Source organism: Psychrobacter sp. PSP, assembly GCF_024085615.1.
Lineage (GTDB): Bacteria > Pseudomonadota > Gammaproteobacteria > Pseudomonadales > Moraxellaceae > Psychrobacter > Psychrobacter pacificensis.
Genome location: NZ_JABLTF010000013.1, coordinates 1 through 57,671, shown reverse-complemented (window position 1 = coordinate 57,671; position 57,671 = coordinate 1). Strand labels below are relative to the sequence as shown.

Below are 57,671 nucleotides of genomic sequence, written 5' to 3'. Positions count from 1 at the left end.
TATCCGTCATAAAGGCGCGATGCTAGCGTTTGAATTGATTGATAGCGAAGGCAAACCTGATGCAGCAGCAGCAGCCAACCTAAAAGCAAAAGCATTTGAGCAAGGCTTGCTACTAGCGTCTTGTGGTATGTATGGCAATGCTATTCGTGTGATGGTGCCATTAACAGTTGAAGACGAGGTGCTACAAGAAGGTCTTGATATCATTAAAGATATCCTTGCAGCTTAATAGTTATCGAGTGTCATAAAATTTAGCGATGGATCGCTTCTAATCAAACATTGATTTTGATTGAAAAGTTATAGTGAAGATAACGGCAAGGTTGCCCTTATGACACTCACATGGAGTGTGATTTTAAACGGCGCCTTGCAAGTCAAGGCGCCGTTTTTGCTATGTGAATATCAAACAACGAGCAATCGGCTTTCTTTGGCGGAAACGATATACAGTAAATATGATGGGTATTACTCCATTAAATAGAAATAGTGTAACCATAAAAGGTTCACACGGATGACACACAGACAAGGAGTAGGTTATGTCTGAATTAAAGAAAACGTTAGGTGTGTTCGATATCATTGCGCTGGCATTCGGTGCGATGGTTGGTTGGGGCTGGGTCGTGCTGGCGGGTGGTTGGATTATCTCGGCAGGCATCTGGGGCGCAATCAGTGCATTCTTAATTGGCGGTCTTGTGGTGGTTTTGATTGGCGTGACCTATGCTGAATTGGCGGCATCTATGCCTATCACAGGAGGCGAGCACACGTATACACACCGTGCACTGGGGGTAAATATATCCTTTATCTGCTCATGGAGTATTTTATTTGGTTATTTTTCCGTCGTTGCTTTTGAGGCGGTGGCACTGCCAACCGTTGTCGAATATGTCATTCCCAATTATAGTCAAGGCTATCTTTGGAATGTCGCAGGCTGGGATGTTTATGCCACGTGGGTAGCTGTCGGTATGCTTGGCTCCATCATTGTCACCTGGCTCAATATACGCGGTATGGAAGTCAGTGCGTGGTTCCAAAAGTTGGCCGTCGTCGGTATTTTCTGCGTCGGTATCTTACTATTCGTTGGTGCGTTATTATTCAATCCTGAAACCTCCAACTCAGTACAAGCACCAAACTTTATCGGTGGTATGGGCGGTATCATGACGGTGATGGTGATGGTACCGTTTTTATTCGTGGGCTTCGATGTGATTCCACAAGCCGCAGAAGAAATCAACCTAACGCGTCCAAATATCGGCAAATTTTTGATTGTCTCTATTATCATTGCCGTGCTTTGGTACGTGGCTGTCGCTTGGAGTGTGGGCAAAACCCTGCCGCTATTGCAAGCACAAGATTCAACATTGGCGACTGCTGATGCGATGACCAACGCTTGGAATGGTAAATGGGCAGGTACGCTGCTGGTTATCGGCGGTGTACTGGGTATTTTATCAAGCTGGAACGCGTTTCTTATTGGTGGCAGTCGCTTATTGTACGCCATGGGTAAAACGCACATGTTGCCACAGTTCTTGTGCAAGCTACACCCTAAATACAACACCCCGGTCAATGCGATCTTGTTGATCGGTGGCCTTGCAACACTAGCGCCATTATTTGGTCGCAAAATGCTCGTGTGGATTGTTGATGCGGGCGGCTTTGGTATCGTTATCGCTTATACTTGTGTTGCATTGTCATTTTTAGTGCTACGCTACCGTGAGCCTAATATGATACGTCCATTTAGAGTACCAGCAGGTAAATTGGTTGGTGTCATCACAATCGTACTCAGCCTTGGTATGTTGGCGCTTTATCTGCCAGGTATGCCGTCGGCATTGGTTCCTATCGAGTGGTGGATTTTCCTTGGCTGGACGGTTCTTGGCGGCGCAATGTATGGCTATGCGTCAATGAAAAACCCTGGTAAGAGTAAAGAGATTATGGATCATGAGCTGCATGAGCTCAAAATCATTAATCAACAATGGTTAAAAGAAAATCCATATAAATAATAGTCTCATTTTAGACAGTTAACTACCTTAAAAAGCCTAACGTCAAACGTTAGGCTTTTTTAGTGCATACAATCAAGTGCTTATACGATTAAGACTTATCACGGATAAGCTTATAGTTTAAGAACTCAGTGATACCAAGCGTACCAAGCTCGCGACCAAATCCTGAACGTTTAACGCCGCCAAATGGGGTATTGGCTTCGGTACCAGACGGCGCGTTGATAGTGACCATGCCCACTTCTAATTTATCAGCAATATCAGCAGCTAGGGCAGCATCTTGCGTTTGGATAGAAGCACCAAGACCAAAAGGCACATCATTAGCAATCTTGATAGCGTGATCGACATCACGAGCCTTGTAGACGACAGCGACAGGACCAAACAACTCTTCACGGTAGACATCCATTGATTCAGTGACATCTGTTAGTACCGCAGGTTTGAACCATGCACCAGGCTTATCTTTGACCAGTCCACCTTCTACTAGGACCGTCGCGCCTGCTTCAACGGCACTATCTAACTGCGCTTGCAGATTGACCGCGGCAGCCTTTGAAGACATTGGGCCGATAAAGGTTTTTTCATCAAGAGGATTGGCCAATGTCATACCACGTACAGCATCAGTAAAGCCCTCAACGAACTTGTCATAGACAGACTCAAGCACGATTAGGCGTTTGGCGGCGTTACAGGCTTGGCCGGCATTACCAAAACGACCAGAGATCGCGCCTTTTATCGCTTGTTTGATATCGGCATCTGCTGCAACGATAAAGGCATCGGAGCCGCCAAGCTCCAACACGACTTTTTTGAGTGCGCCGCCTGCTTCTTTGGCAACGGCTTGTCCAGCGCGCTCAGAGCCAGTGAGTGAGATACCTTGTACACGCTTGTCATGAATAATAGTCGCTGCCTGCTCGTTGGTGGCAAAGATATTGTTATAAACACCTTCAGGTACGCCGACCTCTTTGAACATATCAGCGATAACTTCTGCAGTCTTAGGGCATTGAGGCGCGTGCTTTAAGATAATAGTATTACCTGCCATAAAGTTTGGCGCGACAAAACGTGCCACTTGATAATGCGGATAATTCCACGGCATGATACCGAGTAGAACGCCAACAGGACGTTTTTCTACCGAAGCTGATCCTGAGTCAACGTCAATGGTATTCGGCGCGAGTAGCTGCTCAGCATTGTCTGCATAGTAACGATAGATCTCAGCGACCAGACCGATTTCACCCTTGGCTTGTGCAACGGGTTTACCCATCTCACCCGTCACGATACGAGCCAGCTCGTCTTGACGTTCCAGATAGCTATCGGCAATTTTATGCAGTAGTGCACTGCGCTCGCTTAGTGAAACCTGACGCCAGTCTTGATAGGCGTTGTCAGCCTGCTCGATGACTTGCTGGATGTCTTGTTCAGTGGCGGTAGGGTAAGTGGCTTCTAGTTCGCCAGTGGCTGGATTGTTGATTTGATAATCGCTCATACTTTTTCCTTATTTTTAGCGTGTTTTTGGGTTTAAAATCCATTTTTGTGTTTATGCTTATATTTTCAGTTACTGCTATGCTTTCATTTGCTAATAAGTGCGATTTATTATGGTTCATTGTAATACAATGAATATTACCGCCGCCATAGACAATCTCTTTTATGCGTACTCCCACTACTTGATGCTGCGGAGAGATTTTTTCAAAGTGCACATACACCAATGACTTATTAGGCTCGTGTTCTGTAACTTTAAACTGAATACTCATCTTAATACAGATTGAAAATGCCACTTCCATTGCTGGAAATGGCATTTTTTTGCTTAATACATCTCATCATGACTGAGATTGGCTCCTGCACAGATAGAGGTAGGCAGTCAGCTTATGACTTTTGATCAGCGTCAGGTGCTTCTGATTTGATATCTACTTTTGTTGTTTCTTCTACTTTTATTTCATCTTCTATTTCTGGCGATTCCGCTTTACTTGCTTTTTCTTTGATCAATTTGACTTTTGGGCGTTTGGGGATGGGTTCGACATGTTTGACCGCCGCACCAAAGGCAGGTTTATAGGTCTTTTTAAGGCTTCTTTTGGTTCTTCGTACGGCGAGCGCATCGGCCTCAGCCTGTTCTTCTGCCAGCGCAGTATCGTACAATCCTTGGTATACCGCGATTGTCTTTTCGATCATCTCACGCATGGTGAATTTGTTGGTCATCTCAGGTCGCGTCACACTTTCTAATTGATTGCGCACCGCTTTACATAACGAGTTGGCATTGTGTTCTTTTACCAAACCTTGCGGATAGAGCGGTTGTAAGATTTCGCTAAAGGCGGCTTTATCCCAGCCAATGACAGGTGTGCCCAAATGAATCGCTTGCAGGGCATTAATGCCGATCGATTCTGGTTCATTGGCAAGTGCCATAACGATATTGGCCGCTGAGAGCCATTCACGCATGTCATTACGCTTGCTACCCACATAAGTAATGCGCTCAGCCAACCCCAGACTGTGAGTACGTTGACGAAAGTCTTCATGAGCGACATCACCATCTTTATCATCATCGTCCATAATGATGACATGAATATTGGGAAATTGCTCTTGTAGATTGCCCAAGATATCAATCAGCCATTCTTGACCATACTCATTGCCAATGACCGTTGGAAATACGAGCCACTTCTTATGCTCAAGCTCAGGATATTCCGCAAAGGTATGACGCAACCAATAGACCGATGGATTGTGCCGATAAGGATAGCGCCGAGTATCAATGCCGCGGTAGATACGCGTGATGACTTTGGGATCGGCTTCCTCGCGGCGCAGTCTTCTTGTTAGATATTGGGTGACGCTATCAGAGACCGTTATAATTGTATCGACATTGAGCAATGCTTGAGAGTATTTATTGATAGGATAAAACCCATACATGGTCGAGACCAGCTTTGGGAAACGCTTGACCCGCGCTCGGCGCAATGCTAAATGCAATATCCATGCAGGGGTGCGCGAATGTACATGAATGACATCAGGCTCATACTTCTCAATCAAATGCCGTAGTGCTGAAACTTGCAGCAATGACAGCCACGATTTTTTGTTCATGTGGACTTGATGATAGTGATTGCCATCACGCTTGAGCCGTCTGACCAAGTCATTGCTCTCATCAGCGCTAGAAACAATGATCGAGGTATGCCCGTTTTTGACCAGTGCGCGCCCAAGATGAAAAATACCGCGCTCGGATTCATCATGCTTCAAAGACGACAGTAGGCGCATCACTTTCATAATAACATAGGTCACAGGTTAGGAGGATCAAGCTGCTATTGTCAGTTAAAAGCGCATAAAACTCAACCATCAAGATAAAAAGATGGCGTCAGATATGTGGCTTTCCAGCAGATATGAGCATAATTTTCTTGGCTCAAAACTACTCAAATGTATTTAGCGGCGTTTTTGTAGATGCTCAGCGTTGGGCAATACTTGTTTTTCGCTTAAGTATTTCCAATATCGCTGCGGTAGATATTGCCTGTGTAGCTTGGGATTTTTGCGCTCCTTGATATTGACGTTGGTAAAGTAGCCTTGCCAAAACTTTTGATAACGCTGCTCATCAGGGCTATGAATGCTGGCAGGATTGCGTAGTACCGCATCATCAAGGTCGGTGATGGTTTGTAGCGGCGCGGGACGAGTAGGCGTGCTATTACTTTTATCATAATAAATGCCGTAGCCGCGTGTCAGATCATAAATCGCCCAGTGCTGATCTTGATAACGCTGACGAAAATGCTCCCCAATCAGTGGCAATACATTAAAATCAGGCTCGACCCGTGCAAAATAAATATCATCGGTCGTGTGCTCAAAACGTACAAAGGCCTCCATGCGATGTTTTTCACGGCCGACGGATTTGACCGTCTGTACCAGCTCTAACACATCCAAGTGACCAAGATCTTGCATGATATTTCGGCTAGGGTAGTCAATGGCATACTTAACCACACGGAATAAAGTCGTGCCGATATCGTCCTTTTCTGATAAAAACCCCCACAAGATATTGCGCATACCTGAGCGACCAAGCAAGCTATTTAGTTTAACCAATACGCGCTCTGCGTTGTCTGCATCCGTTGCGACGCTAATCGCTTGCGCAATCAAGGAGGGTATATAACAGTCTTGAGCGGTGAGTTTGAGTGAGGCGTCTTCTTGCAATCGATTGGCATAGACATAAAACACCGCGCTGAGCCAGCCCTCAAAGCTTGGCTCATACAGCACAATGCTGGGCGTTAACTGACCGATAGTATAATTGTCGTTTTGCACAAGTGCTGACATGGTTTATCCTGAAACGATGTGAAATGTATTTTGGCTCGCCATAAAATGTATGTAAGTATTGTCAAATGCTACTGGGGGATATTTTTCTTGCGTGCTGTTCGCATCGCGTGACAGAGGCTGCAAAAAAGAGTCCTGTCCCCTGCTTTTTATCGTTGGGGCTGATGCTAAAATTGCCCCATACTGCGTTACAAATCTCGCTAAGGCATCTGCATTATCGTCGCTTTGTGCCTTGTCTGGAACAGTTTTAGCGATCAGCAGTGCCTATTTGCGAATGTTCAACACGCCCTAGATTGATTTATATTTATGACAATGCCAAATTTAAAACAACGCTAGCTGTCCGCTACGTTGATCTTTAAACTTGGTCTGCGTTTGCGCCAGTACATACTGACGGAAGTTATCGCGTGTCAAATGGGCAAGGTGCTCGTTTTTGCCAGTGGTTGCGATAAAATACTTGGCACGGTTGACCGCGGCTCCCATCTTTTTTAGATGATAGAGCGTCAACTGGTTAAATTTGCGCGCTTTGACGATTTTTTTGGCCGTCTTGGTACCGATGCCAGGGATACGCACGATCATCTCATAAGTCGCTGTCTGAATATTGACGGGGAAATGCTCGCGATGGCGTATCGCCCACGCCAGTTTTGGGTCACAGTCTAAGTCCAAAAATGGCGATTCTGGCTCGACAATTTCATGCGCACCAAACCCATAAAAACGCATTAACCAATCTGCTTGATATAGACGGTTCTCGCGCACCATCGGCACAGGGGTCCCAATCGCTGGCAAGCGATTATCAGAGAGCATCGGTACATAACCTGAGTAATAGACACGCTTGAGATCGTAGGTTTTGTAAAAGTGACTCGATAGCTGAATCACTTGCAGATCCGTCTCGTTACTTGCACCGACGATCATTTGACTGGTCTGACCCGCGGGCGTAAATTTAGGCGCTTTTTTGTGGGTTTTGCGACTCTCACGGATAGTTATAATCTCTTCTTTAACCGTTTCCATCGGTGCTTTTAGCTCATCATGTGACTTCTCAGGCGCAAGCAATGCGAGCCCTGACTTAGTCGGAATTTCGATGTTGACGCTCAGACGGTCTGCATATAGTCCTGCCTCTAGCAATAGCTCTTTTGAAGCGCCAGGAATAGTTTTTAGATGAATATAACCGTTAAAACGCTCGCGAGTACGCAGGAGCTTGGCAACTTCGACCAGTCGCTCCATCGTATAGTCGCCACTTTTGAATATACCAGAGCTGAGAAATAGCCCCTCAATATAGTTGCGGCGATAAAACTGCATGGTCAAATCAACCACTTCTTCAACCGTAAAAGCAGCGCGCGGCGTGTCGTTGCTTTTACGTGAAGTACAATACGCGCAATCATAGATGCAATGGTTGGTCAAAAGAATTTTTAGCAGACTGACACAGCGACCATCTTCGGTATAGCTGTGACAGATACCGGTTGCTGAGGCATCGCCTAGAGCGCCGCCTTGGTTTTTGCGAGTACCAGCGGAGGAGGAGCAAGAGACATCATACTTGGCAGCGTCAGCCAAGATATTGAGCTTGCCCTGTAATCTTTCATAATTGATGTTTGCCATAAGTCGGTTGTTACCAATTAATTAACGAGTAACCATTTTACCAAAATATGTATTAAGTCATTGTATTTATAAGAAAATTTAAAAAATAACACGACAGATAGTGTCGTATCCATCAAGAGGTTGTGAGCGAGCATACATGCTACTCGATATGACATACATTAAAAAAGGCCTTGAATATTCAAGACCCTTTGCAACATGATACTGTTAAAGATACGTATTTTGTAGTGAGTGCATTATTTATTGAACCTTGGCACGTATCACGACGGTTTGATTACCATTGGCATTAAGATTTGCTAAGTTCCATTTCAGGCCAGAGTAGTTTTCTTGCACAACAACGGTATTGCCAACTTGCTGAATGGTTTTATAAGTGTCGCCGCCAGTGGTGGCAAACGTTGGTAATGGGCTATTTAACGATACCAGCTGGACGCCGCTTGGCAATGAAACCATAGCATTGATGTCATTAACTGGCTGTGCCGTGGTGTTGGTGTATGTGGTGTGATACTCAATGATATCACCAGGGGCGATATGGTTGGCAGGCACCGCAACTTCACGTCCAGCACTATTCTTCATGATTTTCATGACCTTGGTGTTTGCATTGACGACACCCGGCGTGCTAAAAGTCGGGGTCAATTGCAAGGTATCTAACGTGGTCGTCGTGATTTGATTGCTCACAGATGGATGGATAGATGGCTGGTTAGTGATGACGGTTGTCGCTGGGGCATTCATCACAGGTAATGGAGTAGCGGTAGTGACAGGCAGGGCTTGTGTCACAGTGCTAACTGGCGCCGTGACGACGTCTACCTTGGTGACGCTATTGGTCACTCGATTGGTTACAGGTACGCTTGTGACAGTCGTGCTGCCTTGAACCACAGGAGATTGGCGAACGACATAGCGCGGCACAGTCGTCACTTTTGTCACGGCATAAGGCATGCCATCTTGCATGGTGATACCGTTAGGTGTCGCAGTAATAGTGGCTGTTTTGCCATCAGAGTATTGTTCAACTACCGTCGTGCTACCACCAGCAGATGAGCTAATCGCAATCTCAGGATCGGCATGGGCTGAGGATGCAAGCACCATACCTGCGAGCATTGCAGATACCGTGGTGGTTAGTGCTGATGGTGTATAAGATTTCATGGTCATAATAGACTCCTTAACAGTATCAATAAAAAAAAGCAGCAATAAGTAAAACAGCAATAATTAACGTCTAAACAAGCAAAACCCCCGCTAAATGACACCAAAAAGTATGCCAAATAACGAGGGTATCAGTACTGACGATAGTCGGTGTCTATAATCAGACCATCATTATTTTGAGTAAAAGTGCTTCAGTATAAATTTACATCGATATTATGTGGGTAATATCACCTAATATAAAAATTACGATGCACTAAAAACTCAAATAATTATGTGCCAAAACAAATCGTGTATAAAAGCTGCATTGTGTAACCGAAACGGTATAAATGCTATCAATACGTAATGTTGCTTATATTCATGTTATTGGGTAGCGAATAGCCAGCCGTATCTGTCACTGTCAAACATGTTTGCTATTTAAGAGAACTAGTATTTAAAGAGCTATTATTCAAAGCGCCTTTCATCCAGCCTTGAAAGCATCACGCCTACGGATGACCAGAAATAGTGAGTCTTATTAGTCGTAGATAACTTTCATCACTTCGTATTCCACCACGCCCTTTGGCGTTTCGATACGTACTTCATCGCCTTCAAACTTACCGATGAGGCCACGAGCGATCGGTGAGTTAACTGAGATTTTGCCAGCCTTGAAATCGGCTTCATCATCGCCGACGATTTTGTACTGTTTTTCTTCTTCAGTGTCCATGTTTTCGATTATGACGCTGACGCCAAACACGACACGACCTTCTTTTGGCAATGTTGAAGGATCGATGATTTGTGCGCCGCCAAGCTTGGCTTCGATATCACGAATACGCGCTTCGCAAAAGCCTTGTTGCTCACGGGCAGCGTGGTATTCAGCGTTTTCTTTTAAATCGCCGTGCTCGCGGGCTTCAGCAATCGATGCGGTGATGCGTGGACGGTCGACACTTTTTAACTGTTTTAATTCAGCTTCTAAAGCTGCATGTCCTTGCGGAGTCATGGGATAACGTTGCATGTTTTTTCCTTAAACCAATAACACCACACCATCTCATAAGGAGATGGTGCCAGTGTTGTTGCAATGAGTATGAAATATAAAAAGAGCGGGGTTCAGATGGTGTCGTTAGTAAATAGGCTGTTGTGTGTTAGCACCTCTACTTTTAGCACCAAGCGCACTGAACCTTACGTAATAAAAAGCATAGTCGCAGTTCAGCCACTATGCTTTTGTAGGTTTGTCTCTTTCAAGATATTGTTTTTTTAACGTATGATTATCACAAAATAATCAATAACAAGTCTTGGCTAAGCTTTTATATAAGCTTAGCGGTTATGCTTAATCTACTGAAATTATTCAGCCGCGTCAATAGACTTTGCTTGCTCATGCAAATCTTGTAACTTATAGACATCAAACGGTAAGTCAATGGCATAAGATTTACAAACCGCATCGGCTGCGCCTAACGTCGTGACATAGAATACCTTGCCCTGTAGCGCACTACGGCGGATAGAGAACGAATCCTCTTGTGCCTGCTTGCCTTCGGTCGTATTGATAATCAGGTCAATTTTGCCGTTTTTCAAGGCATCAACGATGTGCGGGCGACCTTCAGTGACCTTGTTGATTTGCTGACTTTCGATACCAGCGTCGCTCAGTACTTTTTGCGTGCCAGTGGTTGATACGATATTAAAACCGAAATCTGCAAGCTGACGGGCGATTGGGGCGATTTGTCCTTTGTCGCTATCACGAACTGAGATAAAGACCGTCTTGGTCTCGCCTTCAGTAGGCAGACCCGGCAGACGCTCATTACTACCGATGATAGCTTTGTAAAATGCTTCACCAAAGGTTTTGCCCACGCCCATGACTTCGCCTGTTGATTTCATCTCAGGACTCAAGATGGGATCAACACCTGGGAACTTAGCAAATGGGAACACCGCTTCTTTGACCGCATAAAATGCTGGAACAATCTCAGTCGTAAAGCCTTGGTCTTTGAGCGAGGTGCCAGCCATACAGCGAGCCGCGACCTGAGCTAGCGAAGTACCGATACACTTAGAGACAAACGGTACGGTACGTGCAGCACGTGGGTTCACCTCCAAAATATATACGGTTTCGCCTTTGACCGCAAACTGAACATTCATCAGACCGACAACGCCAAGCTCTTTTGCCATAGCAATGGTTTGGGCGCGCATCACATCACATAGCTCATCAGACAATGAATATGGTGGTAGTGAACATGCTGAGTCACCTGAGTGGACACCTGCCTGTTCGATATGTTGCATGATACCGCCGATGACGACATCATTACCATCACATACGCAGTCGACATCGACTTCGATAGCGTCATCTAAGAAGCGATCAAGCAGGACAGGCGCTTCGTTTGAGGCTTGTACTGCGGTGCGCAGGTAATGTTTTAGCTCATCTTCGTTATAGACGATTTCCATCGCGCGGCCACCTAACACATAAGATGGACGTACCACCAATGGATAGCCCACGTCTTTTGCTTTAACCAAGCCATCTTCTAAGCTGGTTGCTAAAGCGTTCGATGGTTGTACAAGGTTTAGCTGCTGAATCATGTGTTGGAAGCGCTCACGGTCTTCAGCGCGGTCGATCGCATCAGGACTCGTACCGATGATTTTTACGCCCGCTGATTCTAGCGCACGCGCAAGTTTCAATGGCGTTTGGCCACCGAACTGCACAATCACACCGTCTGGGTTTTCGATACGGACGATTTCTAGCACGTCTTCTAATGTGATTGGCTCAAAGTACAGACGGTCGGAGGTGTCATAATCGGTTGAAACCGTTTCTGGGTTACAGTTGACCATAATGGTCTCATAGCCGTCTTCACGCATGGCAAGCGCTGCATGTACACAGCAATAATCAAACTCGATACCTTGACCGATACGGTTAGGGCCGCCACCGATGACCATGATTTTTTTCTTGTCAGTTGGATTGGCTTCACATTCGCTATCGTAGGTTGAGTACATATAAGCGGTGCTGGTCGCAAACTCTGCAGCACAGGTATCGACACGCTTATACACGGGATAGACGCCTAAATCCCAACGCTTTTTGCGTAGTTGCTTTTGTGAGATACCAAGCAATTTAGCCAAACGCAAATCTGACAAGCCTTTACGCTTAAAGCGACGTAGGTTGTTTTCGTTTAAGCCACCAAAGCCGAGTGATTTTACCGTCGCTTCAGTCTTAACGATGTCTTCGATTTGTACCAAGAACCACGGGTCAATCTTGGTGTAATTAAATACGTCATCAACGCTCATACCGACACGGAAGGCATCAGCAACGTAATAGATACGCTCAGGCGTTGGAATGGTTAAGCGGTTGATAATCTCACTACGAGCCTTCTCAGCACTGACTTTGGATAAATCAATTTGCTCATCGAAACCATCCGCGCCAGTTTCCATACCGCGTAATGCCTTTTGCATCGACTCTTGGAAGTTACGACCGATCGCCATCACTTCGCCAACCGATTTCATCTGAGTCGATAGGATGTTGTCCGCTTGTGGGAATTTTTCAAAGTTAAAACGAGGTATCTTGGTGACAACGTAATCAAGCGCAGGCTCAAAGCTGGCTGGCGTTTTGCCGCCTGTGATGTCATTTTGCAATTCATCTAACGTATAACCGATTGCCAGTTTTGCCGCGATTTTGGCAATCGGGAAGCCAGTCGCTTTTGAGGCGAGGGCAGACGAGCGTGATACACGTGGGTTCATCTCGATGACGACCATACGTCCCGTATCAGGGTTGATACCGAACTGGACGTTTGAGCCGCCTGTTTCGACACCGATCTCACGCAATACTGCTAATGACGCATTACGCATGATTTGGTATTCTTTATCGGTCAAGGTCTGCGCGGGTGCGACAGTGATTGAGTCGCCTGTATGTACGCCCATTGGGTCAAAGTTTTCGATGGCACAGATAATGATGCAGTTGTCGTTTTTGTCACGAACCACTTCCATCTCGTACTCTTTCCAACCGATGAGTGACTCATCGATGAGTAGCTGATGATTTGGTGATAAATCAAAGCCGCGCTCACAAATCTCGATGAACTCATCGCGGTTATAAGCGATACCGCCGCCCGAACCACCCATGGTGAATGAGGGACGAATGATACAGGGGTAGCCCATCTTTTCTTGCGTGGCAAAAGCTTCTTCCATCGTTTCAGCCGTTTCAGCGCGCGGACACTCAAGGCCGATACGTTTCATCGCCTTGTCGAATAAGTCGCGATCTTCTGCCATCTCAATTGAGTCTTTGGTGGCGCCAATTAGCTCGCAGTCGTACTTAGTCAGTACGCCATGCTTATCTAGATCTAGCGCACAGTTGAGCGCGGTCTGTCCGCCCATGGTTGGCAAGATTGCATCAGGACGCTCTTTGGCAATGATTTGCTCAACCGTCTGCCACGTGATCGGCTCGATATAGGTCGCATCTGCCATGACAGGGTCGGTCATGATGGTCGCAGGGTTTGAGTTGACCAAGATGACACGGTAGCCTTCCTCGCGTAGTGCTTTACACGCCTGTGCGCCTGAGTAGTCAAACTCACACGCTTGGCCGATAACGATGGGGCCTGCGCCAATGATAAGAATGCTTTTTATGTCGGTACGTTTTGGCATAGTTAGAGCTACCTTCGTTTGATGATATTTTAAGTAATCTTTATTTTTGATAACGCTTATGGCGTTTTATACTTACAATGCGTTGTTACAGTACTGCTCAAACCGCTTTTAGCGATTCAAGCATTGACTTATTATCAAGTTATAATGAATCGTTAAGCTTGAGCAGTTTTAGCCGCTTCCATCATCTCAGCAAACTTATCAAATAGCGGACCACAATCATGCGGGCCAGGGCTGGCCTCTGGGTGACCTTGGAAGCTAAATACTGGCTTGTTGGTCAGCTCGATGCCTTGGTTAGTACCATCGAATAATGAGCGATGCGTTGACTTAACGTTTTCTGGTAGCGTGTCTTCATCAACCGCAAAGCCATGGTTTTGACTGGTGATCATCACTGTGCCAGTCGCTAGATCTTGTACTGGATGGTTGGCACCATGGTGGCCCGTTTTCATTTTGATGGTATTGGCGCCGCTGGCAAGACCAATTAGCTGATGACCTAAGCAGATGCCAAACGTTGGTACGTCTGTTTCTTCAATAATGTGACGTACGGCGTCGATAGCGTAGTCACAGGCGGCAGGATCGCCAGGGCCATTTGATAAGAAGATACCGTCTGGGTTCATCGCGAGCACATCAGCAATAGGCGTTTGTGCTGGGACAACCGTCACATGGCAGCCGCGGTCGACGAGCATACGTAGGATATTGGTTTTGCTACCGAAGTCATAAGCGACGACGTTGAATTTGGCATCGATATGAGTGCCGAGCTGCTTAAAGAAGCCGCCAGTACCACTGTCATGGCTACCCGCCACGTCACGGTTGAGTAGGGTGTCTGATAGATCCCATGTGCCTGCTGTCCATTCAAAGCTTTCTGTCGTGCAGCATTCTTTTGCCAGATCCATGCCCTTTAGACCTGCAAAGCCTTGTGCCAGCTCAATCGCTTTTTGCTCATCTTCAACGCTGATCGTCTCACCGTTTGAGGCAGTCATGATACAACCGTTTTGTGCGCCTTTATCACGTAATAGGCGGGTCAACTGGCGTGTATCAATTTCAGCGATAGCGACGGTATTGTTACGCTGTAGATAGTCGCTAAGCGACTCAGAGTTGCGGAAGTTAGAAGTGGCCATAGTGGCGTCACGGATGATCAGACCGTCTGCCCATACTTTGTGACCGTTACCAGACTCGGTATCCTCGGCATTGGTGCCTGTATTACCGATATGCGGATATGTCAAGGTCACCAGCTGTCGCGCATAACTTGGATCGGTTAGAATTTCTTGATACCCTGTCATGGCGGTATTAAATACGACCTCACCAACACGATGACCTAGGCTGCCGATACTGACACCGCGAAAAATTGTACCGTCTGCTAGTGCCAAAATTGCTTGTGTTTCTACCGATGAATTCAAGGATTGCCTCCGCTGTTATTGGTGAGTGCCATCATGTTTTGTTGGTCTAAAATTGCTCCGTATCCTTTTATTTACGGCATTTGACTGTTGTCATATAGAAGTAATAAAAGGACGACACACAAAAATTTTCCACAAAAAAGCGAGAAGACATTATTGATGAAAACTACAAAACCCACTAGATAGTGAATAGGTAACTTGCATCATGTCCGCTCGCTTAGGCACAGATTTTGCGTATTATATACAAAATAGTAACTTATGGCTAGTATCAAGGGAAAACTGAGTGATTAAAACTGGTAGTGGATAGACAGCCCGTAATAGTCAGGCGCAAGATTGGTTGTGAGGAGAAGCTGATCGTTATAGCTTTTGGTCAAATACATACTACTGGCAACCCCTAGTGCTGCACCAGCAAATACATCAGCCACATCATGTTTTTCCGCTTTAACACGGCTATAACCCACAAAAGTTGCGCCAACATAAGCTGGAATACTATATTCTAATCCATAGCGTTTATGAATGAAGCTTGCGCCCTGAAATGCCAAAGAAGTATGTCCTGATGGGAAGGAGTCATTGTCGCTATGGTCAGGGCGCTCTTTATTAATGGTTGACTTCACAGCATAGGTCACGGCAAGATTGGTAGCAAATGATTGATAAAATTGCTGACGTCCCTCTTTATCATTCATATAATGCGTGCTGCCATAAGCAATGGCAGGTATGGCAACCGCAACAATGTCACCGGCTCTCTCCAAACTTGAGGTATCTTCAGCATAACTGGGCGCGGTGATGATCACACTACTTGCCAACAAGATAATAATAGGTACGTGTGTTTCGCGAAGCATGGATGCGTCCTTAGTAGGGTAGCGGTACTTGTTAGGGCAGGCGCTACGATAGCAAAATGAGAATGTTGGCCTTGCTAATTGTACTATAAAGTGGACATACGATAAGGTATTAAATGGGATTGTATACTGTAAAATATATTTTTTATGGCTATGGTCCAAAGGTCCAAAGTGAGATGCTTCTTTGACATGCGAATCAAATAAGCATAAAAATGATTGTGGTATAACCAATGACTTACTCCAAAATAACATTATCCTTACTAAGGAAAAACGATGATATTTAAATATTTAGACAAAACCCCTGAGTTTGCTGTACCGTTCAACGGTTGGATTGCTGACTCAGCACAAGTAATCGGTGATGTGTATTTGGGTCATCAGGCCAATGTTTGGTTTGGTGCGGTGATACGCGGCGATAACGATCGTATTCATATCGGCGACTATAGTAATGTGCAAGAAAATAGTGTGATTCACACTGATGCAGGTATCAAAGTGACTATCGGTGATTACGTGACTATTGGCCATCTAGCGATGCTGCATGGCTGTGAGATCGGTGATAACAGTCTGGTTGGTATCGGTGCGGTGGTACTCAATAATGTCAAAATAGGTAAAAACTGCCTGATAGGGGCGAAAGCTTTAATTACTGAAGGTCAGGTTATTCCTGATAACTCACTAGTGATGGGCGCACCTGCAAAAGTGGTCAAGACACTGACAGATGAGCAAGTAGCGATGTTGAAAATGTCAGCGCTGCATTATGCTGAGCGTTGTCAAAAATTCAAAACAGGTTTAACAGAAATAGCGATGCCTGATTAACTAAGCGCTTATTTTTAACGATGAAGCGGCAAAAAAGAGTCCTATCCTCTGCTTTTATCGTTAGGTCTGATGCTAAAATTGCCCCATACTGCGTTACAAATCTCGCTAAGGCATCTGCATTATCGTCGCTTTGTGCCTTGTCTGGAACCATTTTAGCGATCAGCAGTGCCTATTTGCGAATGTTCAACACGCCCTAAAAGATTCATATTTTTTCGCAACCAACGATAAGGTCTCACCATGCAGGCAAATCCAGCACAAAAACAACAAAAACAACTGGCGTTATTTGATTTAGATCATACCTTACTGGATGTCGATAGTGACTATCTGTGGGGTGAGTATATCGTCAAGCACGACCTTGTCGATGAGGCTGAGTACCGTACAGCCAACCAGAAGTTTTATAATGACTATATCGAAGGGACGTTAGATGCGACAGAGTACAATGAATTCGTCGCGCAGTTTTTGAGTAGTCTGCCGCTTGATAGACTTGATAAGCTAAGAGAAGACTATATCAAAAGTGAAATTGAGCCGCATATTCGCCCAAAAGCAATGGAAGCATTGTGCCAGCATATTGAGCAAGGGCACGATGTGGTGATTATTTCTGCAACCAACGATTTTGTGGTGTCCGCTATTGCCAAGCGCTTTGGCATTGAGTCAGCCAATGTATTGGCTACGCCGCTTGAGATCAAAGACAATCGTTATACGGGCAAGCTGACTGATAAACCAAACTTTCAGGCAGGCAAGATCTACCATTTAGATAAGTGGCTTGATAAGCAGCAAGCAGCGGGCATCACCTTTGAAAAAACCTATGCCTATTCAGACTCCAAAAACGACATTCCATTGCTAGAATGGGCGGATGTGGCGATCTGTGTGTCACCTGATGAGGCGCTACATGCTCATGCCTTGGCGCATCGCTGGGCCATAGAAGATTGGTCAATCTAGATTGCTTAATCTAGTAATAGTAGGAACAAGAATAATTAGACAACCATTTATGCTTAATCTCATTTAAAATAGCGCCAAATGCGTTATTTATTTTTTTAGAAAAACAGGAACACTTATGGAAATCAATCCGTATCAAGAACAGATTAAAGATTTATCCGAGCGCGGGCAGGATTTGCGGAGGTATCTTTGACTTCGATGGTAAGCAAGAACGCTTAGAAGAAGTCAATTTAGAGCTAGAAAACCCAGAGCTGTGGAATGATCCAGAGCGTGCCACCAAGATCAATAAAGAAAAAAGCCACCTTGATGGTGTCATCGATGTGGTGCTCTCTCTTGAAACCACGCTAGAAGATGCGTCTGCCATGCTAGAGTTGGCAGTAGAAGCAGAGGATGAGTCCTTGCTAGCTGACGTGCAAAGCGAGCTAGATGATGCTGAGCAGCGCGTGGCTGATCTAGAGTTCCGCCGTATGTTCAGCGGCGAGATGGATCCAAACAACTGCTACTTGGATATCCAGTCGGGCAGTGGCGGCACCGAAGCACAAGACTGGGCGGAGATGCTGCTGCGTATGTATACACGCTGGGCGGAAGCTCATGGCTTTAAGGTAGATGTGATTGAAGTGTCTGCTGGCAGTGTCGCGGGTATCAAGTCGGCCACCATTGAGATTAAAGGCGATTATGCGTTTGGTTGGCTGCGTACCGAGATTGGCGTCCATCGTTTGGTACGTAAGTCACCATTTGATAGCAACAATGGTCGTCATACCTCATTTGCGGCGGTGTTTGTCTCGCCTGAGATTGATGATAATGTCGAGATTGACATCAATCCTGCGGATTTGCGTATCGATACCTATCGCTCCTCAGGAGCGGGCGGTCAGCACGTCAACACGACAGATTCTGCGGTACGTATTACCCATGAGCCAAGTGGTGTGGTGGTGACTTGTCAGAATGAGCGTAGTCAGCACGGTAACAGAGCCACGGCAATGAAGATGCTGCGTGCTAAGCTCTATGAGCTTGAGATGCAAAAACGTATGGAAAAACAACAAGCGGTTGAAGACAATAAGTCTGATGTCGGCTGGGGCAGCCAGATTCGCTCATACGTGCTCGATGATTCTCGTATCAAGGATCTGCGTACCGGCGTTGAAACCTTCAACACGGGCGCGGTACTAGATGGCGACCTCGATCAGTTTATCGAAGCCAGTCTAAAAGCAGGTCTATAAAATAGAATTCAAATACCAACTAACATGTAATTAAGGAAGATTATGCCAAGCGTAAATAATTATTTTGATAATAAAGTCACTTCGATTGCCTTTCAAACAGCAACCAAGCCTGCAACGGTAGGTGTTATGGAAATTGGTGAGTATGAATTTGGCACCAGTGAGTTTGAGACCATGAGCGTGGTGAGCGGTGCATTGATGGTCAAGCTACCAGAGAGTGATGAATGGCAAACGTTTAATGCTGGCGAGCACTTCACCGTTGAAGCCAATCAAAAATTCCAAGTAAAAGTTGACGTCGAAACCGCTTATTTATGTGTATACGGTAAATAATCACTTTTATTGTAAAGTAGTATCAAAATAAAAAAAGCCAAGTATTTGATGCTTGGCTTTTTTTGTGGGCATGTCATTCTCTAGCTTACCCTTATCAAGCAGATTGCGCCACATCGTCTCCGTCGTGCTTGATGGCAAACTGGTTTCATAGAACGTGAGATAGTTTTGCCATAAGTGCGCCCAAAGATCATGATCGGCGAGGGCGAGTGGCTTTATTTTACACAGGATTACACTTTGTCCGTGGCAAACAAACAGCAAAAATAAGCGCAGTTGATTATGCTAAAACCATAAAATTATTAGAAGAGTGTTTTTATGGGCAAAACAAATGAGCAGTCGACAACGCAGGATGTGCGCCATGACTATGAGCGTCTCGCACGCCGTGCCAATCTGCGTTATGTGAGTGACGACGAACCAGGTTATGAGCGTAGACGTTGGGGCCGCGGCTTTACCTATCGTGATGCAACGGGCAAGACAGTCAAAGACAAAGCGTTGCGTCAGCGGTTTGATGCATTGGTGATACCGCCCATGTGGTCAGAGGTGTGGATATGCCAAGACGAAAAAGGCCATCTGCAATCGACAGGACGCGACGAAAAATCACGCAAGCAGTACTTGTATCATCCCTCGTGGAATAATATTCGTGACCAAGCCAAGTTTGATGCAATGATAGGCTTTGCAGAGGCGCTGCCCAATTTACGCGCGCAGGTCGAGACAGATTTGGAAGCAGAATCATTGTCACGCACCAATGTACTCGCTGCCGTGGTCAAATTGCTTGAAACCACGTTGATTCGTATCGGTAATAGCCGCTATGCCAAGCAAAATAAAAGCTATGGTCTGAGTACGCTACGTAGTAAGCATGTCAGCGAAACGGATAATGGACTGGCGTTTGATTTTGTCGGAAAAAGCGCCAAAGAACACCACATTGAGCTGCAAGATGAGCGTTTGATTGACATCGTGCAGGCATGTTCTGAGCTGCCGGGCTATCAAATATTTAAATACTTAGATGACAATGGACATAAACAAGTCGTCGACAGTAGCGATATCAACGACTACTTGCGAATGCATACATGCGGTATGGACTGCGAAAGCAAATTATATAGTGCAAAAGATTTTCGAACATGGATGGCAAGTGTACTCGCGGCAAGTTATCTATATGATGAGCTACAAACGACGGCAGGCGCTAACATACTTGCCAGCGCACCAGAAAGTGCTGAGCGTCAGCAGCTGGTCACCGATATGGTAAAAAGCGTGGCGGCAGAGCTGGGCAATACGCCAACCGTATGCCGCGCGTCGTATATTCACCCCATCATTATTGAGCGTTTTTTGGCAGGGGAATTTTATGATGACTACAAACAAGCACGCCGCGGTCGTACGAAAAAATACCAAAGCTGTGAGGAGAAAGCCTTACTAGGTTTTCTCAGTGCTGATCGTTAAATATCGATTCTTGAGAAAGTACTTCAAAAATAATTTAAATATTTGATCCTACAAGTTTTTTAAGTTTACTATTAGCTATTTGATGATAAATAGTTATAGGTCATGCTTATTTATATAAAATAAAAATGATACGTTATGTATTGAAATAAGTATAAAAATACGTTACTAATAGAGCATGTTAAATACAAAGATATTAAACGGTCTATAGGATGTGACCGTTTTACAATATGAATATCATTTTATCTGCTATTGCTAAAGGATTAGCTTATGAATACCGCTTCTCAAACTCCTACCCTCAGTCACACAGATGCTTCAACGACACCAAAAAACTATACCGATTATTATAATAATTTTGACATGGATACATTGCTGTCAGAAATCTTTGGCGAACATGTCGACGATCGCTTAAATGCCTATATGGCGTGCTGTGGTCGTCATGTCCGTGATGGCCGCGCGGATAATGCTGCACTGGTACACGAAGATACGGCAGGCAATGTCACGCGCATGAGCTTTGGTGAGCTTGATAAAGCCAGTGCGCAAGTCGCTAACTTACTACAGTCGTATGGCGTAAAAGCGGGGGACAAAGTAGCGACGATGCTACCGCGTACACCTGAGCTACTGACCGTTGTATTGGCAACATGGCGCATCGGCGCGGTATATCAGCCATTATTCACCGCTTTTGGCTATGACTCAATCAAATATCGCATGGATAAAGCCGATACCAAAGTCGTTTTTACCAATGTAGAGAACCGCAGCAAGTTTGATGATTTGGCTGTGCAAACCAAAATGGTATTGGTCGGCAGTACTGAAGATGCTCAGACGTGGGGTGACGATCACTACCGTCAGTCCATGGAATCACAGGCGCAAACGATAGAACCCGTTATGCTCGATACGGATGCACCATTTTTGCAGATGTTTACCTCAGGGACAGTCGGTAAGTCAAAAGGCGTGAGTGTGCCATTATCAGCCTTACCTGCGTTTTATCTCTATATGCGTTATGCCATTGACCTACGCGCAGACGATCAATATTGGAACATGGCCGATCCTGGCTGGGCGTATGGATTGTATTACGCCATCACAGGGCCACTGCTATTAGGGATCACGACTTATTTTAATGAAGCAGGATTTGACGCGACCAATACGCGCGACTTTATGATGCGTCATCAGATCACCAATTTGGCCTCTTCACCGACAGCATTTCGCATGATGAAATCCAGCGGCGTTTTTGACAACGTTAATGAAGACAATAACGCCAAACTCGCTTTGCGCTGTGCCAACTCGGCAGGGGAGACGCTGAATACCGAGGTCGTCAACTGGGTTGAGACCTATCTGGGCTGTCAGGTAAAAGATCATTACGGTCAAACAGAAACGGGCATGACGTGCTGTGCGCATCATGCGCTAAAACACGAATCACCAGTTGGCTCGATGGGAATGGCGCTACCAGGTCACACGCTGGTCGTATTGGATGATGAGATGAATGTACTACCAGATGGTGAGCAAGGACAGTTAGCAGTCGTGGTCAGCCAGTCACCTGCGTTTTATTTCCGTGGTTATAGCTGGAATGAAAAACAAGCTTTCGTTGATGACTACTATCTGACAGGCGATGTGGTTGAGCGTCATAGTGACGGCAGCTACTGGTTTTCAGGACGTGATGATGACATTATCATTACGGCAGGTTACCGCGTGGGACCCACTGATGTCGAAAACACCGTCTTAGAGCATGACGCAGTGGCAGAATCTGCGGCTGTGGGCGTGCCAGACGAAGTGCGTGGACATACGATCAAATCTTATGTGGTATTAAAAGAAGGCGTCGAAGGTAGCGAGCAAATCGCCAAAGAAATCCAAGAGCTGGTGCGCAAACGTCTATCCACTCATGCCTATCCACGTGAGGTCGAGTTTGTGACCGAGTTACCAAAAACACCAAGTGGCAAAATTCAACGCTTTTTGCTACGCAGTTTATCTGCCGCGTAACTACCCGATAGAGCGTTTATAGATAATTCATAGAAAACAGCTAATAAAAAATGAAGATTTAAAGGAATAAACATGCAAATTAAAGAGAATAGCTTTTTGGTCACAGGCGGTGCATCAGGTTTGGGTGAGTCAGTGGCTCGTGCGATTGTCTATCAAGGCGGCAACGTCGTCATCGCTGATCTCAATGAGTCAGCAGGGCAAGCACTGGTCGCTGAGCTGGGTGATAGTACGCGCTTTGTGCGCTGTGATATCACTAAAGGCGATGAGGTGCAATCAGCGGTTGAGATGGCTGAGTCAGCTTTCGGCGGCTTACAAGGCTCAATCAACTGTGCGGGTATCGTAGTGGTACAAAAGCTGCTAGATCGTGATAACAATCCAGCAGACCTTGAGGCATTTAGCCGCGGGGTCAATGTCAATCTGGTGGGTTCATTTAATGTCGCCCGTTTGGTCGCGGCTAGCATTGCCAAACGCATAGCGAATGATAGCAATGCAGGCGAGCATGCAGAAAAAAACCATGTACAAAAGAATGTAGATCAAGGCATTATTATTAATACAGCTTCTATCGCAGCCTTTGATGGTCAAGTGGGTCAAGCCAGCTATTCTTCTTCCAAGGCAGGGGTGGTTGGTCTGACCTTGCCGCTGGCTCGTGAGCTGGCACGTCATGGCATCCGCGTTATGACCATCGCGCCAGGTGTCTTTGCTACCCCGATGATGGAGAGCATTCCTGAAAAAGCCCGCGAGCAGCTAGAAGCAGGCGTGCCTTATCCCAAGCGTTTGGGCGCTCCCAATGAGTTTGCCAAATTGGTCACTCATATCATTGATAATGCTTATCTAAATGGCGAGGTGATCCGCTTAGATGGTGCAATTCGTATGGTGTAACATTTGAGTAATTCATTCGTTTTGCACAAAACTTATCTAAATAGTCTGACATAGTGCTTTGATACATATGATTAATGACAAAAAACTCATCATGAGGATCAAAGCCTATGTCATTTTTTTATAATAAATTTCACCCGCCAAATGAGCAGCGCATGTATTGGTTACTTATAGGCATTAGCCTTGCTGCTACTGTAAGCACCAGTGCTATTGCTTATGCCAAAAACTCCTCAACATCCAAAAACCTATTCCTACGTCTGTAGTTATTGATCGAGTCTTCGTCGACAAATCAGATCGTGTCTTAACATTGATGAGCGATGGTAAAGCCATTAGGTCGTATCGTATTGCGCTAGGGGGTAGTCCATCGGGACATAAGCAACAATAAGGCGATCAGCGTACGCCCGTTGGGATTTATACCTTATTAGCTATCTAAATGATGAAGACAAGGCACGAGCGAAGTCATTAGAGGTCAATCCGGGCGGCGATATTATGATTCATGGGCAAATGAATGGCTTTGGACATTTGGGCTGGTTGAATCAACGACGCGATTGGACCGATGGTTGTATCGCGGTGACCAATACCGAGATGGATGAGATTATGGTATCGGAGATACTTGGTACGCTTATCGAAATTGTGGAGTAGCATAGTCGGATTATGATTGGGTCTATACTCAATAAGTGCATTGCTTATTACCGTATTCAACGGAGATTTCTCTTGAATTTACATCAATAAAATGGCATTTCTTACCTACTAACTTCCTTTATCTGCTATTAATAGCCCATTTAAATATTATTAATAATTATCATTGTTTTAAGTAAGGTTTTATTTGGTAATCGTCTTGAAATAGGTGTATATATACCTTATATAAATGACAGATAACAGTGGGCACTAGACTAGGAGAGTCCCTAGAAGTTCCACTGAAAATACTAATTATAAAAGGATATAAACATGAGATTTGAGAAGTTTACGCAAAAACTGCAATCAGCGATTCAAGAAGCTCAGAGCCTAGCGTTAGGTCGTGATCATACGGGCATTGATCCTGTGCATTTGCTTGCGGTATTGCTACAAGATGAATCTAATTTATCTATCTGCCAACAAGCAGGCGCTTCTATTCCAGCGCTAAAAAATGGCGTTGCCAAAGCACTCGATAACCAAGCGACCATTTCGGAGCCGACAGGTGACGTCAATCTAAACCCAAACTCAGTCAAAATTCTGAACTTGGCAGATCGTCAGGCGCAAAAAGAAGGCGATGATTTTATTGCGACTGAATGGGTCATGTTGGCACTCGCTGAGCAAGGCGAAACCAAAAAAATATTTGAAAGTGCAGGTGTGACGGCAAGCAAACTAAAAGCGGTCATTGAGCAGCTGCGCGGTGATGATACGGTCAATAACCAAAACGCTGAAGATCAGCGTGATGCACTCAACAAATACACGATTAATCTGACTGAGCAAGCAGAGCTTGGCAAACTAGATCCAGTCATTGGCCGTGACGAAGAGATCCGCCGTACCATTCAGGTACTGTCGCGCCGTACCAAAAACAACCCTGTGCTCATCGGTGAGCCGGGCGTTGGTAAAACAGCCATCGTAGAAGGCTTGGCACAAAAAATCATCAATGGCGACGTACCAGAAGGTCTGCGCCGTAAAGAAGTGTTGTCATTAGACTTGGGCGCGCTAATCGCTGGGGCAAAATTCCGCGGTGAGTTCGAAGAGCGTCTCAAAAGCGTATTGAGCGACTTGGCCAAACAAGAAGGCAATGTCATTTTGTTCATCGATGAGCTGCACACGATGGTTGGTGCAGGCAAGTCTGAAGGTGCAATGGATGCGGGTAATATGCTAAAACCTGCACTGGCACGCGGTGAGCTGCACTGCGTTGGTGCGACCACCCTTGATGAGTATCGCCAGTACATCGAAAAAGACGCTGCGCTTGAGCGTCGTTTTCAAAAGGTTTTGGTCGATGAGCCAACGGTCGAAGATACTATTGCGATATTACGGGGTCTAAAAGAGCGTTACGAGCTGCATCATGGCGTCGATATTCAAGACAGTGCCATCATTGCTGCTGCGCGCATGAGCCATCGCTATATCACTGACCGTAAGCTACCAGATAAGGCGATTGATTTAATTGATGAAGCGGCCAGTCGTTTGCGTATGGAGATGGACAGCAAGCCTGAATCATTAGGTAAACTCGATAGTCGCCTCATTCAGCTAAAAATGCAGCGTGAGGTGCTCAAAAACGAAGAAGATGCTGGCGCGCAAGCTGAGCGTAAAGTGCTCGATGCGCAAATAGCAGAATTGGAAAAAGAGTACGCTGATCTTAATGAAGTTTGGCAGGCAGAGAAAGCGTTGGTCAAAGGCAGTCAACAGCTAAAAGACGAGCTGGATAAAGCCCGTATCGCTTATGACAAAGCCAGTCGTGAAGGCGATTATGAGACCATGAGTAAGCTGCAATATGAGACCATTCCGCAGCTTGAGCGCCGTATTCATGAGTCTGACTTGGCTGAGCAAAAAGAGCAGACTGGTGAAGGTGATGGTGTCAAATTGCTACGGAATAAGGTCACAGACAATGAAATCGCAGAGGTGGTTGCGGCCGCCACTGGTATCCCAGTCAGCAAGATGATGCAAGGCGAGCGTGACAAAATGATCGCAATGGAAGAAAAGCTCCATGAGCGTGTTATCGGTCAAAACGAAGCGGTCGAATCGGTGGCCAATGCGGTACGTCGTAGCCGTGCAGGCTTATCTGATCCCAACCGTCCTTCAGGCTCGTTCTTATTCTTAGGACCTACAGGCGTTGGTAAGACAGAGCTGACCAAATCACTAGCGAACTTCTTATTTGACTCTGAAGATGCAATCGTACGTATCGACATGAGTGAATATATGGAAAAACATAGTGTCAGTCGTCTTGTAGGGGCACCTCCAGGTTACGTTGGTTACGAAGAAGGCGGTACGTTGACTGAAGCGGTACGCCGTAAGCCATATAGCGTCATATTGTTCGATGAAGTGGAAAAAGCGCATCCAGATGTGTTCAACATCTTGCTACAAGTATTGGACGATGGTCGCTTAACCGATTCGCAAGGTCGGGTGGTAGATTTCAAAAACACCGTCATTATCATGACCAGTAACTTGGGTTCGCACAAGATTCAGGAAATGGTTGGTGAAAGTTACGAGGATATCAAAGCGGAAGTAATGGATTCTGTTGGGCAGCATTTCCGTCCAGAGTTCGTCAACCGTATTGACGAAATCGTAGTTTTCCATCCGCTTGGTATGTCACAGATGGCAGGTATTGCAGATATTCAATTGGATCGATTGCGTCAGCGTATCCAAGAGCGTGAGATGGATATTGAGCTGTCAGCAGATGCGATGAATAAATTGGTTGCCGTGGGTTATGACCCTGTTTATGGTGCTCGTCCTTTGAAGCGAGCCATTCAACAAGAGATCGAAAACCCATTGTCATTGAAACTATTAGCAGGTGATTTTGTCGCTGGTGATATTATCAAAGTCGATGTGGGTGCCGATGACAAGCTAACTTTTGATAAGCTTAGAATGAGCTAATCAGTTTATCCTTGACGTCTTTATGACCCAACTTTACGCTTAAAATCAACCCCTTATCTACAATCGTAGGTAAGGGGTTTTTATTTATAAGGCGCGTTTTACGTTACTGTTTTTTTACCATTTAAATATCTCTTAAATATCAAGACTATGCTATAAATAAATGGATGACCAATAAAATAAATGCCAATCGGATAGAAAGGATAAAACAATGACAACCTCTATTGAACGTGTAAGTCTACCCTTAACTTCGCCATTACTCATTGCAGCGTTGTTGTTTAGCACTGCCGCGTGCTCCAACCCTTCAGCAGTAAGTCCTAGCAATAACAAAAGTACCGCAACAGAGTCCAAGGAAGTTTCCATTTCAGATAGCAATGCTCAAACCGCCACAAAAAGCACTACACAAACAAAGACTAGCAAGCCTGCTTTTACGACTAAAGCAATCGCTACCTTTGATGAGCCTTGGGCTATGACAGCACTACCCAGTATAGATGGCAAAGCGCCCAAACTACTAGTGACGCAAAAAACAGGAGAGTTATTCATTGTAGACACGGCGACGGGTAGCAAGACACAAGTAGCAGGCATCCCTAAAGTGGCCTATGGTGGTCAAGGTGGTTTGGGAGATATTATATTAGCACCAGATTTTGCGACTTCTAATGCTGTATATATCAGCTACGTAGAAGCAGGAAAGGGGGGTGATAGTAATAAGTTTGGGGCAAAAGTAATCAAAGCGACACTGGCAGGATTAGGCACAAATGCGCCCACACTACAGGTCATCACGCCTATTTGGGAGCAATCTCCAAAAGTCACGGGGCAAGGTCATTATAGCCATCGCTTATTGTTTTCACCTGATGGACAGTATCTATATATCAGCTCAGGAGAACGCCAGAAAAAAGAGCCTGCACAAAATATGAGCATGAATCTAGGTAAGATTATTAGATTGTATGCTGACGGCTCGGTTCCAAAGGACAATCCATTTGTCAATGATAGCAATGACATTGCCTCTCAGTTTTGGACAATGGGCAATCGCAATGTGCTCGGCATAAGATTTGATGAAAGCGGCAGGCTTTGGGCAAACGAGATGGGGCCAAAGGGCGGTGATGAATTTAATCTGATTGAAAAAGGCAAAAACTACGGCTGGCCGATTGTATCAAATGGTCGTAATTATTCAGGTACACCAATCCCAGATCACGACACTCGCCCTGAGTTTGAAATGCCTAAAATCACATGGACACCCGTTATTTCACCGTCATCACTGAGTCTATATACGGCTGGTAGCCACAATGACTTTCCAGCATTACAAGGCGATTTTTTAATCAGTGGTTTATCTTCAAAAGCGCTTATTGTCGTAAGTGTCGATGAAGATGATAGTGCTACTGAACGCTATCGTTATGACATGGGAGAGCGTGTACGCAGTGTGCTAGCAGTAGACGGGCAAGTGTGGACACTTGAAGACGGTAATAATGCACAATTACTCAGATTATTGCCCAAATAACATCGAAACAATATTGAAATAACATCGAAACAGCATCGAATTAAGGACGTATTTACCTACCTGTATATTTAATTATTTTAATAAAACTATTCAATTATTTTAGAGTAAATTAATAGTTTTATCAAGTTTTATTTTGTAATAGATTGATAGTTAAGACCTATTTTGTTAAGGTAACGTTCCTTGAAATTTGAGACTTGCACATGGAAGAAGTAAAAGTAGGCAGATTAGGACCTTTTCCGCGGGTAAGTAAACCTGTGTTTATTACATCATCACTGCTGATTGTTGGCTTTATTATTTTCGGTGCGTTTTTCACCGAAACAGCAGGGGCTGTTTTTAGTTTTTTACAAAATTTTATTACCGATAAGTTTGGTTGGCTATTCATTATCTTAGTGAATACAGCGCTTGGGCTTTGCATTTACTTAGGAATGAGTCGCTATGGTGATATTCGTTTAGGTAACCAAACGGAGCGACCACAGTACAATCTGTTTTCTTGGATTGGTATGTTGTTCTCTGCTGGTATTGGTATTGGCCTTGTCTACTGGGGTACAGCGGAGCCGTTGTATCACTTTATGGCACCACCAATGGGCGAGGCCGAAACGGTTGAAGCCGCAAAGCAAGCGATGAATATCTCATTTATGCATTGGGGTCTACACGCTTGGGGCATCTATACGATTGTGGCACTGTCGTTAGCGTATTTTCATTTTCGTCGCGGTTTGCCTTTATCGATTCGCTCAACTTTGTATCCTTTGCTCGGCAAAAGAATCTATGGTCGCTGGGGGCATACGGTCGATATCTTGGCCGTGTTCGGTACGATGTTTGGTGTGGTCACCTCACTCGGGCTTGGAGTGATGCAGATCAATGCGGGACTTGAGAAACTATTTGGCATGCCGAATAGTCTCACTGTACAGTTCGGTTTGATAGCTTTCATCACAGCGCTTGCAGCCGCTTCCGTTATGATGGGTCTGGATAAAGGTATTAAGCGCCTTAGTGATATCAATATCGGTTTTACAATCGTTTTATTGGTATTCATGGTGGCTTTAGGGCCAACGCTCTTTATCTTTGATAGCTTTATCGAAAATATCGGCAACTATCTGACTGTACTCGTGCCTTTGGGTACGTGGGGCGAGTCTTATAGTGGAACAGATTGGCAAAGTGCTTGGACGATATTTTATTGGGCATGGTGGGTGAGCTGGGCACCATTCGTTGGTATCTTTATTGCCCGTATCTCTCGTGGTCGTACCATCCGTGAGTTTACGTTTGGGGTACTGTTAATCCCTATGCTTATCTTGTTCTTTTGGTTCACGACCTTTGGTGGCGTAGCGATTCATATGGAGCTTGCCTCTGCTGTGACAGGTATTAGCCCAGGTTTGGTTGAAGCAGTACAAGCAGATACCGGTAGCGCAATCTTTAAGCTAGTTGAGTACTACCCACTAGCCAAACCGATTACGTTAATGATTGTTGTCATGATTATGCTTTGGTTTGTGACTTCGTCAGATTCGGCCAGTTTTGTTATCGATATGCTGACCGCTGGTGGCGATACCAATCCACCAAAGATTCAGCGTTTGTTTTGGGCAACCACAGAAGGCGTTATCGCTGCCATATTGTTAGCGGCTGGTGGATTGTCTGCTTTGCAGGCAGCTGCCATCGTAGCAGGATTGCCATTTGCTTTAGTGGTTTTTGTCATAATGTATGCGTTGTTACGCGGATTAGGACGTGATCGTCTGATTCTTTACCGTGCGCAGCAAAGCTATATCACAGATGAGTCAGCAGATCATAACTCTGCAGATGAGTTTGTTGATGAGCATTTACTCAAAGGCCCACCTAAGATTGTTAAGGGTGACTAAGCAGTAAAATCGTTATTTTAACCATTGTTCTAATCATTAATAGAAGCCCCAATTTATTTTTAAATTGGGGCTTCTTTGTGGCTACTCAAATATATTTTTTGGAATGAAGTATTCTTATGAATTAACTGCATTCACCTTTGGTATAACTAATGGCCTCAGGTATGTTACAGGCCGAGCAAGCATTACCTGCCGTACGGTAGCTTATCACTGAGCCAACTTTCGTTTTTACACAGACTGGATCATATTGCATGGTACACATGGTCTTCTCAGAGCGAGAGGTTGGACAGTGAGTTAAGGTGTTTTCAAGCATTTGACTGTTATCTGTTGCAGGTTGCGTGGGAGTAACTGCGCCAGGCGTAGCGCTGCAACCCGCCAGTGCTAATACCAAGGAGACGACAGCTAATGATGGTTTGAGGGATTGCGCCAGTGTAGGCAGTGATAATTTAGATAGCGTTTTTTGCATGATGTGATGTCCTTATTTGCAAGCGTTCTATTACCGCTCGTCACGTTATTGATAGATCGATATAGCACTTAAAGTTTTATAATAACTAATGAATGGCTATGGACTCAATAACATAATACAAAAAACCCAAGCTTGAGCGGCTTGGGTTTTTTGTTAAATACAGATGATTGTCACAGCAGAATATCTACCTAGATAAGAATAGCAACTTATTCAGCTGGCTTATCATCTTTGTTTAGCTGCACATATTTATCGAAATTTTGTGCATAATCTGTCAAATTGTCACTTAGCATCTGGCGATATTGTTTGACATAAAACTCGACGATATCGTCTTTTTCTTTGGCAAAATCATCGGCTTTCACGAAGCCAATCGAGGCCACAGAGGCGCTGTAGCGTGCGGCAGCATATAACAAAGAAGCACCTACCTGTCCTGAATGGGCATCAGGGCCTAGCTGACTATTGGCGACACCGATGATAGCATCAGCGCGTTGGTAAAACGCCTGCATTTCAGGGGTGATTTCAATGCTTGCATCCACATTGTTGTCTTGAGTGTTGCTGTCTTGAGACATAAGCTGCTCCTAATAATAAGTGTCGATAATTTTAGTATATAAAGGCGGTTTGTAAATGATTCAACGTAATGACTCTATGACCCTTATAAGCCAGCGTCTGCTTTTAAGATATCTGCTTTGTCTGTTTTTTCCCAAGTAAAGGCAGTTTCTGAGCCTTGACGACCAAAATGTCCAAAGGTAGCCGTCTGCTGATACATTGGCTGTAATAGGTTCAGCATACGAGTGATGCCATAAGGACGCAAATCAAAATGAGTACGAATCAGGCGAATGATTTCATCGTTACTGATTTTGCTCGTGCCAAAAGTGTTGACAGAGATAGACGTTGGCTCAGCAACCCCAATCGCGTAACTGACTTGTACTTCACAGCGATCAGCAAGACCAGCTGCGACGATGTTTTTGGCCACATAACGTACCGCATAAGCAGCACTGCGATCTACTTTTGAGGGATCTTTACCACTAAAAGCACCGCCCCCATGACGTGCCATACCGCCGTAAGTATCGACAATGATTTTGCGGCCTGTTAAGCCTGCATCACCCACAGGACCACCAATGACAAACTTACCCGTTGGATTGATATGGTAGCGTGTACCCGCATGTAACAGATCAGCCGGTAGCACTTGCTTGATGATAGATTCCATCACTGCTTCTTGCAGATCAGACTGCGAGATGCTCGGATCATGCTGAGTTGATAGAACGACCGCATCGATTGCAGCAGGACGGTTGCCATCATACTTCAAGGTAACCTGCGCTTTGGCATCAGGACGGAGCCATGGTAGCTCGCCTGCACGGCGCAGCTCAGATTGACGCTCCATCAAACGATGGGCATATTCAATAGGGGCCGGCATTAATACATCAGTTTCATTACTGGCGTAACCAAACATTAAACCTTGATCGCCTGCACCTTGCTCTTCAGGATCATGACGATCGACACCTTGAGCGATTTCAGGAGACTGCTTACCCAGCATATTGATGACCGCACAAGTCTCGCCATCAAAACCCAAATCTGAGTGGTGATAACCAATGCCGTTGACCGTGTCACGCACCAGCCGCTCTAAATCGATATTGGCAGTTGTGGTGATTTCACCGGCAAGTATCACCGCGCCTGTTTTTACTAAAGTTTCGCAGGCCACACGTGCGTGTAAGTCTTCACGTAAGATAGCATCAAGGATGGCGTCTGATATTTGGTCAGCCATTTTGTCAGGGTGGCCTTCGCTCACAGATTCGGAGGTAAATAAGTTGTATTCACGCATAATGGGATCGCTTAATTGAATCAATAAAGGTAGGAAAAGCAACACTCTGGGTGCTGCTCTAATTAATGTTGACCACGCATTTACGCGGCAGATAATCGGTATTTCTCAATGCTAAAAATCGGTGTTGAACAAAGTTTTTGTCATCAATTTGGCTAAAATCTAGACCTACTATCATTCAATCAATTCATATATGGAGCAATGATAATAAGCTTTTATGGCTATGGCGGTAGAGAGTTAGGTCAATGTTCGCTCTAATAGGCTACTGTCAGTGTGCAGATTGCCTTATCAGAAGCGGGGTAATTGCCAAAATCTCTTAACACAAAATAGGGTTATTCTACCCTGAAACGTTATAAAACTCTAGTGAGCAGCACTTGCTATACTATAAGAAATGCTCAACAAGTGATTCACTGTCGTAAAACGTAGGTACTTGCCAGTTCATGGCTACATAAGTTTGTCTTTGAGACAGGAGTGTCACTACGTTATAGTTCTAAAAAGGTCGCTTTATCTTTAAACATGCACTCTTCATAGACGGGGCAAGCGCCGCATTTGGGTGTACGCGCTTGGCAGGTATAGCGCCCGTGCAAAATAAGATAATGATGCGCATCAACGATAAAGTCATCGGGTATACGCTCGACCAGTTTGTTTTCGACGATGAGCACCGTTTTACCAGTAGCGAGTCCAGTACGATTGCCGACGCGAAAGATATGCGTGTCGACCGCCATGGTTGGCTGACCAAAAGCAGTATTCAAAACTACGTTGGCGGTTTTACGCCCCACACCAGCTAATGATTCTAGATCTTTGCGGTTGTCAGGGACGGTGCTATCAAACTTTTCAATCAAATCGCGGCAAGTCTTGATGACATTTTTGGCTTTTGCGTTATATAAGCCAATATTTTTGATATACGTCTTTAGACCTTCTTCGCCTAGTGCCAGTATAGCTTCAGGTGTGTTCGCCACGGGGTACAACTGCTGAGTGGCAATATTGACGCTCACATCAGTTGCCTGTGCAGATAAGATAACGGCGATGAGCAGCTCGAAATTACTGCCGTAATTTAGCTCGGTGACAGGCTCGTCAATCGTCGCCGCTAGCTTTTCAAAAAATGGACGCACATCGCGATTGGGCATTCTTCTAGAGGGCGGTGTATCGGCTGTTTTATGTTTGACCGTTTTACTCATGGTGTTTTAACTATTATTTTAGTGAGTGGTGTTGCAAAATTATATGCTAGCGATGGCATTTATATGAGTTATTAAAGTATCAATCACGTAATCACAGCACCGCTTGTAATGCGTCGAGCTCTGCTTGCAAGCCTTCAAGCTCCATTTGTTTTTTATCATTGGCGCGCACGCTGAGCTGCTTTTCGAGTTTTTTGATTTTGGTACGTAGTTTAGCCGCTGCAATGGTATTCTTTGCTTGTGCTTCGCTAATATTTAGCGATTGGCTCGTTGCATTGTTGAGCTTGGCCTCTACCATGCTGACCACAGGTTTGCTATTGCTGGTATCAGCCAGTTGTTCTGTCACGCGTTTGAGATGCGTGTGGTAGCGCTGTCTCAAGTCTTCTTGTTCGGCTACTCTCTCAAAGGGAGAAAGCTCACGCTCGACAATGACCAAGTCGATACAATCAACAGGGCAGGGTGCGATACATAGCTCACAGCCTGTGCACAAATCGGTAAAAATCGTATGCATGTGTTTGCCAGTACCGACGATAGCATCCACTGGACAAGCCGGAATACATTTGGTACAGCCGATACAGTCGTCTTCACGAATCACAGCACGAACCTCTGTTGGACGTCCTGATGTCATGTCTATCGGCCATTGTGATGGTGCGGCTGTCAGATGAGTATCTATCCCAATTGTCTGAGCGATAGCGTCCGTTACTGGCTGGCCACCAGGCACACATTTATTGTATGGCTCACCCTTTAATACGATAGCAGTGGCGTAAGGCAAGCAGCCATCTGGATGCTCACAAAGCCCGCATTGCGTTTGCGGCAGACAAGCATCAACGCGTGCAATTTTTGTCTGTACATCATTTGGCAGGGTATCAATGTGCAGCGACTTAAACAAGATCGGTAAATCTGTCAAGCGTGTCTGTTCAGTACTTTGAGGATGGGTGTCGGTTTGGGACATGGTATTACTGGCCTTAGTATCGGTCATCATTAGCGACTGTCACTTATGTCTGTCAGTGGCTAGGTAGATAAGTGACTATTGATTGCATATTTTATAGGCAAATTATGGATCTTTGTACTGACGTTCTATATCAAATAGTCAATGACCCAGCCGTGTCGATCGCTGTTGCGCTGCGAAGATTAACACATTTAAAGCCGTAAAACATCAGGGTCGAAAACCTAGTCTTGAACATTAAAAATTAAAGCATAAGATCAATGATATTGTGATGCATTTATTCTAAAAACGGTGAGCGTTTGCGGAATGTCTACTTACTAAAACGCTTGAGGATAAAATCAATCAATAGATGCATGCGATGAGGCATGTTATCACGGTCGCGATAGAGCATCTGGCAGCCTCTAGGTTGGTTATTCCAATCAGGCAATACTTGCTGCAAACCGCCTGATGTGATCAAAGGCTGTGCATCATAATCGGGGATGAAACCTAGACCGATACCATCCGCAATAGCCCCCGTTAGTAAACTAATATTATCAACTTTTAGACGGATATTATTTGTTGGCTGATGCGCCTGTACCTCGCCCGTTATACGATGCTGTAGATGCCACGTAAACATCGGAGGACATAGGACAGTTGGGTATTCCGCCAAATCATTGGGCGTTTGGATATCGGATACATCGATATCGCTGGCTGCACAAATCATAAAGCGAATATTGGTCAGCTGCCGCCCAATCCAATGATTGGCACTGTGTTCACCAATACGAAAAGCGACATCAATAGCTTGCGCGTCAATATCAATGGTCTGATTGGACAGACGCAAATCTAAATGGATATCTGGATATTGTTTTAAAAAAGCATTGAAATGCGGCGCTAAAATATCACTACCAAAATTGACAGGGGCGCTGATTCTGATTGTGCCTTTGGCCTCATTTTTATCTTGTAGTAAGCAACACGCGACGTTTTCTAACTCATCAAAGAGATGGGCGCTGCTCTTGTAATATTGTTGCCCTGCATGGGTCAACTGTACGCGGTGCGCATCTCGGTTGAGCAACCTAAGTGCCAGATCTGCTTCTAGTTTGGCAACTCGGCGACTCAATGTCGATAGGGGCATGTCAAGCATTATAGAGGCTTGGCGAAAGCTGCCGTAGCGGACAACCGCGCAAAAACTGCGCATGTCATCGAGGGAGTAGTTAAATTTCATATTCAGAATCTATGCTCTCGTTATTGCTTGTTTATACCGTATTTAAAATATATACACTGGTGGTTATCTTTTCGCAAGTTTTTTGGGTGCAGTATGAGCCGTTCAGCGAACACCACCGCCGTCCTATATTTATTACTGTGTACGTTTCTCTGGGGCGCAAGTTTTCCTGTCGGCAAGCATGCCTTGAGTGAAGTAAATGCATTAACCTTAGTCATGTGGCGTTTTAGCATTGCCTCGATGTGTCTGTACCTTTATACAAAATATAAGCACATGCCAATCCCTAATCTCACACCCAAACAATGGGCGTGGGCGATTGGTGTATCCATCATTGGTGTTGGTGGCTTAAACTTGGGGCTGTTTACTGGGCTTGAACAGACTAATGCTAACAATGGTGCGTTGATTATGGCGCTTAGCCCGCTGGTGACTTCTTTGATTGGTTCTATAGCGCAGCGCCAGTTTCCTACCAAAGGCGCGCTGTTTAGTTTGGTGGTTTGTCTCTCTGGCGTACTGCTGGTACTGACCGATGGCGCATTTGCCAAACTGCTAGGGTTTGAATTTAACCATGGCGATCAAATGATTTTTTTAGGTATGCTGTGCTGGAGTCTCTATACTTATCTGACTCAAGGTATCAGCCGCTGGATGCCGATGATTCCTTATACCTTGGTCGGTATGCTGTCAGGTCTTGGGGTGATATCGCTCATGGTGTTATTTAGTGCAGAGGTACATCCATTGCAAGAAAGCTTAGCCATCAGTCGCAGTGTCTTTGGCGACTTGATATTTATTGGCGTCTTCGGCACGGTTGGCGGTTATCTATTGTGGATCTCTGGCGTCAAGCAGTTGGGCGCTGCTAATGCGTCATTATTCTTTAATTTTGTGCCAGTGTTTGCTGCGCTCACGGCCTTTGCTTACGGTCAGCAAGTGACCGCTTTGCAATTATTAGGTATGGCGATTGTGATTGCAGGGCTATTGATACCCAGACTTGTCAAATGGCAACATCAGCGTCTGACCGCCCATAATGTCTAAGTGAGACGCAGTAGGCACTGACATTAGCCGCTAAAATGAGCTGCCAGTGACAGTGTCATTTAATTTCATAATAAAATGCCTTGTTCTTTGGCAATCTGATCGATCAATTCTCGAGCGATACTGCCCTTTGGTGGAATCTTTGGCAGGTTAGAGAGATCAAAAAAATCAGCATGCGCCAGTTCGTCTTCTTGAATAATAATATCGCCACTGGCATAAGAGGCACGGAACCCAAGCATCAAATTGGAGGGAAATGGCCAAGGCTGGCTACTCACATAATGAATATCTGATATGCTGATATTGACCTCTTCTGCCACCTCACGTACCACCGCATGCTCAAGGTTCTCACCCACCTCAACAAACCCAGCGATCAAACCATACATGGGCGGCAGTTTTTGCTGTCCATGTCGATGGTGGTGCGCGAGTAAGATTTGCATTTCATCTGTTACTGGGTTTGGGCGGGTAATCGCCGTAATCACACATGGCTGGACGCGAGGATACTGGCGCAGCTGGCATACTGGACAAACCATAGCGCGCTCGTCTTGGTCAGCATGTACGGTAGGACTGGCACAGCGACTACAGAACTGCGTATCTGCTTGCCACCTTAATAACTGTATCGCTTGACTGATCTGGTCAGATAGGGCAACAGGTATGTTATTTATCAGCTGTCGATAAGGGACAAAGGTATCAGTACTGCTTTCGGCGATGATAGGCAGCGTCACGTTATGAGCGACTGCGTAATCATAAGTCATGGCAGTGGTGGACGGCGCAGTGAAGGTTTGGGCAGTGTTTTCATTGATCAAATCAGATGAAAGGCTATCCATATTATTATTATCATCAGATTGCCAGTGATTTGGCGATAGACTCTCATGTAGCGTCACGTGACCGAGCCGATAAGCTTGCTCGTCTGAACCAGTACGACTCTGTGGTAGTTGGATTTGTAATGGCCACCAACCATCTGGCATTTGACGGCATAAAACAGTGTCATCACTCAATATAAAAGCATGGGCCATAAAAGATTCCAAACAGTTTGAAGCAAATCCGTATCGATTTAGATACAGACTTATTTAACGTGAAGTATTCTGATTAAGTTTTATCGCCGCAAAATGACAAAATGGCGACGATAAAACCTGTGCAAGCAGTACTAAGCAGCAAGTAGATGACTTAAGCTTTGCTGGCCAACGTCAAGCGCTTGTTTACTGACAGGACGATTGTTCTCAAAACCATCCAGATGATGATCGACCGCCATAATCACATCAGCGATGCAGGCGAGTGTAGGGTCTTCGATACGTTGTCCACTCTCTATACGTTTTTCGATATAAATGGCTAATTGACCAAGCATGCTGGCGGGTGTTGGCAAATGTAAAAAGCGCAATGCACCTGCCACTTGGCGCATCATTCCCGGTATATTCTGAATATTAAGCATGTCGCGTTCAGGCTCTGCCAAATAGTCGTTAATTGCTTGCTCGGCACTTGCAATGGCGGTACGGCTTTCTTGTATGAGGGTATCGTATGATGTATTGAGCTGATGCAATGAGATATGCTGATTATTCAGTGGTAAGTAGATCGCCCCTGGGGTATGCATCTCTGCCATTGCAATTGTAGCATTCTCTGCATGCATCAATGCCAGTAATAAGTGATCAAAGTCATCCGGCGAAGGCGCCTGCCAATGGCTGACCGCACCCGCCGCTGTGATAAGACTATCAGCTGCATTGGACAATCCTAGCAGGCGCAGTGCTGAGCTCAATTCAGTCAAATCTTCAATGATCTGGGCAGTTTGCATATCAACAGGATTGATGGAGTCGCCACGTGCATAGCTGTCGACATTTTCTTTAATATTATTGATTTGAGACTGAATAATGTCATTTAGTGTATCGGTGAGTGCGCGATTGGGACCAAACAAGAAACGCTTCATCTCATCAAGCTGATCGCCTTCTAGATAGTTACTTGCGTACTGCTCACGTAATTGCTGCGCCTCAACAGTATCACGCTGACAGGCAAAATTAACTAAGTCTGCAAAACGTGTATCCATCACAGGTAAGTAGCTTTGGAACTGCTGCTCCACATAAATCAGCGTATGCTTTTGGCTCACGTTCAACGGTAAGACCGCGGCAATATCTGTCACAGCAGTCGCTGCTGCTTGCCAAAATAGGCTGTTACTATTTGATGCGATCAAAGCGCAGGCAGCACTCATGGCATCGAGTTTTTGCTGATCGTTTGAGTCAATATTGCCATCTTGGTTGAGTAGGGCAACGCCAAGACCGCTACGATAGGCATAGGTCAGGAGTTTTGTATCCAAATTGAGCGCGCTTAGTGGTTCAAAGTTTTGCTCTGGGTTAGCAATGATGACGCTACTGCTCCCAAAAGTAGAAAAGTCCTCGACCGTCATTGGTGGTTTTTGTCCATGCGCATTGAGATTGTTAACCACTGGCAATAACAAAGTAGGCTCTACCGACTCAGTCAATAATACAAACTCGACATAGCGTTCTAAAGTCATAATGGCTTCTGATAAATCCATGATGAGAGCCATGTCATTGTTGTCGCCGTTGTCATAAAGGCGCTGTAGACCGTCAACGATCGCATTGTTTAACACTTCTGCACCAACAAGAGAAATCAGTTTAAAAATACAAGACAGCTGCTTTAGAACATCAATAGAATCTGACAATAAAGGTGCTTGGCTACTATCGTCATTGAATTCGCTCAGATGAATCTCAGTATCTTTGAGCGTTGCGATAATCTCATCATGCAATAAGTGGAGTGACGGTAGGTTGAAATCAGTAACACTAAGCGTGGGGGCGGTTAACTTCATTTGCGCAGACTGGTCCATAAGTATTTTTCCATAATGTACTGATGAGAATGACGATGGTATCAATGGGGTAGTAAAAATATTGGTTAATGATGTTTTAACGTTTTATATGATAATAATCAAGGCTATATTGTACAAATGTTGGTGTAATTCAGGCTTGATGTAGCGGCTACATATTGGCTTTTAGCTCAGGGTAGTCCTCTGCAAGAGAAGCGTACCAGCTTTGATTGGTAGTCTCATCTGACGTCGATGCTAGCAATAAATTGGCCAAATTGGCAAAACTGGTATGGGCAGTTTGCCCGCCCTCTGTGGGTGCGTCTTCTTCAATGGCAAGCGTCACTTGACCGCCAGTCATCGCCAAGTAAACTTCGGCTAAAATCTCTGAATCCAGTAAGGCGCCGTGAAAGGTACGGTCTTGCTTACCAACGTCCAGACGACGTACGAGGGCATCCAATGTGTTCTTTTGTCCAGGATATTGCTGCTTTGCCATGACCAGTGAATCGGTCACTTGTACGCGCTCAGCAAAGTCATTGAGACCGACTTTCGCAAACTCCATGTTTAAGAAGTTCATATCAAAGGTGGCGTTGTGAGCGATAATCTCAGCACCATCCATAAAGTCGTATAATGACTGGGCAACTTGATCAAAGGTGGGCTTGTCCGCCAAAAATGCCTCAGAGATCCCATGAATACGAATAACTTCATCATCCATGCCACGCTGCGGATTGATATAGACGTGTAGTTTTTCACCAGTAAATTTACGCCCAACCATCTCAACAATACCGACCTCAATGATACGGTCGCCTTTTAATGCGTCCAGTCCTGTGGTCTCTGTATCCATGATGAGCTGACGATTTGCTTCATGACGATGTATCGGCTTTGGTAGTAGCGGCCTAAAATGAGGATTGGCACGACTCGTATCCCCATCAAACTTGGGTGTATCAGTATCTATAGTTGGGATATCACTAGTCATGTCGGTATCATTCATGGGTACTTGGGCTTCTGGCATGGCTTTATTACTCATCATTTTGGGTGCGTTGTCTGGATGGTGAGGAGTCTCTACCATGACATCATTATGCATCATACGTGCTTCATGGCTATGTTGACTGTCATTGATTCGTAACTCATCTTCTGACACATCGTCAAACTCGTCATCTACCATATCTAGACCCAATGGGTCGAACTTTAGCCAATCATCATTGGCGACAGGTTTTTTATCAGTCGCTATGCGGCCTTTTTTTTTAGGGGCGTCTGATTCGTTTATCACAGGTTTTTGTGCCACAGATGCTTTTATCATAGAGGAGTGACCACTGTTTGACGTAACCCCTAAGTTTGCCAGTTCGTCTGCTTTTTCATTACCGGCATGTCCAGCGTGACCCTTAACCCAGTGCCAATCAACATCACGCTGTTGACATAGCTTATCCAATTGTTGCCAAAGGTCTTGATTGGCGACGGGCTTTTTGCTCGCTGTTTTCCAGCCTTTTTTCTTCCAGCCTTCAATCCATTCGGTGATGCCTTTTTGGACGTAGCTGGAATCTGTCCAAATCTCAAGTTTTTGCTCATGTGAGCTATGTGTTAGGGCCTGTATCGCACCCATGAGCTCCATGCGATTATTGGTGGTTTCCGTATCACCGCCATATAAATCCTGCGTGCTACCATCGCTAAATATAAGGTGCGCGCCCCAACCGCCAGCGCCGGGATTGCCTTTGCAGGCACCGTCAGTATACGCTACCGTTATGTTTTTCTTGGCGGCTAACGGATCAGTTGCGTTGCTTGTATTAGAGTGTGGCATGGCGTTACGGTTGTCTGACATAGAGATGTATAAACCTGATAAATAGTAAGCATAAAAGTAGTATTAGAGCATCGCGCTCATACTAATTGAACGATGCTAGTGCCGCTGTGAGTATAACAAATCTATCGTAAATATGGGTGGTCGTGACGCACAAAATCACAAAACTAGGGATGGCAACGCATAACACAATAGTAACCTGATTGTTTTCTGTTAAAATAGCTTGGCTCGCTAAAAAACGTCTATTTTTTAGCGAAAATGCTTTTAAAGAAGCCAATACCAGCGCGCTGTCTTTGTCACAATAGTATCCACAGAAAATATTTGTAGATAGCTATTTGATAGTTTTCTTATGACAACGCGCTCAGTGCAAGTCTCCCATACATGACCGCAGGATAGCTTTATTATGTCTTTATGCTCAAGTATTTTTTATAAGCGACTGACGTATCTGATGCTCAGTGCTACGGCCAGCACAGTGCTCCTTTTGAGTGGCTGTAGTGATAGCAGTGATGCTCAGGCAGATACTGAGGTCGCGGCAACCGATTTATCTGTGTTTGCAGGCTGTTATACAGTGAGTCAAGACGAGCCTGCGCAAATAAAGATTAGCCAACAAGAAGGCGCTTGGGTGATGCAGATGAAAGAGCCTGCAAGTGCTAAGCGTGTGTGGGATGAGCCTGAAGCGTTAGAAGTGATTAAAAATAGTGATATACCGCAGTTTTTCTCTATTGATCCAGATAATGTCGATGCGGTGATCGGGCGTCCTGATCGAGTGCTAGTATTGGCGCATGTCAAGCCTGCCTATGCCAATATCGACCCACTCTTAGACAGTGAGTATCTGTCTTATATTTACCGAGGTGCTAACACCATCTATCGAGTAGAGTGTGACGACATCAATACCGATATATTGGCCAATCCACATGCCAACGTCATTATCGATAATGTGAATGAGAGTAGTTAGATAAGTATTGCTCATAAGTAGCATAAATATCGTTGATGATCAATTGTATTTGTCCAAAACGATCTTGCTACAAGCCTTTAAATCAGTAGAGTCAAGCTATATGAATTTTTTTAGTTATGTTGTGTTAGGTGGGTTTTCTTATGCCGCGGGTTGGGCGATAAGAACGTATGTATTAGAAAAGCAGCCGAAGACTGACCAACCTTATAATCTCAAGCATCCTGCTATTTTGGCGTACTTGGCTGGGTTTTTTATCGTTATGCTGATTGTTTCGTGGTTGATTGGTCGCTATATTTTAGGTCATGTGGTGATTGACTTACCGTTTATCATCGTCAACAGCCTCGTAGCAACTTTCGTGTACTCGTTTGGCCTCAATCCAGAAAAAGCGAGCTACGATGTGCCGAATTAAAATCTGACGTTTGGAGGTTTAACCGTTCAGCGTCAGATTGATTAAAGCAACAAAAAAGCCACAACCAAGTGAGTGGCTGTGGCTTTTTTTAAACTGCTAATTATCGGTTAAGACATAACTAGTTACGAAGCCTTTTTGAGATCAGTACTGGTTTCATTGTCATCTTCTTCATCAGTGCTGCTTTTATCATGACTGATCTTGTCTGTGTGTTTGTCATTTTCCGATGTGCTTTTGGCATCCGCTTGTTCTTGTTTCCATACTTTATATTTTTGCAAATCTTTTCTGACTTGTTTTAAACAAAATTTAAGTACAAGTGCGTCATCGATATAACCGATAAACGGAATAGAGTCTGGGATAAGGTCAATAGGATTTATTGTGTATATTGCCCCAATCACACCAGCTGAAATGGTTCTAAAAGGAATCTTGCGATAATCCCCTTTGTAATAGTCTTTGATTAGACTCATAAATAGCATCAAATCATCGCTAAAAGGTTCAAGATAACTATTGTCTTCTAGCTTTTCTTTAAGTTTGTCTTCTTTTCCAATCAAGTATTTCAAATTAGAAAAGAGTGTTTTTTCTTTATCATTTTTCTTGGTAAACATAATTGTTGCCTTTATTTTTGTGCGATGAATTTGTATCTACAGTAACAAACATACTCGCCCCATGTTGTATGTCTCGGTAGCGAAAAAGTAAATATAGGTAAAGGCTTGGGTAACTTGACTGCTGGCAAGATGCGTTACAATGTTTGAGTATGACGGCTTCATTTGTGATGTGCGCTACTGCAAAAGATGACAATGTATAAATCATAAAAACAAAAATGTATAGGTAGTAACAACGTATGGGTTCAAAAATACCGTCCATCCAGCAATCAATAGAAGATAAAAACCTACAGTCAAACCTAGCTGATGAGCTTAATGTTGGCCTAAACCGTCGACAGTTTTTGCACCGAATAGGTGTTGGCGCAGGTGCTGCGGCATTAGCAGCGCAAAGTATTCCTCACGCATTGGCTGCCAGCCTCATTGAGGCAGATAATAGCTCGCAGCTGACCAAAGACGATCTGCCGACTGCATTGTTGGATGAGCGCTCAGCGCAAACCTCTCTAATAACAAGCTGCACTACGCCCACGATTGAGACCAGACTGTTTGCCAGCTCCAATGTGGGCGGCAGTGATGAGCGCAATCAGTTGGCATTAGATCGCATGAGCTGTGCTGGGTTTAAAATAAGTAATCCCGATATTACCAATCGTCAATATTTGCGCTTTGCAGGTACGGACTCGCAGCGTGCCAGTGACTTCCAAAACCTCGCGACCGGAGCGATAGCAGCGCCAAAACTGCTTTTGGGTGTGCGCGGTGGTTATGGTGCGATGCGTATATTACCCATGGTTGATTGGACGACGCTTGGGCGTATTATGAAAGAGCGCGGCACAATACTCGCAGGGTTCAGTGATGTGACTGCGATCCAATGTGCGCTATTGGCGAAAGGGTCTATGAGTTCACTTGCGGCACCGATGCTTTATAGCGAGTTTGGCAAAACTGTGCCTGATAAGGTCAGCTGTCGCCAGTTCGCTGAGGCCTTAACCAATCCCAACCTCACGATCACCATACAAGATGCGTCTTTAACCAGTCAGCAATTGCCTACCATACTCACAGCGGGCGAGTCCAAAGTGCTCACTGGTACGATTTGGGGTGGTAACCTAAGCGTGGTCTCTGCGCTGGCAGGTAGCGAGTATTTACCGCGCATTGAGGGCGGTATTGTGTTTTTAGAGGATGTGGGCGAGCAGGCGTATCGTATTGAGCGTATGCTGTATGATTTGTATTTAGCGGGAGTGTTTAAAGGTCAACAAGCGATTGTGTTTGGGGCGTTGTCTGGTTCAGGTGAGGACAGCTATGACAAGCGTTATGATGTTGCCACAGTGATTCGTCAATTACATAAGCTGACTGGATTACCAATTTATAGTGGCTTGCGATTTGGTCATATTGGCAAAAAACACAGCTTTCCGCTTGGCGCAATGTGTCAACTGACGCCCAATACATCAGGCGGCTACCAGTTGTCCTTTAGCGATTATCCAATCATCAAGGCGGATGCTATCCATGTCGAAGGCCTATGGCAGAATATGTAAACATGCATGACCACTAACTAACAGACTCTAAATCGCCAGCCGTGAAAACTTATCTTGATATTCCTTAGGCGTCAACTCTGTTGCCCGTTTGAACAGGCGTGTGAACGAAGAGATATCATCATAGCCGACTTGATCGGCAAGAGACTTGATACTCACATCTCCCAATTCGAGCAAGCGCTTGGCTTGCTCAATTCTGACGGCCTGAATATATTCAACGGGTCGCATCGCGACGCTGGCCTGAAAGCGTCTATTCAAAGTGCGCGGAGTGATATTTGCCATGGCAGCTAGGCTGCTGACTTGTATGGGCTGACGAAAGTTTTGCTCGATAAATTCTTGGACTTGTTTGACCAACTGATCGGAATGCGGCTTATGCAAAGTCACGTTGGTATAGCTATTCTGATTGCCTCGTTTGCTATCAATAATCTGAGTTTTTGCCACTTGTGTAGAGATCTCTCGCCCGCAGTAGCGCTCTATTAATAATAGCCCCAAATCATAAAAGGCGCTGCCGCCTGCTGCACAAAATATACTACCCAGCACATCGCTTGCATGAGTGACAAACTGGTTCTCTTGTAAGTCCACCAGTGGAAAGTCTGCCTTAAATTTATTGGCATAGCCCCAATGGGTGGTGGCGACTTTATGATCTAATAGCCCTGCCTCCGCCAAGAAAAAAGCTCCGCTACAGTTGCTGGCAATATCCGCGTTGGTATTCGCCAGTCGCTTTAGGTGGGGTAGTAGCCCATTATTTTGCTTCAATACCTTATCAATAGAGTCGCCAATGGTGGGCACCAGCAACAAGTCGCACTCCGTGACATCTTGGATATCGCAGTGCGCTCGCATCATTAAGCGGTTGCTACATCTGATATCACCGCCGCCTAAGCTTGCGATTTGCACCTTAAACCTAGGCTCTACCGCTTCATTTGAAAATCGCTGCCAGCTGACCCCTGTAAATGAAAATAAATCTAAGGCACCAGCGAGCACGCTACCAAGCACACCATCGAAGCCAAGAACGATTACATTAAATGGTTTGAAATAGGGCATCAGTTACTCGCATCTGTTATTTTTCTCACTAATCATAACGTCCATAGGAGAAATTATTTCCAAATTTATGTCACATTTGACCATGATTATGTCATAAATGACAATACGGCAGTGCGCTAATTTAGATTAATATCAATTGATAAGCATTAACCCCCTTTGTGTTGCCTGACTCAATGATGCCGTAAATATCATAGATAGGGTCATGACAGAGGGTAATAATACAAACGGATTTGCCTGATTTACGATCGTTACATGTAATCAAAAGAAACTAAAAGAGACGACTATGGCCACAGATACCCTTATCAACGACTTTGAGTTACCGTTCCAGCTGTACGATGTGCTAGGAACACAAACCCTCACTGAGCACGCAAAGTTCTCAGAGCACAGCCGCGAGACCTTTGATGCGGTATTAGATACCGCAAATAAGATCGCAACGGATTTATTTTTGCCGCACAATCACTTGGCAGACAAGAATGAGCCGCAGTTCGATGGCAAAAAAGTCAGCATGATAAGCGATGTCAAAGTCGCTTTTGATGCGTTTCGTGACTCAGGTTTTATCGCTGGTCGTTACAGTTTTGAAGACGGTGGTATGCAGCTGCCTGAGACAATCATGACCGCGGTGGCAGGCTATTTTATGGCAGCCAACCCGTCGACGACCGCCTATCCATTTTTGACCACTGCAGCCATCAATGTCATTTCTCACTTTGCCAGTGATGATATCAAAGCCGCCTTTATGCCGCGTATGCTAACAGGCGAGTTCACTGGAACCATGGCGCTGACAGAGCCGCATGCAGGCTCGTCACTTGCTGACATCAAGACCACCGCTGTCAAACAAGACGACGGCTCGTACCGCATCAAAGGCAGCAAGATTTATATCTCAGCAGGGGACCATGAACTGTCTGACAATATCGTGCATTTAGTATTGGCCAAGATTCCAGGTGGCCCTAGTGGGGTAAAAGGCATCTCCTTATTTGCGGTGCCAAAGTACCGTTTGAACGATGATATGTCTGTCGGCGAGCGCAATGACGTGCATCTGACAGGACTGATTCATAAACTTGGCTATCGAGGGGCAACCTCGACGGCATTGAGCTTTGGTGACGCGGGCGATTGTTACGGCTACCTGATCGGTGATGAGCATTTTGGCCTGCGTTATATGTTCAAGATGATGAACGAGGCACGTATTGCGGTTGGGTTTGGCGCGGCGATGATTGGCTATCGCGGTTATCAGTATTCGCTCGATTACGCCAAAGATCGTACGCAGGGGCGCATTGCACCGAACAATAAACCTGAAGATGATGCGACTGCTATCATCCAGCATGGTGACGTAAAGCGTATGCTATTGGCACAAAAAGCCTATTCTGAAGGCGGTATTTCCTTGTGCTTATACGGCTCAAACCTAATTGACCGTATCAATACTTGCGAAGACGACACCCTAAAGAATGAGTTGACCGAATTGTTAGACCTCCTTACGCCCGTACTAAAAGCATGGCCGTCTGAATATGGGCCAAAAGCCAATGACTTGGGTATTCAAGTATTGGGCGGTGCTGGTTATACGCGTGAATATCATGCTGAGCAGTTTTGGCGTGACAATCGTCTCAATCCTATCCATGAAGGGACTAATGGCGTACAGGCATTGGATTTGTCATTCCGTAAGTTATGGCAAAAAGGTGGTCTTGGTATTCAAATATTAAAGCGTGAAATCACGCAAGATCTAGAAAATATCACCACGCCTGAGACTGCGGCACTCGCGGGTAAATTAACGCCTTACATGGGTCAGCTGCATGAAGTGCTGGTGCATCTAAGCAAAGTGTTGCAGACAGAAGAAGCCATTACGCTTACTGGTAACGCCCAAGCGCTGATGAATATTTTTGCCTCGATCGTGTTGAGCTGGATTTGGATTCGCCAAGCCAGTAAAGCTGAGCAGCTATTAAGCACGACGCAAGATATTGAGCAACAAAACTTTTATAAAGGCAAGATACAAGCGGCGAAGTACTTCATCGATTGGGAACTACCGTTGATTAACCGTGATATAGCCATTTTAAACAATGACAACGCTGTTTGCACCGACATGCAGGCAGACTGGTTCTAAGAACAACGCTAAGGAAAGAGCAATGACAACCATAAATAGACAATGGCGACTAAAAACAAGACCAGTTGGCGCACCAAGCACTGAGACTTGGGATTATACTGAGACAGAAATACCGACTATCACCGATGGTCAATTACTGATTAAAATTGATTATATCTCGATAGATCCTGCAATGCGTGGCTGGCTAAATGATGCCAAATCATATATCAAACCTGTCCAGATTGGGGAAGTCATGCGTGCCGGTACGGTGGGCGAGGTGATTGAAAGTAAGCATGAGAAATTTGCCGTTGGGGATTATGTCGCAGGTCACGATGGCGTGCAGTCATATGCGGTCAGTGACGGCACAGGATTGCATAAAGTTGATCCAAATCTTGCACCGCTACCTTATTATTTAGGCGTACTTGGGATGCCGGGCATGACAGGGTATTTTGGTTTGCTCAAAACAGGCCAACCAAAAGCAGGCGAGACCGTTGTGGTATCAGGTGCTGCGGGTGCCGTTGGTAGTTTGGTCGGTCAGATTGCCAAAATCAAAGGCTGCCGCGTCGTTGGTATTGCAGGCGGTAGCGAGAAATGCAAATTCTTAGTTGATGAGCTTGGGTTTGATGCAACGATCGATTATAAAAACGAAAACGTCAAAAAAGCCTTGAAGCAAACTTGTCCAAATGGCGTCGATGTCTATTTTGATAACGTTGGCGGTGACATTTTAAATGACGTACTTACTCAAATAAACCTACATGCGCGTATCGTCATCTGCGGTGCGATCAGTCAATACAACAACACGGAAGCCGTCAAAGGCCCATCGAACTATTTATCACTCCTGGTCAACCGCGCCCGTATGGAAGGCATTGTGGTGTTTGATAATATCAAAGAATATCCAATCGCCATGAAAGAGATTGCAGGCTGGATTCAGTCAGGCGACATCAAAGTAAAAGATCATATCGTTAAGGGGATTGAGACATTCCCTGATACGCTTATGATGCTCTTTAACGGTGAAAACTTCGGCAAACTGGTACTTAAAGTAGAGGAATAACTCATGACACTGAATACAAACGGAATTGCATCAGATGTAACGGGTAAGCGTATTTTGATCACAGGCGGCGCATCAGGCATTGGTGCGGCAAGCGCGCTGCTACTGGCCAGTCGCGGCGCAAAAGTCGTGATCGGTGATATGGCAGAAGAGATGGGTGAGTCTGTTGCCCAGCAAGGCCGAGATGTGGGCAACAGTATCGTCTTCAAAAAAGTAGACGTGACCAGTGGTGATGAAGTGCGTGCGTTGTTTGACTTTGCGGTAGAGACGCTAGGCGGTCTAGATGTGGTGGTCAATAACGCGGGTATCGACCACAAGCCTTCGCCCATGCATGAGCTGAGTGATGAGGACTTTGATCGCAATATCGCCGTCAATCTAAAAGGGGTCTGGCACTGCATGCGTGCCGCTGTCAATTGTATGATACCGAATGGCGGTGGTCATGTAATCAATGTGGCGTCTATCGCTGGTCTGCGTTCTGCGCCCATGTTATCGGCTTACAGTGCCGCCAAACATGGCGTGATGGGTCTGACCAAGTCGGCAGCCCACGAGTACGCCCGCGCCAATATCCGTTTTAATGCAGTCTGTCCAAGCTTTATTGATACGCCAATGGTACGCAATACCATGGCAGCCATGAATGAACGCGCACAGCAAGCAACCGTCAAAGCCAGTCCGCTGCGCCGTTTGGGTGAGGTGGACGAGGTGTCTGCCGCGATTGCATGGCTCGCTAGCGACGAGAGCAGCTTTATGAATGGCCATGCCTTTACCTTGGATGGCGGCATGTTGGCATAATTTGTGCGAAAAACGTCTAGAATATTTAAAACTATAAGGAATAGTGATGAAGGATTTATTTGATTTAACCGGTAAAATTGCCCTAGTGACAGGTGCGAGCCGCGGTATTGGAGAGTCTATTGCTCGTCTGCTGGCCTCAAGAGGGGCACACGTGATTGTCTCTAGCCGCAAAATCGATGCTTGCCAAGCAGTCGCAGATAGCATCAAATCTGACGGTCATAAAGCCAGTGCCTTTGCCTGTCATGTGGGAGATATGGAGCAAATTGACGCGATTTTTGAGCATATTAAAAGTGAGTTTGGTCAAATTGATATCTTGGTCAATAACGCTGCAGCCAACCCGTATTATGGCCATATTTTAGATACAGACTTAGCCGCTTTTGATAAAACGGTGGAGGTCAACATTCGTGGTTACTTCTTTATGTCAACAGCCGCTGGCAAAATGATGAAAGAGCAAGGCGGCGGTGTTATATTGAATACCGCGTCAGTCAATGGACTGGTGGCAGGTGATAAGCAAGGCATTTACTCAATCACTAAAGCGGCAGTTATTAGCATGACCAAGGCCTTTGCCAAAGAATGTGGTCCACTTAATATCCGTGTGAATGCGTTATTACCAGGCCTGACGGATACCAAGTTTGCCTCAGCGCTAACGACCAATGATAAGGTCTTAAAAATGGCGCTACATTCGATCCCGCTAGGGCGAGTGGCAGAGCCTGATGAAATGGCAGGTACGGTGCTGTATCTGGTGTCGGACGCTTCAAGCTATACCACAGGCGCGACTATCGTTGTCGATGGTGGTATGCTGGCTTAATTAGCTAATCTATAAGACATAGGTTAGATAAGAAAGTAATTGTTTAAAACTGCATGAGATAAATTTTCATGCGGTTTTTTTGTTTTCATTTTTAATGAATTGCATAGCTACTCTTCCTACTTTGTCATTGAATAGACTATTAGTGCGAAGTAAAAATGGGCTATACCGTGGCATAATTAATTTAAATAACCAAAAGGAGTCAAATATGGACTCATTGACCAATCATAAAATAAATACTATTTCTCAAAATAAAACATGGCTATTTGTGCCAGCGACTCGCATCGATAGGATAGAAAAAGCCTTTGCTAGTGGCGCAGATGCCGTGATTGTGGATTTAGAAGATGCCGTTGCCAAGCAAGACAAAGCGGCGGCTCGAGACGCATTAAAAAACTACTACGATGAGCAAAATGCAAAGCAAACTTATCGGCCCATTTGGCTGCGTATCAATCAAGCGGGTAGTGAGGAGTTTTTCAAAGACATCGTGCTTTGTCAGAGAATGCCTAACTTGGCTGGTGTGTTATTGGCTAAGGCCGAGCGCGCCGAAGATATCGACAGCATACATCAGCTGACAGGTTTACCTGTAATCGCTTTGATAGAGAGTGCCATCGGGCTATACCAAATCGATAGCATGGCAAAAGCAGTAGGTTTGGCCGCTTTTAGCTATGGGTTTTTGGATCTGTGTAATGATCTACAAGTACAAGTAGGGACGCCATCAGCCGAGATAGTTGCCAATCAGATTCGCTATCAGCTTATTTTGACCTCAAAAGTACATCAGCTATCGCCGCCAATCGATACGATTTATCCTGATTTTAAAGATGAGTCAGGGTTAAGTAATCGAGTAAATTTGTGGTCACAAATGGGTATGGCAGGGATGTTATGCATTCATTCTAAGCAAGTTGCCACTGTGCAACAAGCCTTGCAGCCGATAGACAAAGCGCTTGCGTTTGCAACGCGGGTGATAGAAGAGTATGAGAAAAGCGGGCAAGCGGTGTTTAAAATAGATGGCGAGATGGTCGATGCGCCAGTGATTGCGCGCAGTCGTCAACTTTTGGAGAAGCAGCGGTTATTAGCAAAGTAGCAGGCAAAGCTATAATGCTTTATTATGAGCCATATCTACTCGTATATAAAAGCACATTATGATTTTTATCAATAACCAGATTAGCCTCAATGATAATGAGGTAGAGATTAGTGCCATACGCGCACAAGGCGCAGGCGGGCAGAATGTCAATAAAGTCTCCTCTGCCATCCATCTACGTTTTAATATTCACACCTCAAGCCTAAGCGATGCGTACAAACAACGATTGCTAGACAGTAAAGACAGCCGTATCACCAAAGAGGGCGTACTTATCATTAAAGCACAGCAGTTTCGTACGCAAGAGCGCAATAAAATCGATGCGCTTGAACGGCTGCAAAGCTTTATCAATAAAGCCACGCATGTCAATAAAACCAGACGGCCCACCAAACCAAGTCGGAATGCCAAACGCAAACGGGTGGATCAAAAAACCCAGCGCGGCAAAACCAAAGCTTTACGCGGTAAAGTAGATTTCTAGAGAATTTGTGATACTAGCTTTTGTCATTGAGAGGTTTTGCGACACAACAGCTATACAGCAAAAGTCATCGTAGATTATGGCGGTTTTTGAGTTTATAGTGGTATAGGCGAGAAATTATCACCTATACCGTTATGCTAGATTAAATAGTTATTTAGAATGCGCCATTAAGTCCAATAAATAGGATGGTTGAGTCATCGTCATCACCTTGTGAATGTGTGACACCAGCATTAGCGTTTAATAGACCAAAGCTTCTAGACACTCCAAGTGTCATGGCAACGTTATCATCATCAGTTTCGACCATAGGTGTCTCAAAACTAATATTAGATAGCGTATTCAAACTTGCTGTTACCGCTTTGCGATTGTCACTCAGCTGCTTTTGATAATGAATATCACCAAATAAGTTGAGGTTCTCCATCAAGGTATGATTGGCTTTGATACCAATCTTGCCGTATGTCGTAGAGTACTTCTGCTCATCGAACTGCATGGCAACGCCAGACATCTCTTTTTCTTTGAGTCCGTCAATTTTTACGCGGCTCGCTGTTGCACCGATATAAGGTGTGACGGCAATATTACTTACCTGCAATGGGTAGCCTGCCTGCAGGTTGGCATAATAACGTTTACCATCAGCATTTGACTTGAACTGTTGTTGGTTGCTACCAAGTGTGACAGCACGTGTGACATCGACATCCATGTTGCCAAATCCTGCAGCACCATTTATCTGTAAACCACCAAACTTGTTGCTATGATAGACACCAAAACCAACTTCTCCCAGATCAATATCACTTAAACCTGTGCCGACATCTGAGTTTTCAAAGTCTTTTTGGGTGATGTTACCGTATAAGCCTGTCACGGCATTGGCTGAATTAGGATGAGCAAAATCTACACCAAGTAATACTTGGGTATTATTATCACCATCAAACCCTGCAATGTCTTGATTGGCGACTTCACCGACAGCCCATAGTGTACGGGCAGGTTTTTGCTCACTGCTTTGGATTTGGTTGACGTGTGACTGTAAGCGCTCATTGGTTGCAAGTCCGGTTGTCGTTGCAATATGTGGCAGCACACCGATTAGGCTGGGGGCAGTGACAACAGCATTTGCATAGTCAGCAATCATTTGATGCGCCTGACCGGTCGGGTGAATGCCATCAGCGAAAAAGTAGGTTTCGTTGGCATCAGGTGTTTCTAGATTGCTTGACCCGCAAAATAGTGAGCTATCAGTAACCAAGTCTTCAGTACAGGCTGGCGTGGTCATATTAGTAAATCCATAAGCCGTAGGATTACTAGCGATTTGTTGTAATAAGCTAAAAGTGTCTAGCGGTATGATATTTGCCCCAGTATTTGCTGCAGCACTAAGCATAAATTGATTATATAGACTAGTAGCGCCAGTACTTTGCGCTTGTGCCACAGGCCCTTGATCAATAGCTCTAGGCGTCAGACCGATATCAGGAATATTAGGTACTAAAATGTAGTTTGCGCCATTGTCTTTTAGTGTATTAATTGTTTCGGCCTGGCTCGCTACTGCGCCAAGTATCGTAGCTTGGGCATTAGCAGGATCTTCAGCCGCCGCAAGCAAGTCATTTGCACCTGCCCACACGACATAAAGTCCATTAGGATCTACTTGATTATTATCAATATAATTATTAACTTGGCTATTGGCAGAGGCCACCGGAATACCAAAAGCAGTGACATCTACGCCTGCTCTTGCACCACCAATTGCATAATTATTACCTGTCTGACTACCATCATAAGTATTGGCGACAGCAGTAGTACCTAGTTGTTCAGCGAATGACGCTGCCCATGTATTATCAGGGTTAGTAGTAAATTGACCTGACTCTTCAAGCCCAAACGCACCTTGAGTGAGGGGGCTAAAATATCCGCCATCCGTTAAACTGTCGCCAAAAAAGGTGACACTGTCATAAGCATTTGCGTGATAAATACCAGCGATAGATAGGCTGATGGCAAGCATGCTTTTGTTAAAATTTTTGAGAGTAGTATGACCAACTATGGAGCGAGCGGTATTACGGGGCATAGCGACATCCTTGTCATTAATGTAATAGATTGTCAATGGAGTGTAACTATTTTTTAGAAGGCTAGCAATCATTTTGATTACAACATCAAAAGAATATTGTCTTATTTTTACAACTTTTGTATAGTCAATCAATATTAAAAGTGGTACAAGGCAGACGATTGCAAGTACCACAGTAGTAGGCTAAACGAGTCTAACGCTGTAACACTTCAATAGTGGTTCGACTATATCCTTAGAAGAAATCTAGCAAGCCTTGCAAGGCTGTACTATTACCTAACCATTTTATTACATACATCACTACTTTTAATCCTTCACAAAGCATCGGTATCAATAGATAGATTACACTTAGCCAAGTCGCCGACTCAACTCAGGGAAGCGTTTTATCATAAATAACATTAGGAGCAGAGCGATACTCGCAATAGCCGCGCCGACATAACCCACGCTTGATATCGAGATATGCGTCACTGCATAGCCACCAAACAAAGCGCCTGTTCCAATACCTAAATTGATAATACCTGAGAACATCGCCATCAGCATGTCTTGTGCATTGACATCGACCATGATGACTTTTGCCTGCATTGAGATAATCAGTAGCATGAGTGCCGCGCCCCATAGCAGTGCACTAACACTAAGCGCCCATACCGAGGTCACGACAAACAGCAATGTCAGCATAGAGACAAGTATTAATATCGTAGATACCAGCATCAATTGGGTGTTATATCTATCACCCCAACGACTGAATATCACACTGCCCACAATGCCTGCTGCCCCAAACAGTAGTAGCACAAAAGTAGCTGCGTTTTCGCTGATATTACCGACCTGACGCATAAAGGGTTCTATGTAAGAGTAGGCCGTATAGTGTGCGGTAAAGACGAGCAAGATAAGCAAATATAGACAGACTAGTAAGGGGTTCTTGAGTAGTTCTGGAATCTTTCTAAAAGATCCCTCAAACATACTTGGTAAGGTAGGTAATAGTTTCGCTTGCAAAATAAAGACGACAAGCGCAATGACACCAATGCCGCCAAATGTCGCGCGCCAACCAAACCATTGACCAACCAACCGTCCCAACGGCACACCGAGTACCATTGCAAGCGACGTCCCAGTTGCGAGCACACTCAGCGCCATGGCTTTCTTGCCTTCGGGTGCCACACGTATGGCGATTGCTGCTGTAATGGACCAAAATATCGCATGCGACAGCGCAACCCCAACTCGGCTAATGAGCAGTACATCAAAGCTCCATGCAAATACAGATAGCATATGACTGGCAATAAAGACGGCAAACAGTCCTAAGAGTAACCGTTTGCGCTCAAATCGACTGGTCAATAGCATCAGCGGCAATGACATCGCTGCCACAATCCAAGCATAGAGCGTCAACATCCAGCCCGTTTCTGCTGTGGTAATAGAGAAATCTTGGGCGATATCGCTCAATAGCGCCACAGGGACAAATTCTGTGGTGTTCATAATAAAGGCACTAACGCCCATCAAAAATACTTGAAAATACTGAGTTCGGCGAGCGTTCGCGCTCGCCTCAAGGTTATGTGTCATAAAATCCAATACAAAGCAGGTGCTAGGGCGTGTCCCTAATTCAAACGTTTATCACTAAATGGGCTAAAAATGGCTAAATCTTTGACAAACGGCGTCAAATAGCTAGTCAATATCTCGATATTAGCCAGCTACTTTCCTTGTTTGTCTGCGATTTATATTATCTTTATCACCATTTTTAAAATAGGGACACGCCCTAATACAGCGGGTGACAAGTCAAGGTGGGGCAGGTATTCTTGGAATACAAGCGTCGCGAGGCAAGATAGCAAGCCAAAGTCGATTGTAAAAGATGTTTTTTGATAAGGATTGTTAACCTAAAGCTCAGCATGAAAGGCCTAGGAAAAGAGAGTTAATAAAAATACGCAATAGATATAGGAAAATAAAACTCAATATTAGGGCGTGTTGAACATTTGCAAATAGGCACTGCTGATCGCTAAAATGGTTCCAGACAAGGCACAAAGCGACGATAATGCAGATGCCTTAGCGAGATTTGTAACGCAGTATGGGGCAATTTTAGCATCAGCCCCAACGATAAAAGCAGGGGACAGGACTCTTTTTTGCCGCTTCATCGTAAAAAATAAGCGCTTAGAGTGACTAAACTTATTATTTTTAACATCGAGTCGCCTAAAAAATAGTCGCTGTCAGTGCCATGGTCGAATGTTCAACACGCCCTAGTTTTTTTAATCTAAAAACCTAACCATTTACTATTGAAAAATAGACTTCTTGCATAAGTCATCGTCAGCCCTTGTAACTCCGTCAGTGGAAGTCAATGAACTGGTACTTTTGCAAGAGTTCTAATAAGTAAACATATCGGTATTTATTTTCTGCTATCTGTTGTGCTATCATCATTGAACGATCTATCGTGGGTTTAACAGTTTTGTTATTGCCGTCCGTGACAACCGTTTCATGGCAGCGTAATAAACCTTGCAACTTCCAGCACGATATAAAATAACCTTGGTAAAGCGCATGAGCCTGTACTCCGACAACCTCATTTGTGCCTGATTTTTTGCCCATTTGGGCGTATATCAACCTTTTTCGTCGGAGTTATAGGAGTCTAAGGTGTTCAATATCATGAGCCACATTGCCAACCAATCTCAATATACCCGCCGTTATCACCCACGCCATCTCTTAGCACAATATGCGATCAATCAGATAGCCACACTTGAGCTACGTTCGCAAGATATTGTCAGCGCCATGGGTTATCCTATCAAGCATACCATTCCTGCCTGTGACCGCCTGCGCCATGTACTGTCGCATAGGTATCTTGGACTTGATAGCAGCTATATGGACAAATACTTTACCGCTGATGAGTTTTTGGCAAAGCTATTTGTCGTGCTTGAGATACCGTATCAACCATTCGCAGAAGATATTGCTCAGATTAAAAATGACTTGACGAACCACTCTAATACGCTACCTAAATATAGCTTACGAGCGCAAGTGGATTTTACCTTTACGAGTGTCGATAATTGGGTGTCTCGTGGTAATGCTGCACGTTTGGCTCACATACCTCTCCCAGATGGATTTGCCAAATTAGACGATGCTCAACGTAAATCAGTGATTCAAGACAGCATCTGCGAGCATTATCAGCAGTATGAGGGCAGTTTGCCATACGATGGTGTTATCAAAGGTTATCGACTGACGATTGAACAAAACAACCATGTGGTTGATCATGCAGATTATGGCTTACCAAAATCCAGCAGTATCTAAAATGCTGTGAGTATATGAAGAGTATAATAATCTAAGCTCATCGACTAAGAAGCCTTAGTATAAATTAGAAGACTCAGTATAAAAAAGCCTCACTTTATCTGAACTGCCCCCCATAAGTTGGACACAACTTATGGGGTATTTTTATGCGCTACGATCTAGACTTTAAGCTTGAAGTCATCGCATACTATATGCAAGGACATACTGGTCGTGCTACAGCTGAGGAATT

The 57,671-nt window shown here is 44.9% G+C and carries 48 protein-coding genes (1 of these 48 running past the window's edge); 25 read left to right on the top strand and 23 right to left on the bottom strand.

The genetic code is table 11. From position 1 onward, the window contains the following. Both gabT and HL061_RS03440 read left to right on the top strand, forming a co-directional pair. Nucleotides 1-226: the 3' end of a 4-aminobutyrate--2-oxoglutarate transaminase gene (gene gabT, locus HL061_RS03445; RefSeq protein WP_071001855.1), read on the top strand. 1,034 nt of this gene lie to the left of the window's left edge; the window shows 226 of its 1,260 coding nt (coding positions 1,035-1,260); the start codon falls outside the window, past its left edge; it ends in the stop codon at nt 224-226. A gap of 301 nt (nt 227-527) precedes the next feature. Further along, nucleotides 528-1,967 (top strand): APC family permease, encoded by a 1,440-nt coding sequence (locus HL061_RS03440; RefSeq protein WP_093068191.1) that lies wholly within the window; start codon nt 528-530, stop codon nt 1,965-1,967. A gap of 88 nt (nt 1,968-2,055) precedes the next feature. Here the strand turns inward: HL061_RS03440 and HL061_RS03435 are convergent, their stop codons facing one another. From HL061_RS03435 to HL061_RS03390, 10 genes are all read right to left on the bottom strand, one after another. Continuing rightward, nucleotides 2,056-3,429, bottom strand: coding sequence for an NAD-dependent succinate-semialdehyde dehydrogenase (locus HL061_RS03435; protein ID WP_093068195.1), 1,374 nt, complete (start codon nt 3,427-3,429; stop codon nt 2,056-2,058). After that, a complete protein-coding gene (locus HL061_RS03430) occupies nt 3,362-3,739 on the bottom strand; it encodes an agmatine deiminase family protein (RefSeq protein ID WP_227674257.1) in 378 nt (125 codons plus the stop codon). The genes HL061_RS03435 and HL061_RS03430 overlap by 68 nt, the downstream gene beginning before the upstream one ends. Before the next feature lie 67 nt (nt 3,740-3,806). Then, nucleotides 3,807-5,183: a glycosyltransferase gene (locus HL061_RS03425; protein ID WP_093068198.1), complete on the bottom strand. Its 1,377-nt coding sequence runs from the start codon at nt 5,181-5,183 to the stop codon at nt 3,807-3,809. A 153-nt stretch (nt 5,184-5,336) separates the two neighbouring features. Then, complete coding sequence (locus HL061_RS03420) at nt 5,337-6,209, bottom strand: TIGR03915 family putative DNA repair protein (protein WP_071001852.1); 873 nt, start codon at nt 6,207-6,209, stop codon at nt 5,337-5,339. A gap of 318 nt (nt 6,210-6,527) precedes the next feature. Next, complete coding sequence (locus HL061_RS03415) at nt 6,528-7,796, bottom strand: putative DNA modification/repair radical SAM protein (protein WP_071001851.1); 1,269 nt, start codon at nt 7,794-7,796, stop codon at nt 6,528-6,530. 237 nt (nt 7,797-8,033) lie between these two features. Next, on the bottom strand, nt 8,034-8,936 hold the full coding sequence (locus tag HL061_RS03410) for a hypothetical protein (RefSeq protein ID WP_071001850.1): 903 nt from the start codon (nt 8,934-8,936) through the stop codon (nt 8,034-8,036). Between the two features lie 502 nt (nt 8,937-9,438). Then, nucleotides 9,439-9,915, bottom strand: coding sequence for a transcription elongation factor GreA (gene greA, locus HL061_RS03405; protein WP_071001849.1), 477 nt, complete (start codon nt 9,913-9,915; stop codon nt 9,439-9,441). 326 nt (nt 9,916-10,241) lie between these two features. Then, entirely contained in the window at nt 10,242-13,505 is a 3,264-nt protein-coding gene (gene carB, locus HL061_RS03400; protein ID WP_071001848.1) for a carbamoyl-phosphate synthase large subunit, read from the bottom strand. A gap of 152 nt (nt 13,506-13,657) precedes the next feature. After that, nucleotides 13,658-14,899: a glutamine-hydrolyzing carbamoyl-phosphate synthase small subunit gene (gene carA, locus HL061_RS03395; protein ID WP_071001847.1), complete on the bottom strand. Its 1,242-nt coding sequence runs from the start codon at nt 14,897-14,899 to the stop codon at nt 13,658-13,660. 284 nt (nt 14,900-15,183) lie between these two features. Continuing rightward, nucleotides 15,184-15,735 carry a phosphatase PAP2 family protein gene (locus HL061_RS03390; RefSeq protein WP_071001846.1) on the bottom strand — a complete coding sequence of 184 codons (552 nt, stop codon included), beginning with the start codon at nt 15,733-15,735 and terminating at the stop codon, nt 15,184-15,186. Nucleotides 15,736-16,005: 270 nt separating this feature from the next. On the opposite strand from HL061_RS03390, the gene HL061_RS03385 reads away from it, so the two are divergent. The 12 genes from HL061_RS03385 (at nt 16,006) to HL061_RS03330 (ending at nt 30,179) form a co-directional block, all read left to right on the top strand. After that, nucleotides 16,006-16,542: a gamma carbonic anhydrase family protein gene (locus HL061_RS03385; protein ID WP_071001845.1), complete on the top strand. Its 537-nt coding sequence runs from the start codon at nt 16,006-16,008 to the stop codon at nt 16,540-16,542. 237 nt (nt 16,543-16,779) lie between these two features. Beyond that, nucleotides 16,780-17,481 (top strand): HAD family hydrolase, encoded by a 702-nt coding sequence (locus HL061_RS03380; RefSeq protein ID WP_071001844.1) that lies wholly within the window; start codon nt 16,780-16,782, stop codon nt 17,479-17,481. A gap of 115 nt (nt 17,482-17,596) precedes the next feature. Beyond that, nucleotides 17,597-18,692 (top strand): peptide chain release factor 2 gene (gene prfB, locus HL061_RS03375; protein WP_156770966.1). Its coding sequence is split into 2 segments (ribosomal slippage): nt 17,597-17,668 and nt 17,670-18,692, totalling 1,095 coding nucleotides; the frame shifts between segments, so codons are not numbered across the junction. A gap of 42 nt (nt 18,693-18,734) precedes the next feature. Continuing rightward, nucleotides 18,735-19,019 carry a pyrimidine/purine nucleoside phosphorylase gene (locus tag HL061_RS03370; protein ID WP_071001842.1) on the top strand — a complete coding sequence of 95 codons (285 nt, stop codon included), beginning with the start codon at nt 18,735-18,737 and terminating at the stop codon, nt 19,017-19,019. 312 nt (nt 19,020-19,331) lie between these two features. Further along, nucleotides 19,332-20,450, top strand: coding sequence for a DNA topoisomerase IB (locus tag HL061_RS03365; RefSeq protein WP_071001841.1), 1,119 nt, complete (start codon nt 19,332-19,334; stop codon nt 20,448-20,450). A 267-nt stretch (nt 20,451-20,717) separates the two neighbouring features. Then, on the top strand, nt 20,718-22,421 hold the full coding sequence (locus HL061_RS03360) for an AMP-binding protein (RefSeq protein ID WP_252962531.1): 1,704 nt from the start codon (nt 20,718-20,720) through the stop codon (nt 22,419-22,421). A gap of 72 nt (nt 22,422-22,493) precedes the next feature. Continuing rightward, complete coding sequence (locus tag HL061_RS03355; protein ID WP_252962530.1) at nt 22,494-23,300, top strand: SDR family NAD(P)-dependent oxidoreductase; 807 nt, start codon at nt 22,494-22,496, stop codon at nt 23,298-23,300. A gap of 107 nt (nt 23,301-23,407) precedes the next feature. Further along, nucleotides 23,408-23,560 (top strand): hypothetical protein, encoded by a 153-nt coding sequence (locus HL061_RS03350; RefSeq protein ID WP_252962529.1) that lies wholly within the window; start codon nt 23,408-23,410, stop codon nt 23,558-23,560. 226 nt (nt 23,561-23,786) lie between these two features. Continuing rightward, complete coding sequence (locus HL061_RS03345; protein ID WP_240366226.1) at nt 23,787-23,939, top strand: hypothetical protein; 153 nt, start codon at nt 23,787-23,789, stop codon at nt 23,937-23,939. A gap of 306 nt (nt 23,940-24,245) precedes the next feature. Further along, complete coding sequence (gene clpB, locus HL061_RS03340) at nt 24,246-26,843, top strand: ATP-dependent chaperone ClpB (RefSeq protein ID WP_252962528.1); 2,598 nt, start codon at nt 24,246-24,248, stop codon at nt 26,841-26,843. A 208-nt stretch (nt 26,844-27,051) separates the two neighbouring features. Beyond that, on the top strand, nt 27,052-28,335 hold the full coding sequence (locus tag HL061_RS03335) for a PQQ-dependent sugar dehydrogenase (protein WP_252962527.1): 1,284 nt from the start codon (nt 27,052-27,054) through the stop codon (nt 28,333-28,335). 200 nt (nt 28,336-28,535) lie between these two features. Next, entirely contained in the window at nt 28,536-30,179 is a 1,644-nt protein-coding gene (locus HL061_RS03330) for a BCCT family transporter (RefSeq protein ID WP_240366228.1), read from the top strand. A 121-nt stretch (nt 30,180-30,300) separates the two neighbouring features. Here HL061_RS03330 and HL061_RS03325 read toward each other — a convergent pair whose 3' ends face one another. From HL061_RS03325 to HL061_RS03300, 6 genes are all read right to left on the bottom strand, one after another. Then, nucleotides 30,301-30,642, bottom strand: a complete 342-nt coding sequence (locus tag HL061_RS03325; protein WP_071001835.1) for a hypothetical protein — start codon at nt 30,640-30,642, stop codon at nt 30,301-30,303. A gap of 206 nt (nt 30,643-30,848) precedes the next feature. Next, nucleotides 30,849-31,208 carry a DUF3144 domain-containing protein gene (locus HL061_RS03320; protein ID WP_071001833.1) on the bottom strand — a complete coding sequence of 120 codons (360 nt, stop codon included), beginning with the start codon at nt 31,206-31,208 and terminating at the stop codon, nt 30,849-30,851. An 83-nt stretch (nt 31,209-31,291) separates the two neighbouring features. After that, nucleotides 31,292-32,458: a methionine adenosyltransferase gene (gene metK, locus HL061_RS03315; protein WP_075105952.1), complete on the bottom strand. Its 1,167-nt coding sequence runs from the start codon at nt 32,456-32,458 to the stop codon at nt 31,292-31,294. A 479-nt stretch (nt 32,459-32,937) separates the two neighbouring features. After that, nucleotides 32,938-33,633, bottom strand: coding sequence for an endonuclease III (nth, locus tag HL061_RS03310; protein ID WP_058025991.1), 696 nt, complete (start codon nt 33,631-33,633; stop codon nt 32,938-32,940). 91 nt (nt 33,634-33,724) lie between these two features. After that, nucleotides 33,725-34,582 (bottom strand): RnfABCDGE type electron transport complex subunit B, encoded by an 858-nt coding sequence (locus HL061_RS03305; RefSeq protein WP_071003639.1) that lies wholly within the window; start codon nt 34,580-34,582, stop codon nt 33,725-33,727. Between the two features lie 304 nt (nt 34,583-34,886). Then, a complete protein-coding gene (locus HL061_RS03300; protein ID WP_252962526.1) occupies nt 34,887-35,777 on the bottom strand; it encodes a LysR family transcriptional regulator in 891 nt (296 codons plus the stop codon). A 93-nt stretch (nt 35,778-35,870) separates the two neighbouring features. Here HL061_RS03300 and HL061_RS03295 point away from each other — a divergent pair, with 93 nt between their 5' ends. Then, on the top strand, nt 35,871-36,800 hold the full coding sequence (locus HL061_RS03295; RefSeq protein ID WP_071001830.1) for a DMT family transporter: 930 nt from the start codon (nt 35,871-35,873) through the stop codon (nt 36,798-36,800). 65 nt (nt 36,801-36,865) lie between these two features. Here the strand turns inward: HL061_RS03295 and nudC are convergent, their stop codons facing one another. The 3 genes from nudC to dnaQ all read right to left on the bottom strand — a co-directional run bounded on the left by nudC (nt 36,866) and on the right by dnaQ (nt 41,413). Continuing rightward, on the bottom strand, nt 36,866-37,810 hold the full coding sequence (nudC, locus tag HL061_RS03290) for an NAD(+) diphosphatase (protein WP_252962525.1): 945 nt from the start codon (nt 37,808-37,810) through the stop codon (nt 36,866-36,868). Nucleotides 37,811-37,941: 131 nt separating this feature from the next. After that, complete coding sequence (locus HL061_RS03285) at nt 37,942-39,624, bottom strand: hypothetical protein (protein WP_071001828.1); 1,683 nt, start codon at nt 39,622-39,624, stop codon at nt 37,942-37,944. Between the two features lie 148 nt (nt 39,625-39,772). Continuing rightward, nucleotides 39,773-41,413, bottom strand: coding sequence for a DNA polymerase III subunit epsilon (gene dnaQ, locus HL061_RS03280; protein WP_252962524.1), 1,641 nt, complete (start codon nt 41,411-41,413; stop codon nt 39,773-39,775). A gap of 376 nt (nt 41,414-41,789) precedes the next feature. Between dnaQ and HL061_RS03275 the strand changes: the two genes are divergently transcribed. Together HL061_RS03275 and HL061_RS03270 are read left to right on the top strand one after the other, a co-directional pair. Beyond that, nucleotides 41,790-42,344, top strand: a complete 555-nt coding sequence (locus HL061_RS03275) for a hypothetical protein (RefSeq protein ID WP_093068254.1) — start codon at nt 41,790-41,792, stop codon at nt 42,342-42,344. 100 nt (nt 42,345-42,444) lie between these two features. Continuing rightward, nucleotides 42,445-42,750, top strand: a complete 306-nt coding sequence (locus HL061_RS03270) for a hypothetical protein (protein WP_071003638.1) — start codon at nt 42,445-42,447, stop codon at nt 42,748-42,750. 122 nt (nt 42,751-42,872) lie between these two features. Here HL061_RS03270 and HL061_RS03265 read toward each other — a convergent pair whose 3' ends face one another. After that, nucleotides 42,873-43,352, bottom strand: a complete 480-nt coding sequence (locus HL061_RS03265) for a DUF1232 domain-containing protein (protein WP_240366239.1) — start codon at nt 43,350-43,352, stop codon at nt 42,873-42,875. 236 nt (nt 43,353-43,588) lie between these two features. On the opposite strand from HL061_RS03265, the gene HL061_RS03260 reads away from it, so the two are divergent. Further along, nucleotides 43,589-44,869: an LD-carboxypeptidase gene (locus HL061_RS03260; RefSeq protein ID WP_252962523.1), complete on the top strand. Its 1,281-nt coding sequence runs from the start codon at nt 43,589-43,591 to the stop codon at nt 44,867-44,869. A 27-nt stretch (nt 44,870-44,896) separates the two neighbouring features. Here the strand turns inward: HL061_RS03260 and HL061_RS03255 are convergent, their stop codons facing one another. Beyond that, nucleotides 44,897-45,907: a helix-turn-helix domain-containing protein gene (locus tag HL061_RS03255; RefSeq protein ID WP_252962522.1), complete on the bottom strand. Its 1,011-nt coding sequence runs from the start codon at nt 45,905-45,907 to the stop codon at nt 44,897-44,899. Nucleotides 45,908-46,190: 283 nt separating this feature from the next. Between HL061_RS03255 and HL061_RS03250 the strand changes: the two genes are divergently transcribed. From HL061_RS03250 to arfB, 6 genes are all read left to right on the top strand, one after another. Then, nucleotides 46,191-47,996, top strand: a complete 1,806-nt coding sequence (locus HL061_RS03250; protein ID WP_093068268.1) for an acyl-CoA dehydrogenase — start codon at nt 46,191-46,193, stop codon at nt 47,994-47,996. Nucleotides 47,997-48,018: 22 nt separating this feature from the next. Beyond that, entirely contained in the window at nt 48,019-49,026 is a 1,008-nt protein-coding gene (locus tag HL061_RS03245) for an NADP-dependent oxidoreductase (protein WP_071001822.1), read from the top strand. A gap of 3 nt (nt 49,027-49,029) precedes the next feature. After that, entirely contained in the window at nt 49,030-49,812 is a 783-nt protein-coding gene (locus HL061_RS03240; protein WP_252962521.1) for an SDR family NAD(P)-dependent oxidoreductase, read from the top strand. A 43-nt stretch (nt 49,813-49,855) separates the two neighbouring features. Continuing rightward, nucleotides 49,856-50,620: an SDR family oxidoreductase gene (locus HL061_RS03235; protein WP_223335268.1), complete on the top strand. Its 765-nt coding sequence runs from the start codon at nt 49,856-49,858 to the stop codon at nt 50,618-50,620. A gap of 205 nt (nt 50,621-50,825) precedes the next feature. Continuing rightward, nucleotides 50,826-51,698, top strand: a complete 873-nt coding sequence (locus tag HL061_RS03230) for a CoA ester lyase (RefSeq protein WP_071001819.1) — start codon at nt 50,826-50,828, stop codon at nt 51,696-51,698. A gap of 58 nt (nt 51,699-51,756) precedes the next feature. Next, the gene (gene arfB / locus HL061_RS03225; protein WP_071001818.1) at nt 51,757-52,170 is read left to right on the top strand and encodes an alternative ribosome rescue aminoacyl-tRNA hydrolase ArfB; all 414 of its coding nucleotides are present in this window, start codon (nt 51,757-51,759) and stop codon (nt 52,168-52,170) included. Between the two features lie 151 nt (nt 52,171-52,321). Here arfB and HL061_RS03220 read toward each other — a convergent pair whose 3' ends face one another. Next, nucleotides 52,322-54,199, bottom strand: a complete 1,878-nt coding sequence (locus HL061_RS03220) for an autotransporter domain-containing protein (RefSeq protein ID WP_071001817.1) — start codon at nt 54,197-54,199, stop codon at nt 52,322-52,324. A 342-nt stretch (nt 54,200-54,541) separates the two neighbouring features. Then, nucleotides 54,542-55,741 carry a sugar transporter gene (locus HL061_RS03215; protein WP_071001816.1) on the bottom strand — a complete coding sequence of 400 codons (1,200 nt, stop codon included), beginning with the start codon at nt 55,739-55,741 and terminating at the stop codon, nt 54,542-54,544. Between the two features lie 1,068 nt (nt 55,742-56,809). Here HL061_RS03215 and HL061_RS03210 point away from each other — a divergent pair. Further along, nucleotides 56,810-57,445, top strand: coding sequence for a hypothetical protein (locus tag HL061_RS03210; RefSeq protein WP_156770965.1), 636 nt, complete (start codon nt 56,810-56,812; stop codon nt 57,443-57,445). Nucleotides 57,446-57,671 lie beyond the last annotated feature (226 nt).

Coding starts and splice junctions, on each gene's coding strand:
- HL061_RS03440 (WP_093068191.1), top strand. CDS start 528: ATGTCTGAATTAAAGAAAACGTTAGGTGTGTTCGATATCATTGCGCTG.
- HL061_RS03435 (WP_093068195.1), bottom strand. CDS start 3,429: ATGAGCGATTATCAAATCAACAATCCAGCCACTGGCGAACTAGAAGCC.
- HL061_RS03430 (WP_227674257.1), bottom strand. CDS start 3,739: ATGCCATTTCCAGCAATGGAAGTGGCATTTTCAATCTGTATTAAGATG.
- HL061_RS03425 (WP_093068198.1), bottom strand. CDS start 5,183: ATGAAAGTGATGCGCCTACTGTCGTCTTTGAAGCATGATGAATCCGAG.
- HL061_RS03420 (WP_071001852.1), bottom strand. CDS start 6,209: ATGTCAGCACTTGTGCAAAACGACAATTATACTATCGGTCAGTTAACG.
- HL061_RS03415 (WP_071001851.1), bottom strand. CDS start 7,796: ATGGCAAACATCAATTATGAAAGATTACAGGGCAAGCTCAATATCTTG.
- HL061_RS03410 (WP_071001850.1), bottom strand. CDS start 8,936: ATGACCATGAAATCTTATACACCATCAGCACTAACCACCACGGTATCT.
- greA (WP_071001849.1), bottom strand. CDS start 9,915: ATGCAACGTTATCCCATGACTCCGCAAGGACATGCAGCTTTAGAAGCT.
- carB (WP_071001848.1), bottom strand. CDS start 13,505: ATGCCAAAACGTACCGACATAAAAAGCATTCTTATCATTGGCGCAGGC.
- HL061_RS03390 (WP_071001846.1), bottom strand. CDS start 15,735: ATGCTTCGCGAAACACACGTACCTATTATTATCTTGTTGGCAAGTAGT.
- HL061_RS03385 (WP_071001845.1), top strand. CDS start 16,006: ATGATATTTAAATATTTAGACAAAACCCCTGAGTTTGCTGTACCGTTC.
- HL061_RS03380 (WP_071001844.1), top strand. CDS start 16,780: ATGCAGGCAAATCCAGCACAAAAACAACAAAAACAACTGGCGTTATTT.
- HL061_RS03370 (WP_071001842.1), top strand. CDS start 18,735: ATGCCAAGCGTAAATAATTATTTTGATAATAAAGTCACTTCGATTGCC.
- HL061_RS03365 (WP_071001841.1), top strand. CDS start 19,332: ATGGGCAAAACAAATGAGCAGTCGACAACGCAGGATGTGCGCCATGAC.
- HL061_RS03360 (WP_252962531.1), top strand. CDS start 20,718: ATGAATACCGCTTCTCAAACTCCTACCCTCAGTCACACAGATGCTTCA.
- HL061_RS03355 (WP_252962530.1), top strand. CDS start 22,494: ATGCAAATTAAAGAGAATAGCTTTTTGGTCACAGGCGGTGCATCAGGT.
- HL061_RS03350 (WP_252962529.1), top strand. CDS start 23,408: ATGTCATTTTTTTATAATAAATTTCACCCGCCAAATGAGCAGCGCATG.
- HL061_RS03345 (WP_240366226.1), top strand. CDS start 23,787: ATGATTCATGGGCAAATGAATGGCTTTGGACATTTGGGCTGGTTGAAT.
- clpB (WP_252962528.1), top strand. CDS start 24,246: ATGAGATTTGAGAAGTTTACGCAAAAACTGCAATCAGCGATTCAAGAA.
- HL061_RS03335 (WP_252962527.1), top strand. CDS start 27,052: ATGACAACCTCTATTGAACGTGTAAGTCTACCCTTAACTTCGCCATTA.
- HL061_RS03330 (WP_240366228.1), top strand. CDS start 28,536: ATGGAAGAAGTAAAAGTAGGCAGATTAGGACCTTTTCCGCGGGTAAGT.
- HL061_RS03325 (WP_071001835.1), bottom strand. CDS start 30,642: ATGCAAAAAACGCTATCTAAATTATCACTGCCTACACTGGCGCAATCC.
- HL061_RS03320 (WP_071001833.1), bottom strand. CDS start 31,208: ATGTCTCAAGACAGCAACACTCAAGACAACAATGTGGATGCAAGCATT.
- metK (WP_075105952.1), bottom strand. CDS start 32,458: ATGCGTGAATACAACTTATTTACCTCCGAATCTGTGAGCGAAGGCCAC.
- nth (WP_058025991.1), bottom strand. CDS start 33,633: ATGAGTAAAACGGTCAAACATAAAACAGCCGATACACCGCCCTCTAGA.
- HL061_RS03305 (WP_071003639.1), bottom strand. CDS start 34,582: ATGTCCCAAACCGACACCCATCCTCAAAGTACTGAACAGACACGCTTG.
- HL061_RS03300 (WP_252962526.1), bottom strand. CDS start 35,777: ATGAAATTTAACTACTCCCTCGATGACATGCGCAGTTTTTGCGCGGTT.
- HL061_RS03295 (WP_071001830.1), top strand. CDS start 35,871: ATGAGCCGTTCAGCGAACACCACCGCCGTCCTATATTTATTACTGTGT.
- nudC (WP_252962525.1), bottom strand. CDS start 37,810: ATGGCCCATGCTTTTATATTGAGTGATGACACTGTTTTATGCCGTCAA.
- HL061_RS03285 (WP_071001828.1), bottom strand. CDS start 39,624: ATGGACCAGTCTGCGCAAATGAAGTTAACCGCCCCCACGCTTAGTGTT.
- dnaQ (WP_252962524.1), bottom strand. CDS start 41,413: ATGTCAGACAACCGTAACGCCATGCCACACTCTAATACAAGCAACGCA.
- HL061_RS03270 (WP_071003638.1), top strand. CDS start 42,445: ATGAATTTTTTTAGTTATGTTGTGTTAGGTGGGTTTTCTTATGCCGCG.
- HL061_RS03265 (WP_240366239.1), bottom strand. CDS start 43,352: ATGTTTACCAAGAAAAATGATAAAGAAAAAACACTCTTTTCTAATTTG.
- HL061_RS03260 (WP_252962523.1), top strand. CDS start 43,589: ATGGGTTCAAAAATACCGTCCATCCAGCAATCAATAGAAGATAAAAAC.
- HL061_RS03255 (WP_252962522.1), bottom strand. CDS start 45,907: ATGCCCTATTTCAAACCATTTAATGTAATCGTTCTTGGCTTCGATGGT.
- HL061_RS03250 (WP_093068268.1), top strand. CDS start 46,191: ATGGCCACAGATACCCTTATCAACGACTTTGAGTTACCGTTCCAGCTG.
- HL061_RS03245 (WP_071001822.1), top strand. CDS start 48,019: ATGACAACCATAAATAGACAATGGCGACTAAAAACAAGACCAGTTGGC.
- HL061_RS03240 (WP_252962521.1), top strand. CDS start 49,030: ATGACACTGAATACAAACGGAATTGCATCAGATGTAACGGGTAAGCGT.
- HL061_RS03230 (WP_071001819.1), top strand. CDS start 50,826: ATGGACTCATTGACCAATCATAAAATAAATACTATTTCTCAAAATAAA.
- arfB (WP_071001818.1), top strand. CDS start 51,757: ATGATTTTTATCAATAACCAGATTAGCCTCAATGATAATGAGGTAGAG.
- HL061_RS03220 (WP_071001817.1), bottom strand. CDS start 54,199: ATGCCCCGTAATACCGCTCGCTCCATAGTTGGTCATACTACTCTCAAA.
- HL061_RS03215 (WP_071001816.1), bottom strand. CDS start 55,741: ATGACACATAACCTTGAGGCGAGCGCGAACGCTCGCCGAACTCAGTAT.
- HL061_RS03210 (WP_156770965.1), top strand. CDS start 56,810: ATGAGCCACATTGCCAACCAATCTCAATATACCCGCCGTTATCACCCA.